Source organism: Chloroflexota bacterium, from assembly GCA_016235055.1.
Lineage (GTDB): Bacteria > Chloroflexota > Anaerolineae > JACRMK01 > JACRMK01 > JACRMK01.
Genome location: JACRMK010000030.1, coordinates 1 through 56003, shown reverse-complemented (window position 1 = coordinate 56003; position 56003 = coordinate 1). Strand labels below are relative to the sequence as shown.

44 protein-coding genes, 1 tRNA gene, 2 pseudogenes and 1 riboswitch are annotated in these 56003 nt (G+C 66.5%); of the genes and pseudogenes, 27 read left to right on the top strand and 20 right to left on the bottom strand.

Features of this window, described 5'->3' with window-relative positions:
* Window positions 1-252: 252 nt before the first annotated feature.
* The 15 genes from HZB53_07760 to HZB53_07690 all read left to right on the top strand — a co-directional run bounded on the left by HZB53_07760 (window position 253) and on the right by HZB53_07690 (window position 14641).
* Entirely contained in the window at window positions 253-1389 is a 1137-nt protein-coding gene (locus HZB53_07760) for a glycoside hydrolase family 99-like domain-containing protein (GenBank protein ID MBI5877529.1), read from the top strand.
* Between the two features lies 1 nt (window position 1390).
* Window positions 1391-2377 (top strand): response regulator, encoded by a 987-nt coding sequence (locus HZB53_07755; protein MBI5877528.1) that lies wholly within the window; start codon window positions 1391-1393, stop codon window positions 2375-2377.
* 76 nt (window positions 2378-2453) lie between these two features.
* Window positions 2454-2714: a hypothetical protein gene (locus HZB53_07750; protein ID MBI5877527.1), complete on the top strand. Its 261-nt coding sequence runs from the start codon at window positions 2454-2456 to the stop codon at window positions 2712-2714.
* Complete coding sequence (locus tag HZB53_07745; GenBank protein MBI5877526.1) at window positions 2711-3475, top strand: hypothetical protein; 765 nt, start codon at window positions 2711-2713, stop codon at window positions 3473-3475. The genes HZB53_07750 and HZB53_07745 overlap by 4 nt, the downstream gene beginning before the upstream one ends.
* The gene (locus HZB53_07740) at window positions 3472-4089 is read left to right on the top strand and encodes a hypothetical protein (protein MBI5877525.1); all 618 of its coding nucleotides are present in this window, start codon (window positions 3472-3474) and stop codon (window positions 4087-4089) included. Before HZB53_07745 ends, HZB53_07740 begins: the two co-directional genes overlap by 4 nt.
* A 58-nt stretch (window positions 4090-4147) precedes the next feature.
* A complete protein-coding gene (locus HZB53_07735) occupies window positions 4148-6133 on the top strand; it encodes a hypothetical protein (GenBank protein MBI5877524.1) in 1986 nt (661 codons plus the stop codon).
* 4 nt (window positions 6134-6137) lie between these two features.
* Window positions 6138-6860, top strand: a complete 723-nt coding sequence (locus HZB53_07730) for a hypothetical protein (GenBank protein ID MBI5877523.1) — start codon at window positions 6138-6140, stop codon at window positions 6858-6860.
* A gap of 23 nt (window positions 6861-6883) precedes the next feature.
* Complete coding sequence (locus HZB53_07725) at window positions 6884-8650, top strand: glutamate mutase L (protein MBI5877522.1); 1767 nt, start codon at window positions 6884-6886, stop codon at window positions 8648-8650.
* A gap of 20 nt (window positions 8651-8670) precedes the next feature.
* Complete coding sequence (locus tag HZB53_07720; GenBank protein MBI5877521.1) at window positions 8671-9756, top strand: hypothetical protein; 1086 nt, start codon at window positions 8671-8673, stop codon at window positions 9754-9756.
* Window positions 9757-9819: 63 nt separating this feature from the next.
* Window positions 9820-10437 (top strand): hypothetical protein, encoded by a 618-nt coding sequence (locus HZB53_07715; protein MBI5877520.1) that lies wholly within the window; start codon window positions 9820-9822, stop codon window positions 10435-10437.
* Between the two features lie 126 nt (window positions 10438-10563).
* The gene (locus HZB53_07710; protein ID MBI5877519.1) at window positions 10564-11352 is read left to right on the top strand and encodes an inositol monophosphatase; all 789 of its coding nucleotides are present in this window, start codon (window positions 10564-10566) and stop codon (window positions 11350-11352) included.
* 261 nt (window positions 11353-11613) lie between these two features.
* Window positions 11614-12399 carry an inositol monophosphatase gene (locus tag HZB53_07705; protein MBI5877518.1) on the top strand — a complete coding sequence of 262 codons (786 nt, stop codon included), beginning with the start codon at window positions 11614-11616 and terminating at the stop codon, window positions 12397-12399.
* Between the two features lie 14 nt (window positions 12400-12413).
* Window positions 12414-13097, top strand: coding sequence for a CPBP family intramembrane metalloprotease (locus HZB53_07700; GenBank protein ID MBI5877517.1), 684 nt, complete (start codon window positions 12414-12416; stop codon window positions 13095-13097).
* 10 nt (window positions 13098-13107) lie between these two features.
* Window positions 13108-13794 carry a metallophosphoesterase family protein gene (locus HZB53_07695; GenBank protein ID MBI5877516.1) on the top strand — a complete coding sequence of 229 codons (687 nt, stop codon included), beginning with the start codon at window positions 13108-13110 and terminating at the stop codon, window positions 13792-13794.
* Window positions 13795-14071: 277 nt separating this feature from the next.
* The gene (locus HZB53_07690) at window positions 14072-14641 is read left to right on the top strand and encodes an HD domain-containing protein (protein MBI5877515.1); all 570 of its coding nucleotides are present in this window, start codon (window positions 14072-14074) and stop codon (window positions 14639-14641) included.
* Here the strand turns inward: HZB53_07690 and HZB53_07685 are convergent.
* From HZB53_07685 to HZB53_07655, 7 genes are all read right to left on the bottom strand, one after another.
* Window positions 14638-14847: a DUF2277 domain-containing protein gene (locus HZB53_07685; protein MBI5877514.1), complete on the bottom strand. Its 210-nt coding sequence runs from the start codon at window positions 14845-14847 to the stop codon at window positions 14638-14640. The two genes, HZB53_07690 and HZB53_07685, sit on opposite strands and share 4 nt — an antisense overlap.
* Before the next feature lie 24 nt (window positions 14848-14871).
* On the bottom strand, window positions 14872-15537 hold the full coding sequence (locus HZB53_07680; protein MBI5877513.1) for a nitroreductase family protein: 666 nt from the start codon (window positions 15535-15537) through the stop codon (window positions 14872-14874).
* Between the two features lie 99 nt (window positions 15538-15636).
* The gene (locus HZB53_07675) at window positions 15637-17481 is read right to left on the bottom strand and encodes a hypothetical protein (GenBank protein MBI5877512.1); all 1845 of its coding nucleotides are present in this window, start codon (window positions 17479-17481) and stop codon (window positions 15637-15639) included.
* Window positions 17482-17495: 14 nt separating this feature from the next.
* A complete protein-coding gene (locus HZB53_07670; protein MBI5877511.1) occupies window positions 17496-18164 on the bottom strand; it encodes a phosphoribosylanthranilate isomerase in 669 nt (222 codons plus the stop codon).
* Between the two features lie 2 nt (window positions 18165-18166).
* A complete protein-coding gene (locus HZB53_07665) occupies window positions 18167-18397 on the bottom strand; it encodes a GlsB/YeaQ/YmgE family stress response membrane protein (protein ID MBI5877510.1) in 231 nt (76 codons plus the stop codon).
* 52 nt (window positions 18398-18449) lie between these two features.
* Window positions 18450-18896, bottom strand: coding sequence for a PaaI family thioesterase (locus HZB53_07660; protein ID MBI5877509.1), 447 nt, complete (start codon window positions 18894-18896; stop codon window positions 18450-18452).
* A gap of 111 nt (window positions 18897-19007) precedes the next feature.
* Window positions 19008-24497, bottom strand: a complete 5490-nt coding sequence (locus HZB53_07655) for a S8 family serine peptidase (protein MBI5877508.1) — start codon at window positions 24495-24497, stop codon at window positions 19008-19010.
* A gap of 181 nt (window positions 24498-24678) precedes the next feature.
* Here HZB53_07655 and HZB53_07650 point away from each other — a divergent pair, with 181 nt between their 5' ends.
* The 8 genes from HZB53_07650 (at window position 24679) to HZB53_07615 (ending at window position 34459) form a co-directional block, all read left to right on the top strand.
* Entirely contained in the window at window positions 24679-25407 is a 729-nt protein-coding gene (locus HZB53_07650; protein ID MBI5877507.1) for a dioxygenase, read from the top strand.
* Window positions 25408-26356: 949 nt separating this feature from the next.
* A complete protein-coding gene (locus tag HZB53_07645) occupies window positions 26357-28924 on the top strand; it encodes a hypothetical protein (GenBank protein MBI5877506.1) in 2568 nt (855 codons plus the stop codon).
* A gap of 89 nt (window positions 28925-29013) precedes the next feature.
* A riboswitch (cobalamin riboswitch) is annotated at window positions 29014-29182 on the top strand.
* Window positions 29183-29307: 125 nt separating this feature from the next.
* Window positions 29308-30315: an iron ABC transporter permease gene (locus tag HZB53_07640; protein MBI5877505.1), complete on the top strand. Its 1008-nt coding sequence runs from the start codon at window positions 29308-29310 to the stop codon at window positions 30313-30315.
* 102 nt (window positions 30316-30417) lie between these two features.
* Entirely contained in the window at window positions 30418-31251 is an 834-nt protein-coding gene (locus tag HZB53_07635) for an ABC transporter ATP-binding protein (GenBank protein ID MBI5877504.1), read from the top strand.
* Window positions 31248-31784 (top strand): 2'-5' RNA ligase family protein, encoded by a 537-nt coding sequence (locus HZB53_07630; GenBank protein MBI5877503.1) that lies wholly within the window; start codon window positions 31248-31250, stop codon window positions 31782-31784. The genes HZB53_07635 and HZB53_07630 overlap by 4 nt, the downstream gene beginning before the upstream one ends.
* The gene (locus HZB53_07625; GenBank protein ID MBI5877502.1) at window positions 31781-32350 is read left to right on the top strand and encodes a DNA-3-methyladenine glycosylase; all 570 of its coding nucleotides are present in this window, start codon (window positions 31781-31783) and stop codon (window positions 32348-32350) included. The genes HZB53_07630 and HZB53_07625 overlap by 4 nt, the downstream gene beginning before the upstream one ends.
* 204 nt (window positions 32351-32554) lie before the next feature.
* A complete protein-coding gene (locus HZB53_07620; GenBank protein MBI5877501.1) occupies window positions 32555-33907 on the top strand; it encodes a hypothetical protein in 1353 nt (450 codons plus the stop codon).
* A 150-nt stretch (window positions 33908-34057) separates the two neighbouring features.
* Window positions 34058-34459, top strand: a complete 402-nt coding sequence (locus tag HZB53_07615; protein ID MBI5877500.1) for a DUF3054 family protein — start codon at window positions 34058-34060, stop codon at window positions 34457-34459.
* A 93-nt stretch (window positions 34460-34552) separates the two neighbouring features.
* On the opposite strand, the gene HZB53_07610 is transcribed toward HZB53_07615, so the two are convergent.
* The 9 genes from HZB53_07610 to HZB53_07570 form a co-directional block, all read right to left on the bottom strand.
* On the bottom strand, window positions 34553-35278 hold the full coding sequence (locus HZB53_07610) for a 4'-phosphopantetheinyl transferase superfamily protein (protein MBI5877499.1): 726 nt from the start codon (window positions 35276-35278) through the stop codon (window positions 34553-34555).
* The gene (locus HZB53_07605; GenBank protein ID MBI5877498.1) at window positions 35268-36050 is read right to left on the bottom strand and encodes a class I SAM-dependent methyltransferase; all 783 of its coding nucleotides are present in this window, start codon (window positions 36048-36050) and stop codon (window positions 35268-35270) included. Before HZB53_07605 ends, HZB53_07610 begins: the two co-directional genes overlap by 11 nt.
* Window positions 36051-36108: 58 nt before the next feature.
* Entirely contained in the window at window positions 36109-37296 is a 1188-nt protein-coding gene (locus HZB53_07600; GenBank protein MBI5877497.1) for a DNA double-strand break repair nuclease NurA, read from the bottom strand.
* Between the two features lies 1 nt (window position 37297).
* Window positions 37298-38170: an ATP-binding protein gene (locus HZB53_07595; protein MBI5877496.1), complete on the bottom strand. Its 873-nt coding sequence runs from the start codon at window positions 38168-38170 to the stop codon at window positions 37298-37300.
* Complete coding sequence (locus HZB53_07590; protein ID MBI5877495.1) at window positions 38055-38858, bottom strand: hypothetical protein; 804 nt, start codon at window positions 38856-38858, stop codon at window positions 38055-38057. The genes HZB53_07595 and HZB53_07590 overlap by 116 nt, the downstream gene beginning before the upstream one ends.
* A 3-nt stretch (window positions 38859-38861) precedes the next feature.
* Window positions 38862-40733 carry a selenocysteine-specific translation elongation factor gene (selB, locus tag HZB53_07585; protein MBI5877494.1) on the bottom strand — a complete coding sequence of 624 codons (1872 nt, stop codon included), beginning with the start codon at window positions 40731-40733 and terminating at the stop codon, window positions 38862-38864.
* 14 nt (window positions 40734-40747) lie between these two features.
* A complete protein-coding gene (locus tag HZB53_07580) occupies window positions 40748-41971 on the bottom strand; it encodes a hypothetical protein (protein MBI5877493.1) in 1224 nt (407 codons plus the stop codon).
* Between the two features lie 12 nt (window positions 41972-41983).
* Window positions 41984-43417, bottom strand: a complete 1434-nt coding sequence (locus HZB53_07575; protein ID MBI5877492.1) for a L,D-transpeptidase family protein — start codon at window positions 43415-43417, stop codon at window positions 41984-41986.
* A 208-nt stretch (window positions 43418-43625) separates the two neighbouring features.
* Window positions 43626-43701: transfer RNA gene (locus HZB53_07570), tRNA-Trp, on the bottom strand.
* Between the two features lie 838 nt (window positions 43702-44539).
* Here HZB53_07570 and HZB53_07565 point away from each other — a divergent pair.
* Entirely contained in the window at window positions 44540-45229 is a 690-nt protein-coding gene (locus tag HZB53_07565; protein ID MBI5877491.1) for an HAD hydrolase-like protein, read from the top strand.
* Window positions 45230-45241: 12 nt separating this feature from the next.
* On the opposite strand, the gene HZB53_07560 is transcribed toward HZB53_07565, so the two are convergent.
* Complete coding sequence (locus tag HZB53_07560; protein ID MBI5877490.1) at window positions 45242-45976, bottom strand: HAD hydrolase-like protein; 735 nt, start codon at window positions 45974-45976, stop codon at window positions 45242-45244.
* Between the two features lie 197 nt (window positions 45977-46173).
* Between HZB53_07560 and HZB53_07555 the strand changes: the two genes are divergently transcribed.
* Entirely contained in the window at window positions 46174-47262 is a 1089-nt protein-coding gene (locus tag HZB53_07555) for a peptidoglycan bridge formation glycyltransferase FemA/FemB family protein (protein MBI5877489.1), read from the top strand.
* Between the two features lie 5 nt (window positions 47263-47267).
* Here HZB53_07555 and HZB53_07550 read toward each other — a convergent pair whose 3' ends face one another.
* A complete protein-coding gene (locus HZB53_07550) occupies window positions 47268-48269 on the bottom strand; it encodes a WYL domain-containing protein (GenBank protein ID MBI5877488.1) in 1002 nt (333 codons plus the stop codon).
* A gap of 446 nt (window positions 48270-48715) precedes the next feature.
* On the opposite strand from HZB53_07550, the gene HZB53_07545 reads away from it, so the two are divergent.
* A complete protein-coding gene (locus tag HZB53_07545) occupies window positions 48716-49942 on the top strand; it encodes an MFS transporter (protein ID MBI5877487.1) in 1227 nt (408 codons plus the stop codon).
* Window positions 49943-50010: 68 nt separating this feature from the next.
* Complete coding sequence (locus HZB53_07540) at window positions 50011-51498, top strand: peptidoglycan DD-metalloendopeptidase family protein (GenBank protein MBI5877486.1); 1488 nt, start codon at window positions 50011-50013, stop codon at window positions 51496-51498.
* A gap of 267 nt (window positions 51499-51765) precedes the next feature.
* On the opposite strand, the pseudogene HZB53_07535 reads toward HZB53_07540, so the two are convergent.
* Window positions 51766-54325, bottom strand: a pseudogene (locus HZB53_07535) (GIY-YIG nuclease family protein).
* Window positions 54318-55742: pseudogene (locus HZB53_07530) on the bottom strand (Eco57I restriction-modification methylase domain-containing protein). Before HZB53_07530 ends, HZB53_07535 begins: the two co-directional pseudogenes overlap by 8 nt.
* Between the last annotated feature and the right edge of the window lie 261 nt (window positions 55743-56003).

The following is a 56003-nucleotide window of genomic DNA, read 5'->3' as shown; positions in this document are numbered from 1 at the left end:
TCCCCCCGACCCCCTCCCAACGGAGTTGGGAGGGGGCGAGATTCTAAGGGGAGGTGCGCGGCGGCTGCGCCGCCGCGCACCTCCCCATTAGCTTTTCCCCTTCTCCCCGCGCGCGCGGGGAGAAGGGGCCAGGGGATGAGGAGGCAACCTGGCGACCGACTCCAAAATGAGAATTGCTGTTGCGCGGGCGCGCCGGGATGGTATAATCATGGATGCCGGGCGCTCACAGCCCGCCATGGAGCCTTTCTCGCAATGGTCCGTCGTGTCGTGCAGTGGATTACCCTCGGACTCATGCTGGCCTGCTGGTGCGCGCCTTCCCCGTTGTCGGCCGCGCCCGGTCGCATGGTGTTGGCGATCTATTATCCCTGGTACGATCAAAGTATCTGGAAAGATCCGGTGGTTGTCGATTACCCGCCCGATCGCTACTCATCCAGCAACCCCGCGGTGATCGCGCGCCAGGTAGACCAGGCCAGGGGCGCCGGCATCGACGGCTTCATCTCCGCCTGGTACGGCCCGCGCGTGGAAGTCAACCAGACCGAGACCAACCTGCGCGCCCTGCTCGACGTCGCCGCGCAGCGCGGCTTCACCGTTGCGGCCGGCGTCGAAACCGGCGGGCCGTTCTTCCATTCACCCGATGATGTGCGCAATGCGCTGTCCGCGCTGCTGTCCACGCATGCGACGAAGCCCGCCTATATGAAGTCGAACGGCCGGCCGGTGATCTTCTTTACGCAGACGTCCCTGCCGGGGGTTGGCAATGCGGCGCTGGCCGGCGCGTGGCAGTCGATTCGCAATCAGGTGGACCCGAACCGCCGTTCGCTGTGGATCAGCGAAGGGCTGAATATGTCGCTGCAAGGGCCGTTCGATGGCGGGTTCCTGTATTCAGTCGCGTGGGCGGCCGACCCGGGCGCGGCACAGCGCCAGTGGGCCGGGCGTGTGCGCGACGCCGGCGGCACCTGGGTCGGCACAGTCATGCCCGGCTGGGACGACACCCGACTGGTAGAGCGATCCGGCCGTTACCGGCGCGATCGCCAGGGCGGCGAATGGTACAAGGGCGCGTGGGCCGGCGCGGCCAGCGCCAACCCGGACTGGATCGTCATCACCTCCTGGAACGAGTTTGTCGAAAACACATATATTGAGCCGAGCGCGAAGTTCGGCACGCAATACCTGGACCTGACGCGCGCCCTGGCCGGCGCCTGGAAATCCGGCGCGCCGGCCTCCGTGCCCGGCCCAGCGCCGGCGGCGGTTGCGCCGCCCGCCACCGCCGCGCCGAAGCCGCCCGCGCGCCCCGCCACGCCGATGCAGTCTGCGGAGCGCTCCGTGGATTCGCTGCAGCGGCCGCTGCAGGCTGCATGCTCCGCGACGCGCGAGAGCTTCTGCCTGGTTCCCTGATATGAGCTACCAAACCGGTGCGTCACTGATCGCCTCGCTGTACCCGCAGCCACCGCACATACTGGTCGTCGACGACCTGCCGAATAACCGCAAGCTGGCCGCGGAAGTTCTGAGCCGCCAGGGCTACCGGGTGACGCTGGCCGGCGACGGCGTGGAAGCGCTGGAGCGCATTGCCGCCGAGAAGCCCGATCTGGTGCTGCTCGACATCGCGATGCCGCGCATGGACGGCCTAACGGCGCTGCGCCGCTTGCGCAGCGAGCGCGAGACCGAACTGCTGCCCGTCATTCTGGTCACGGCGCAGAGCGAAACCGAAGACAAGGTGCGTGGGCTGGATTCGGGCGCGTCGGATTTCCTGCCCAAGCCGTGGGAGATGAGCGAACTGCTGGCGCGCGTGCGGGCGCAATTGCGCGTGCGGGCGCTAACCTCGGAACTGGAACGCGCGGAAGAGGTGCTGTTCATACTCGCACGCGTCGTCGAAGCGCGTGACACGTATACCATGGAGCACACCGAGCGCGTCTCCAGGTATGCGCTCTCCATCGCCGCGGCCATCAACCTGGGCGCGACCGATCTGAAGGCCCTGCACAAGGGCGCCATGCTGCACGACATCGGCAAGATCGGCATCTCCGACGCGATCTTGCGCAAGGCCGGCCCGCTTGACGCCGAAGAATGGAATCAGATGCGCCAGCATCCGGTGATCGGGGTGGAGCTGGTCTCGTCGCTCAAGTCGCTCGGCGGCGCGATGAAGGTGATCCGCTCGCATCACGAGCGCTGGGACGGCAAGGGCTACCCCGACGGCTTACGAGACGAGAATATCCCGCACCTGGCGCGCATTGTCGCCATCGCCGATGCGTTCGACGCCATGACGAGCGACCGTCCGTACCGCAAAGGCATGACATACCAAGCGGCGCGGCACATCCTGGCCGAGGGGCGCTGGGCGGCGTGGGACCCGCTCCTGGTGGATGTCGCGCTGGATGTGCTCCCGACTTAATGGCCAGGGGCGCATGGCGATATAGGACGAAAAGTACCTTGCCATGCCCTTAAAGACATGTTATACTGTCGCTACCATGAGCGAAGGCGCCTCAATGCGACAGTCAGGGCTGACGGGGGTCGCACGGTGGATCTCCCGCCTCGGCATGGCCGCGCCTGCAATTTTTCTCCTCGAATTACACCGTCCTTTCTCTCCCATCGCCGGGCAAGCTGCGCTGTTCTTTCAACCGGTGCTGGGCGTTTTCTTCGACGACGAATCGATCACGCGCCTGTCACACGGGCTTTCTGACGCGCACAGCCTCGACGAGTTGATACGTCAACTGGAGTCCGGGCTATGAGCGTGGACATGGGCACGCTGTGGCTGATGGCGGTTCCGGCATTTGCCGCGCTGTGGGTCGTGCTCTGGGCCTGGGTCGGCCGCGGCCTCTCGCCTGAGCTGCGCAAGATATCTGCATACGAAACCATCCGCCGCACGGTCGCCGAGGCGGCCGAGGATGGGCGGCCAGTCCATCTCGCGCTAGGCACCGCCGGTATCGCCGATGCGCAGGCAATGGAAACCGTGTCGGCGCTGAATGTGCTGGACTTCATGAGCCGGCAATCGTCGGCGGCATTGAACATGCCGGTCGTCACGACCGGGCATGCCTCCACGCTGCTGGTCGCGCAGGAAATCATGAGCCGGCCGTTTGTGGAGCGCGATCATCTGGCGCAGTTCGATCCGCTGAGCGCGCGTTTCATCGGCGGCGGCGACGGCGACCCCGGGGCGGCGTACGCGGCCGGCGTCTGCGAACTGCTCGACCGGCGCGGCGTGGCGGCCAATTTTATGCTGGGCCGCTTTGGCGACGAGTACCTGCTGGCGTCCGAGTCGGCGACGCGCAGCGGCATCCCGCAGGTGGCGGGCTCGGGCAATCCGGTGGCGCTGCCGCTGATGGCGCTGGCGACGCGCGACGTGCTGCTGGGCGAAGATCTGTTCGCAGCCGGCGCCTATCTGTCGCGCGGCGCGGCCGCGATCGCGTCGCTGGCAACGCAGGACATTGCGCGCTGGCTGATCATCGCCGGCATTATCGCACTGGCCGCGGCGCGCACGCTGGGGAGGTTGTGAGCCGGCGCATCGTGCCGGTGGCCGTCATGGTCGGCGCCGGCCTCGTCACGCTGCTGGGCCAGTTCACCGACGCCCTGCTGCTGGGCGAGTTGAGCCGGACGTTCGTGCAGTGGGCGGGCATCCTGTTTGCCTTCGCGCTCATGCTCGGCCTCTGGAACCTGCTGGCCGTGCACCTGCGCCGTGTGCGCGCGCGCGAAGCGGGCTGGCCGGACAGTCTGGTGCTGATCGGGACGGCGTTCGTGGTGTTGTGCGCCGGATTGAACGGCGTGAGCGCCCCGTCCCTGCAGTGGATATTTCAGCATGTGCAGGCGCCGCTCGAATCGGCCATGCTGGCGCTGCTGGTGTTCTTCATGGGCGGCGCGGTGGTACGCGCACTGCGCGCGCGCGGGCGCGGCGTCGCATTCATGCTGCTGACGGCGGCGATCGTGCTGCTCGGCCAACTGCCGCTGATGGAGCGTTTCGGCCGCGAGTTTGCCGACGCGCGCGCCTGGATCATCAGCGTGCCAATGACGGCCGGCATGCGCGGCATTGTGCTGGGTGTGGCGCTGGGCACGCTGGCGACCGGACTGCGGCTCTTGTCGGGCGTTGAGCACGACCGGCTGTTTAACCAGTAACCACGCGCGGGCGACAGCACCGGCGCGAACCTCTATGATCTATTGTGCCAAGTGCCACATGGGAAACCGTGATGGCAGCAAATTCTGCAACGAGTGCGGCGCGGACCTGAGCAGTGCCAACCGCCGCTGTTCGTTCTGCAACTCGCTGAACCTGGCCGACCAGGCCACGTGTGCGAACTGTGGCGCGCGCCTGGCCCCCGTGGTTGACGCCGAGCCGCCAGACCTGCCCGAAGAAGATGCGCCGGTGATCGCTGCGCCTTTAGCTGCACCCGTTGCGGAGTCCGCCGCCGACGAGACGCCCGACTGGCTGCGCACCGTGCAGATCTCGCCGGATCCGCGCCCCGCGGCTGCAGAAGCGCAGACCGCGCCGACGCCCGCAGACGAACTGCCCGACTGGCTGCGTGCGCTGCAACCGGCGTCCCTCATACAGCCGGCAGAGCCGCCACTCGCCGGTGAGCCGCTTGACGTGACGGACGACCAGTTTGCCGCGATAATCGGCGACGAGACGACAACGCCCGCCTCAAACACTGGCGCGGGCGCCGATGTAATGCCCATCGCAACGGGCGAACTACCGGACTGGCTGGCGCAGTTGCGCCAGAACGCAACGCCGGCGGCGCCGCCTGCCGGCAATCTAACGCCGAACACGCCCGACGAACTGCCGGACTGGCTGGCGGCTGTCGGGTCGGGGCCGTCGACGCCAACCGACATAGCCGCAAGCGAGAGCGAAGCATCCGGGCTGCAGCCGGGCGAAACGCCCGACTGGCTCAGGAGCCTGGCGCCGGCACAGCCGGAAACGCCCGCCGACTGGTCCATGAACGATGTGGCGGTGGACGAACTGCCCGACTGGCTGAAGCCGGTCGGGGTCGCGCCGAGCCCCGCAAGCGGCGAACCCGCCGCGCCGACCACGCCGGCCGACGCCGCGCCCGCTGAAATTATGCCGGCCGAGATTCCGTCATGGGTTGAGGCGCTCAAGCCCGGCGCGATTGCAACCATGTCCGGCGAATCGATCGAAACCAGCGGGTTGCTGGCCGGCATTCGCGGCGCGCTGCCCGTCGAGAGCGTTATGGCTGCGCCCCACACTCGCGGCGGAGCCACAGCGCCGGCGGCCACGGTGGCCGTGACCGGATTTGACGAACTGTCCGCGCCGCACGCCGCGCCGATGGTATCGATCGAAACGCCGGTCCCGGCGAGGAAGGGCGGCGGGTGTCTGCGCCTGTGGCTGGTCGTGGTGATTGTGTTCGTCGCGGCGTTCCCATTCCTGCCGCTGCCGTTCGTGTCGGAGGCGCGCGGCGCGAACATTATCGGCCGCCAGCCGACGCTCGACTTCTACCAGACGATCAATCAAATCAGCGCGCTGCGGCCCGGGTCGCTGGTGCTGCTCGGCATGGATTACGGCGCGGGCGCGCGCGGCGAGCTCGATCCGCAGGCGCGCGCGACCGTGCTGCACCTGCTGCAGAACAAGCAGCGCATCGCCGCCGTCAGCTTCGTCGCCGACGGCGGCCAACTGGCACAGGATGCGCTTAACAGCGGCAGCCCGGTAGCCACGTCGTTCACCTACCCGTACGCGTACGGCGAGACGCACATCAATGCCGGCTTCCTGTCGGGCGGCGCGGCCGCGATGCGCGGCCTGGCGCAGAACGGCCTGCCCGCCGGCGGGCGCGATTTCCGCGGCCGTCCACTGGCCGGGTCGCCGCTGGCCGCCGGTCTGAAGTCGGGGCAGGCGTTTGACCTGCTGATTGTGTTCACCGATGACGGCGCGCAACTGAAGCTCTGGGTCGAGCAAGTGCTGCGCGACAGCGGCAAGCCGCTGCTCGCCGGGGTCAGCGCCGCCGCCGAGCCGGTTGCGGCGCCGTACTATGACAGCGGGCAGTTGAAAGGCCTGCTGGTCGGCTCGCGCGGCGCCGCCGAGTACGAAGGCTACCTGGGGCGGCCGGCATCGGCCGCGGCGTCGCTCGATGCGATCTCATATGTGGTCATCGTGCTGGTGGTCGTCATTGCCGGGGCGCTGGCTGCCCGCCTGTGGTCGCGGCCGGCGGCCGCGTAGGCGCATGGATGCGCTGTTCGAGTTGCTGCACAGCATCCTGCCGCCCGGCGCCGGCGATGCGGTCGGCGTGTTCGTGTCGGCCGCGCTGACCGTGATGATCTTCACGTACGTGGTCGGCGACAACCTGTTTTTCCGGATCGCGCAGCACATGCTGATCGGCGCGGTGGCGGCGTATGCCGTGGTGGCCGCGGTGCATCAGGTGCTGCTGGGGCAGTTGCTGGCGCCGCTCGCCGCGCACCCGGACACGCAGTACCCGTTGCTGGCGCCGCTGGCGCTCGGCGTCATGCTGCTGACGCGCATCGCGCCGGGCACGGCGTGGATCGGGCGCGTGCCGGTGGCGTTCCTGCTCGGCGTCGGCGCGGCGGCGGCCGTGAGCGGCGCGGTGCTGGGCACGCTGCTGCCGCAGGGGCTGGTCACCGCGCGCTCGCTGTTCGACGGCGCCGGTCCCGATGCGACGCCCGTCCAGCAGGGCGTGCAGGTGTTCAATAACGTGCTGATGCTGGCCGGCACGCTGGGCGTGCTGGTCTCGTTCCAGTTTGTACGCGGCAACCGGTCGCTGGCCGGCCGCGCGTTCAATGCAGTCGTGGCGCTGTGGGGCGCGCTGGGGCGCGGGTTCATCTGGGTCGCGCTCGGCGCACTGTTTGCGGGACTGGTCCTGTCGCGCGTGACGCTGCTGGTCGGGCGCATCCAGTTCCTGCTCGAGGCATTCCGGCTGGCGGTGCGCTGACGGCGCGCCGCAATTCCGGCACCATGTCAACCGAACCCGTATCCAATGTCGTGTCGATTCTCGCAGCCGATGTCGGCAGCACGCTGACCAAGGCGGTGCTGATCGATCTGGTCGAGGGCGAGTACCGCATCCTGGCCAGCGCGGAGTTTCCATCCACGCTGGAGCCGCCCTGGTCCGACATCTCGCTGGCGGTCCTGCAGTGCATCGGCCGCATCGAGGCGATTGCGGCGCGCCGCCTGCTGGACGAGCACAGCACGCTGATCTGCCCGCAGACCAGCGATGGCAACGGCGTGGATGCATTTGTCGCGACGACAAGCGCCGCCGAGCCGCTGCGTGTGGCGATCGCCGGCGTGATGCGCGATTACAGCGTGGAGAGCGCGCGCAAGGCGGCCGCGTCGACGTACACGCTGACTGCGGCGCTGAGCGCACTGGACGGCGAAACGACCAAAGGCCACCGCTGGGACCTGCCGGCGCGCATCGAGGCGCTGCACCGCCAGGAGCCGCACGTGATCGTGCTGGTCGGCGGCGATGACAAGGCTGCCAATGCGCCGCTGATGGATGTGGCCAACGCGGTCGTCATGGCGTGCAAGACATGGCCGGCGGCCAGCAAACCCGACCTGATCTTCGCCGGCAACGCCTCGGCGCGCAGCGTGCTCGCCGAGATGGTCGGCGACAGCGCGCGACTGTCGTCCGTCGACAATGTGCGGCCCACCGTGCAGAGCGAGAACCTGGAGCCGCTGGAAACCGAACTGGAAGCGCTGTTTGTCGAGCGGCGGCTGAACCGACTGCCGGGCATCGGCCGGCTGGTCGGCTGGTCGCCGCAACCGATCGTCGCCACGTCGAAAGCGTTTGGCGCCGGCATGCGCGCGCTGGCCCGGAATTTCGAATCGAGCGCGCTCGGAATTGACATCGGCGGCGCAACCACCACGCTGGCCATCAGCGACCACGGTCTGATCCAGCGCGTGCAGCGCAGCGATCTCGGCGTCAGCCACAATGCGGAACATGTCGCGCGCGCGGCCGGCATCGCCAACGTGCTGCGCTGGCTGCCGGTGGAAATGAGCGAGGACGAGGCGTGGGACTGGCTGGCCAACAAATCGGCGCGGCCGCAAACGCTGCCCGTCACACGGCGCGCGCTCTGGCTGGAGCAGGCCGTCGCGCGCGAGGCGGTGCGGCTGGCGCTGCAAGACCTGCGCCTGCGCTGGAAGCCGTCCGGCAAACCGGAATTGGCGGACCTGCTGCCACCGATTGATCTGTTCATCGGCTCCGGCGGCGTGCTCACGCATGTGCCGCATCCCGGCCAGGCGGTGCTGATGCTGCTCGACGCGCTGCAACCGGTCAATGTCGCCAACCTCGCCATGGATACGGGCGGCCTGCTCTCGCAGTTGAGCCTGATTGCCAGCGTGCAGCCGCAGGCGGCCGCGCAGTTGGCGGCGCGCGAGGGCATCAGCGTGCTGGGGACGGCCATCTGTCCCATGGGCGCGGCCAAACCCGGCGAGATCGTCCTGACCTACAATCTGGCGTATGCCGAGGGCGGCGCGCTCAGCGGCGAGGTCAAAGCGGGCGAAATCGATATCCTGCCGCTGGAACCGGGCCGCCGGGCGCGGCTGGAGTTGCAGCCGGCCCGCCAGATCGATCTGGGGCAGGGGCGCGGGCGCCCCGGCAAACTGACCGTGGAGGGCGGGTTGGTCGGCCTGATTATCGACGCGCGCGGGCGGCCGCTGGTCCTGCCCGCCGAGCCGGCCAAACGGGCCGAGGCGAATCAGCAGTGGCAGTATAATGTGGGCGCGTAGCCGCCCGGAACCGACCTGCGATGATTGATCCGAAGACGTTCTACCTGCCGATGGCGCACATCCTGGCGCAGACGCGCATCGTCCGCGAGCGCCTGCTGCCGCGCCCCGGCGAGGCGGAAGTGAGCGCCGACCAGCGCGTCGAGCCGGTCGACGTCGTGGCGCGGGCGTTTGTGCCGGACATGCCGCGCGTCTATAACATCGCACAGATGTTCAAAGTGCCGTCGTCGCGCGCCCACACGCTGCTCCTGAAACACGCGGGGGAAGAGTTTGCGAAGGATGAGATCATTGCGCGCCACAAGCGGACGCTCGAGCAGGCGCGCGTGATCCGCGCACCCGCGCCCGGCCGCCTGCTGGCGGAGCATGAGGGCGAGGTGCTGCTGGAGATGATGCCGGCGCCGCTCGAACTCAAAGCTGGCATCAAGGGCGTCGTCGCTAACGCGTCGCGCTTCGGCGTCGTCATCCAGGTGGCGGGCGCGCTGGTGCAGGGCCTGTGGGGCAACGGCAAGACCAACTTCGGCGTGCTGAAGGTGCTCGGCGCCGTCCGCGAGCAGCCGCTGACCGCCGAGTTGATCGACGTGTCGTGCCTAGGCACGATCGTGGTCGCCGGCGGTGCGCTGCAGCCCGCAGGCCTGAAGCAGGCCGAAGCGCAGCAGGTGCGCGGGATCATCTGCGGCAGCATGCCCGCGACGCTGTGCGCGGCTGCGCTGGCCGCGCCATTCCCGGTCGTGATCACCGAAGGGTTTGGCGCGGTGCCGATGGCCGGGCCGGCCTACGAGCTCTGCCGCGCCAGCAACTCGCGCGAAGCGTCGCTCGACGCGGTGGCGCGCACGCGCTGGGGCGCCTCGCGACCGGAGCTGGTCGTGCCGCTGCCGGCGCGCGACGCCGCAGTCGTCACGGAGACGCCGCGCGCATACGCGGCGATCGTGCGGAATGTGCGCGTGCGGGTCACGGCCGGCGACGAGATCGGCCGCACCGGTCACATCGCCAGCGATCAGGTTCGCGCGCGTGAATTCGAAAGCGGCATCCGCGTGCGCGCCGCCGAAGTTGAGTTCGATGACGGCGAGACCGGCTGGATTCCCGTGAACAACCTTGAAGCATATATCTAAGCGCCGTAAGGCGGACGGACTACGACAGACCGCCCGCCAAAATCAAACATGGAGGAGCGCACAATGAGCAATCTGATCGAACCCACGCCGGAAGAGCCCAATGGCAGCAGCAGCAGCGGGCCGAACCGCACATTCATTCTGATCGCCCTTGGCCTGGCGGGCCTGCTGGTGGTTGGCCTGCTGGGCGTGTTTGGCTATGTGGCGGCCAGCCGCTTCGGACTGATCGGCACGCGCGAAAACCCGACCCCGGTCACCAGCCCGGCCGCGGCCACGCCGGCCGGCACGCGCCCCGCGACCACGCCGGCCGGCGGCACCGTAGCGCCGGCGGCGGTTACGAGCGCGCCCGGCACCCCGCGGCCGGCCACCGTGATCGCAGTCACCCCGGTAGTGGTCGGCACACCGGCGGCGACGCGCGTCATAAGCCTGGCCACGACAGGCGCTACCGCGGCGGCTACCAGGTCGCCGTCCGGCGCGGCCACGGCGGCTGCACCCGCGCAGGCCACGCCAACCACGGTGTCCGGTGGTGTGACGGCTGAAGCGACGGCCACGCCGACGGGCGGAACCGGCGGCTCGCAGGCGCTGCCGCAAACCGGCGCCGAGCTTGATCTGCTGATCATCGCCGGGCTACTGGTCTTGCTCGTGGTTCTGGCGCGTTCGTTCCGCGCCGTCCTCCGCTCCTAAACCGGCTTTGTCATCGGCCGGGCGGCCGGGCTGGTGGCCGGTCGCCCGGCGCTGGCATTCCTCTATCAATGGAAGCCGCAACGGCTTGCCGCGCGTGGCCGCCTGCCGGCGGCCGATTGGATCCGTATGCCTCAACTTGAATCTGTCATCGCGCTAACGCGCGAAGCTGGCCGCATCCAGTGCGAGCGGCTCGGCGGTGCATGGGCTGTCGAGCACAAAGTGCAGGCAATCAACCTGGTTACCGTGGTCGACCGCGAGATCGATGCGCTGATCGTCGGCGAGCTGCGCCGGCTGTTTGGCGCGCCCGTCGTCGTGTCCGAGGAAGGCGACCATCGTGGCGCCGAGTCGGGCGATGTCTGGATCGTCGATCCGCTGGATGGCACCACCAACTATGCGCATGGCTACCCGGTCTTTGCCGTGTCGATAGCGCATCGCGTCGAGGGCGAGACGGTGCTCGGCGTCGTGTACGACCCGAACCGCGACGAACTGTTCTGCGCCGAGCGCGGCGCGGGCGCGTTCCTGAACGGGCAGCGCCTGCGCGTCTCGTCCACTCCCGACCTGCTGCATGCACTCGTCTCGACCGGGTTCCCGTATGACCGCGCGACCAATCCCGACAACAATGCCGAGCAGTTTCGCCGCGTGTCGCGTAAAGCACAGGCGGTGCGCCGTGTCGGTGCGGCCGCGCTGGATATGGCGTACGTGGCGGCCGGGCGGCAGGACGGCCACTGGGAGCGCGGGCTGGGACCCTGGGACGGCGCGGCGGCCGCCCTGCTGATCACCGAAGCGGGCGGCCGCGTCACGCCGATGGATGGCGCGGGGCGCTGGACGCCCTGGACGCTCTGGACGGTCGCCACCAACGGGCTGATTCACGACGAACTCGCACGTACTCTGCGCGGCGAAGCCACGGCACGCTAGAGCATTTTGTATTAACATCGGGCACGCCATGCGGTTCGCCGCGTAGGGGCAGGTCTTTGACACCCCAAAGGGTGCGACACGTCGCCTGCCCGTCGGACAGGCCAAAGGCCTGTCCCTACATGCGGCGCACAGCCCTGTGCGGCACCATGTCGGATTGTTTCGCCAACCGCTCCAGGCAATAAGCACACAAAGATCGCTGTTGCCAAGGTTTTCTCTGCGCTCTCTGCGTGCTCTGCGGTGGATCTTATTGGGTGAGTGTTTATGCAAACCGAACCAGTCCAGCAGTTCACCGAGTCGTTGGCGCGCGAAGCGGGCGCGCTGTTGATGCGTTATCAGCGCGAGGGCTTCGACGTCACGCACAAGGGGCGAGTCGATCTGGTCACGACCGCCGACCGCGAATCCGAGCGGCTGATTATCGGCGCGGTTTCCGCGAACTATCCGACCCATGCTATCATCAGTGAGGAAGAGGCCGGAGGCAAGCCGCTGGTTTTCGGCCCGCATCCGGCCTGGATTATCGATCCGCTGGACGGCACGACCGGCTTCGTGCACGGTTTTCCGGTCTTTGCCGTGTCGCTGGCCCTGTATGCCGATGGCGAGCCGCAGGTGGGCGTCGTCTACGACCCGACGCGCGACGAGTTATTCAGTGCGCGGCGCGGTGGCGGCGCGACGCTCAATGGCCGCCCGATCGCAGTGTCGCAAACGCGCACTCTGATCGAGTCGCTGGCAACGTCCGGCTTTCCGTATGACGTGCTGGAGACGGGCGGCAACATGGAGACATATCTGCGCGTGTCGATGCTCACACGCGGCGTGCGTATCGCCGGCGCGGCGGCGCTCGATCTGGCGTGGGTAGCGTGCGGGCGCGTCGACGCCTACTGGGAGCCGATCATCAAGCCGTGGGATGGCGCGGCGGGCGCGCTGATCGTCCGCGAGGCGGGTGGCCGCGTGACCGACTACGCCGACCGCCCGTGGTATCCGGGGCAACCGCAGGTCGTGGCCACCAATGGCCGTCTGCACGCGCTGCTGCGGTCGGAGTTGTCGGCTGATTGATTTAGGAGATTTGCATGCTGTTTTACGCCAAACAACGGGCGCCGATCGCCCTGCTGTCCATGCTGGCCCTGCTGGTCGTCTCCAACCTCTGGGCGACGCTGCGCGGGATCGATCTGTCGGAGTCTATCCTGTTCAACGTCCAGTCGCTCATCGCCCTGCTGGCGGGCGGGTTGCTGCTCGCATCGCTCGACGGCACGATCTTGATGGTCAACTGGATGATCGGCGTTCACCCGTTCCTGCGCGCGTTCGACCGCGGCTTCACGCTGCTCTTCGGGCGCATCAGCTTCATGGCGGTCATCAGCGGCGGACTGCTAGCCGCGCTGGGCGAGGAGACATTCTTCCGTGGCATCCTGCAGAACGAAATCGGCTGGATCCCGGCCGCCTTGATCTTTGCACTAGCGCACGTCGGGCGCGGACTCAACTTGTTCGCGCTGTGGGCGGTCATCGAGGGACTGGTCTTCGGCTGGCTGTACCAGCTGACCGGCAACCTGCTGGTGCCGATGATCGTGCACGGCCTGCACGATGCTGCCGGCATGTTGTTTGCGCGCTACTTCTACAAGCGGCCGATTCCCCCGGCCGAGACGCTCTTCGACTGGATGCACATGCTGAGCGGCGTGCCCGCGCGGGCCGTGGCGCCGGCCATGGCGCAGATCGCGCCCGCTGACGACATGGAGACGACCGAGATCGAGAACGCCTGAAGGCCATCGCATGCGCATCGCCATCTTCTCCGACACGCACGGCAATCTGCCGGCGCTCGAAGCGGTGCTGGCCGACATGCGCCGGCAGGGCGCCTTTGATCTGACGGTCATGGCGGGCGACCTGGCCATGCTGGGTCCGCGTCCGGCCGAGACCGTCGATCTGGTCCGCTCGCTGAATTGCCCGGTGCTAACCGGCAACACCGACCGTTATCTGGTGAAAGGCGGCTCGCACCCGTTCATCGCGTGGACCGTCGCGCAACTGGGCGCGAAGCGCATTGCCTATCTGTCGCGTCTGCCGTTTGCATATAGCGTCCAGCCCGCGCCGGGCCGGGAACTCCTGATCTTCCACGCCACCCCGCGCGACCTCGAAGACGACCTCTCGCCGAAGCGCAGCGACGACGAACTGGCCGCGCGTATCGCCGGCACGAGCGCGGACGTGCTGGCTTTCGGCCACGTGCACGTCGCCTACCGGCGCACGATCGGAACGCAGACGCTGTTCGATATCGCCAGCGCAGGCTACCCGCGCGACGGCGACCAGCGCGCCGCCTACGGCATCGCCGAATGGACCCGCGACGGCTGGACGCTGGCGCACCGCCGCGTCGCCTACGACATTGACTTGGTGGCCGGCGATCTGCGTGCCTGTGGCGTGCCCGATGGGGCGCAACAAGCCGAGATGCTGCTCAAAGCGGCATACTGAAACCTGTTTTCGATGGTTTCTCGAAGCATAGCACGCTCTAGAGCGTTTTTCAGAATGAACTGATACGCCTGTCATTCCCGCGAAAGCGGGAATCCAGAAACCTGTTGTGCGGTTTACCACGCAATGCGTATCAGCTCCTTTCGCAAACTGCTCTTGCGCGCAGGCACCGGCCAGAACATGATTGAGCTCTCGCGGCGTACAACCCCGCGAGGGCTTTGTGTTTCGTACGCCGGCGTTATAATGACGCTGCGAATTGAGTATGCCTGCGAGGACACCGATGCTGACGTCCCGTTTCTCCGATGCTCTGGCCTACGCCGCGCAACTGCACGGTGCGCAGACGCGCAAAGGCACGCACATCCCGTACATCGCGCACCTGCTGGCGGTGGCGGGCATCGTCATCGAGCAAGGCGCAAGCGAGGACGAGGCGATTGCCGCGCTGCTGCACGATGCGATCGAGGACCAGGGCGGCCGCGTGACGGCCGCCGAGATCCGCCGGCGCTACGGCGAGACGGTCGAGCAGATTGTGTGGGGCTGCACCGATGCGGAGGTCGTGCCGAAGCCGCCGTGGCGCACGCGCAAGGAGGCGTACCTGGCGCACCTGCCGGGCGCGTCGGAATCGGTGCGGCTCGTCTCGGCGGCGGACAAACTGCACAACGTGCGCTCGATCAGCGCGGATTACCGCACGCTGGGCGAGGGCCTCTGGGCGCGTTTCAACGGCGGGAAGGACGGCACGCTCTGGTATTACCGCGCGCTGGTCGCGGCGTTCCGCGCCGCGGGCGGCTCGCCGCTGGTGGACGAGCTCGACCGCGTGGTGAGCGAACTGGAAGGGCTAGCCGCTAGCGACTAGCTGCTAGTCGCCCGTTCCATCTCCTCCAGCATGCGCCGCACGGCCGCGCTGACCTCATCCACGGCGTGCTCGAAAGCGGCGGTCTTTACGCGCGAGGGCGTGCGTGTGCCGCTGACTTTGCGCACGAACTGCAGCGCGGCGGCGCGCACCTCGTTGTCACTGACCGGTTGCGCGGGCACGTACAGGCGTTTGATGCTCCGGCACATAGAACGTCTCCTCCAGGCGCGGGCCTACATGAATGTGGCGATCTCGTCGAGCGGCTTCTTCGTAATGTCGGGCACGCGGCAGTCGTGCGCCGGGTAGCCGGCGACGAGCAAGAGGAATGGCCGCTCGTTGTTGGGCCGCCCCAGGATCTCGTTCAGGAACGACATCGGGCTGGGCGTGTGCGTCAGTGTGGCCAGCCCGGCATGATGCAGCGCGGCGATCAGGAAGCCGGTGGCGATGCCGACCGACTCCTGCGCGTAGTAGTGCTTGACCTTGCGGCCGTCGGACAGGACGCCGTACGCCTGCGCGAAGATGGCGATCAGGTACGGCGCGGTTTCGAGGAACGGCTTGTGCGGATCGGTGCCGAGCGGTTCGAGCGCGGCGAGCCACTCGGCGGGCGCCTTGTGCTCGTAGAAGTCGCGCTCTTCCGCCTCGGCGGCGAGGCGGATGCGATGCTTGATCGCCGGGTCGCTCACGACGACGAAGTGCCACGGCTGCATGTTCGCGCCGTTGGGCGCGGCGCCCGCCGCGCGCACGGCATCCGCGATCACGGCCAGCGGCACGGGCCGGTCGCTGAAGTCGCGCACGGTGCGTCGCCGCCGGATGTCGGCGTAGAACGCGGCGGCGCGTTCGGCCATCTCGGCGGGCGGGTATTCCTTGTAGTCGCTGTACCGCACGAGCACTGGGGGCATGATGGTTTGCTCCAAATGGAAATCTACCACAAAGGCACAGAGACACAGAGAAATGCATTTGGTTTTCTCTGTGCCTCTGTGTCTTTGTGGTGGTTTTGTTTATGTAGCTTGCGGCGCGATCACGATCACGCGCCACAACTGGAACTGCTCGCCTTCGAAGCCGCGCAGCGTCGCCTCGAACGGCTCGACACGGACCCGCTCGCGTTCGGCGGCGAAATACGCCAGCACGTCCGGGTCGTCGTGCACGACTGCCGAGATGATGACGTCGCCGCCGGCAGAAAACTTCTCCAGCCGCGACGCCATGTTGACCGTCGAGCCGAAGTAGTCGAGCCGGTCGTTCAGCGTCACGGCGACGCATGGCCCGAAGTGAATGCCGGCCTTCAGCCCGAACGACGCGCCGGCGACGCCGAGCGCGTCGATGCGGCGCTGGGCGTCGATCATCGCGCGCAGCGCGGCGGTCGGCGTGCGGAACACGGCCATGATCGCATCGCCCATGTACTTCACGATCGCGCCCTCCTCCTCGACAACCGCGGCGCGCAACACGTCGAAGTGGTTCATGACCTGGCCGAACGCCACAGCGTCGCCAACCTCCCGGTAGTACGCCGTCGAGCCGCGCAGGTCGGTGAACACGATCACCTGGCTGCCGACGCTGATCCGCTCGCCAGGCCGCAGCGCCTCGTTGGCGAACAAGTCGCGGAACGACTGCATGGCGATCACCTCGGCGGCGGTCACCGCCTGGTCGGTCCACGCCATGCGCTCCAGGATGAACAGTTGCTCCGCGCTCATGCGGTTTTCGAGCGTCAGGGCAGGCGAGAGGCTGATCGGCAACTCGTCGTTCGACCAGCCCGCCGCGCCGGCGGCCAGCATGAGTTGCGGTGCGCCCTCCGGGCCGGCGGCGAGCGCCTGCGCGCCTGGCATGCCGAGCACACGCAGGCGATAGCGCCCGCGGTCGAGCAGCGGGTTGACGGCGCGCGTTTCGCCCGCCGCCAGCAGTTGCTGGACGACGACGTGCGGCGTGACCTGCGGGCCGGCAATGCAAAACTCGCGCACCTCGCTCTCGCGCACGGCCGGGTTCGGGAAGAAGACCAGCTCGACCGAGCGCTCGAAGTTGGCGGTGAAGTCGATATTGCAGACTTCGCAGTGCAGGTTCGGGTTGATCTCGCCGAGCGAGGTGGCGCGCTGTTTGGGGCCGCGGCAGAGCGGGCAGAGCAGCCACCAGCGCATATTCAGCAGGCCGGCGCGCGTCGCCGCCAGGCAGAGCTCCAGCACGGCGCGGCGTGGCGCGCGCCACGCATCGGCCAGCACATACGGACGCAGCTGTGCCAGCGTCAGGTCGTCGGCGGTTTCGAGCAGGTGCGCCAGCCGCCCGACCAGTTCCGCATCGAAGCCCTGCGTCTTCAGTTCGCCGGCCATGATCGCCAGCCGCTCGCGGCCGCCCGCCGGGAAATTCACCGGGCCGGGCAGATCGATCGCCGTCAGATCGGGTTTGCGCGCCAGCAAGTTGTCGTAGGCGCGGAACGTGCGGTCGAACGCGCGGCGGCTCAACCAGGCGACCTGAAACGGGATGGCCGCGTGCCCGATCAAGTTGCGCGGCGTGGCCCAGGTATCATAAATAAGCCGGGTGCCGCCGCCCGGCCGGGGCTCCAACTGCGCCTGTGTGCGCATCTCTTTCACCGGGCCCCGCACGAAGCGCCGCACAACGCCGAGGCGGTACGGGCGCACCCACTCGAACGGGTCCTCGTACCATTCGATCGGCACGCCGAGGCGCGTCATGCGCAAGTGCCGGCGCGCGTTGGCCAGGCCTTCGCCGTCGCCTTCCTGGGTGACGGCGGGCAGGGCGACATCGCGGTCGAAGCGGTTCGTGTCCGCGACCAGCGGCCAGAGCGCTTCCGGGCTCGACTGCAGATCCCACTGCCAGCGATAATGATAGACTGGCTCCCCCATCCCACCGCCTTTGTTTACGCGCCGATGCCGGCAGCCTTCATAAACGCCGCCAGCTTGTCTTCGTCGAGCGAGCCGTTCGTGCGCACGCCACTGCAGATATCCAGCCCGAATGGTCCGACCTGCGCGATCGCCTCCGCCGCGTTCTCCGCCTTCAGCCCGCCGGCCAGGAAGACCGGCGCCTCGACTGCCGCGCGGATGCGGCGGCTGATCTCCCAGTTGTGCCTGCGTCCGGTGCCGCCGAGCTCTTTGACCGCCAGCGACGGGTTGCCGGAGTCGAGCAGCAGCGCATCGACCTGCGGCGCGACGCGCACCGCCTCGTCGAGCGACTCCTCGCCGGTGACGTGGATCACCTGCACCAGATGGATGCCGGGCATCGCCTGCCGCAGGTCGGCGTGCGTGCCGCGCTCGAGCCGGTCCACGATCTGGATCGTGTTCGCGCGGCAGTGCGCCTGCTGCGCGATGATCTCGCGCGTGTCGGTGCGGCTGGTCAGCAGGAAAGTGGCGATCGGCGGCGGCACGCTGCGCGCGATCTCGGCGATCAGCGCGTCGGCGATGATGCCGGGGCCGCTCGGCATGGCCGAGACGAGACCGAGCGCCGACGCGCCGGCGCGAATCGCGGCCTGGGCCTCGGCGCGGCTGGCGATGCAGCAGATCTTGATGCGCGGCCGTACGGTCGGTTCCACGCTCACGCCCGCTTGACGATGTTCAGCGCGCCGAGCAGCAGCACCGCGCCGAGCACGGCCGTCAGCAGGTTGGCGAACGGCAGGCGCAGATCGATGTTCAGCAGATCGAGCACCCACCCGCCCACAAACGCGCCGATGACGCCGAGCACGAGGTTGCCGACCAGACCGAAGCCGCGACCTTTCATCAGCACGCCGGCCAGCCAGCCGGCGGCCAGGCCGATCAACAGGAACATGCAGAGATTCTGGGGTTGAAACACGAATGCCTCCTGAGCTGTGTTGGATGGCCTATGGCTGGCGCGCCGGCGTCTCGCCGTGGTCGCGGTGCGGGCGCACGATGACAAAGGTGCCGGTCGCCCGCGCAATGATATGCTGCGCCTGGCGCACCTCCGCTTCCAGGAACGCGAAGCGCCGCGTGCGGTGCGTGATGTGCGCGTCGCAGTCCAGCCGCCCGGCATGCGCCGGCGCGTAGTATGAGATCTTGATTTCAATCGTCGCGCAGTGCTCGCCATCGGGCAAGGCGCGGCTCAGCGCCGTGCCCATACTCGTGTCGGCCAGCGTGTAGACCGCGCCACCGTGCACGACCAGGTTCGGGTTCAGCAGGTTCTCGCCGGCGTCGATGGTTGCGTGGCAGTGGCCGTGCTCGCTCGGCAGGAAGCGCAGGCCGAGCAGATCGGCGAACGGATTGAATTTGGGCAGCGGCGGGTCGCCGGCTGGCGCAAGGCTGTCGGGCATGCCCACTATTTTAGTGACAATGGGTGTGAACGTGAAACGGGGACGCCGCGTGACGGAAACGCCACGGACCCGCGATGAAAGTCGCGGGTCCGTGGTTCGCTCCGGCGGGTGTCAGCGCATAATGAGCGGCAAGAAGATGAACCGCCCGCCTTCGAAGGCGCCCATGTCGAACGCCGCCCCGAACGGCCGGCTGTGGTTGGCGAAATCGACGAGCACCCCCTGGCTCGCGCATGCGTCGCGCGCCGGCGATCCGACGCCCAGGCGGTAGTTCTCGCCGCCGCCCGGCGCGATGAAGAGAGGATTGGCGGCTGCTCCTGCAGTACCGCTCTGGTCGATATTGCAGACCGCCGAGGTGAGTGCGCCAAATGCGCCAACCGAATTGCCCCAGATGATGGAATTGTACACGCGCGCCGATACCGCGCCGGGCGAAAAGCCTGCGCCGCCCGTGTTGTTCGCCAGCGTGCCATGCGTGACTGTAATCTCGCCCGCGGCGGCGCGCACACCGGCGCCGAATGATAACCGGCTCGTGTTGCTGTAAACGAGCATGTTTGTCAGCCAACTGCGCGCGCCGGTGCCGTCCTGATACAATGCGCCGCCGCGCACCGCCGTGTTGCGGTCGAGCTGCACGCCGGCGAGCGTCAGCGTTCCGTCGCTCACATAGACCGCGCCGCCGTTGCCGTTGCTGGCGGTGCTGCTGATCGCTGTATTGGCGAAGAGCCGGCTGCACGGCCCGTTGACCGGGTCGCAGGTCGTGGACTGCGGCGCGCCCGGCTGGCGCGGGCCGGCCGGCCGTGGCGAGAGCACGACGGGAGCGGCAACATCCGTGCCCAGGTTCACGGTCGATGTGTAGGCCGCGATGGCCCCGCCGTTGCCCGCCAGCGCCTGGTTGTTGCGGAACACACAGTTGTCCGCGGTTAGCGTGCTGCCGCTCAAGTAGATCGCGCCACCGGAGCCGCTCGTTGCTTTGTTGCCGTTGTTGCTGAAGCCGAAGTCAACGCCATCGCATTCGACGCGCGGGCTGTCGGCGGCATAGATCGCGCCGCCGTTGGCCGCGCTGTTGACCCAGATCTGCGGACGTGTATTGAAGTAGTCGTCAAGCCAGATCCGCGAGCCGTTGGCCAGGTAGAACCCGCCGCCGTTGCCGACCGCCAGATTCGAGGTTGCCTGGAACTGCCCATACACGTCGAAGAAGCCTCCGGCATCGGCGTAGCCGCCTCCGCCGTGCCCGCCGGCGGTGTTAGTGTTGAAATCTAGCGGCGTGCCGCTCGTCGCGTGCAATTGAACGGTGTTGCCGTTGCCGACGTACAACGCGCCGCCGTTGCGGCCCGCATGGTTGACACCCAGATAGGCCGCTGCGCCGGATGCGACGAAATTCATACTTCCGGCGCCGACCACGGCCACCGCACCGCCGTCCAGCGTCGCATTATTGAATCGCACGTCGAACGCGCCGGTCAGGGCCAGCGTGCCCGCGTCGAGATAGACCGCGCCGCCGTGCGTGGACGCGCTGTTGCGTTGCATGATTGCGTTGACCATGTTGATATCCGACACGTTCGTCGCCGCGATGCCGCCGCCGACGCCACCGAGCGCGCGGTTATTGACGAACCCGCCGCCGAAGACGTCCAGCACGCTGGTCCCGAACATGCGCGCGCCGCCGCCAAGATTGTTGGTCGTGTTGCTTTGCACGAGCGTGTTGCTCAAGGTCACCCGCGAGTCCTGGATATACAGCCCCGCGCCGCGCCCGTCGAATGCCGACGGCAGGAGGTGGTGCTCGACGCGGCTGTTGGTTGCCGTCAGCGCGCTGTTCTGCCGGATGTAGACCCCGCCGCCGTAGCCGGTGCCGGGGTTGGACAGCGTGTTGCTGGCCACGGTCGTGTTGCTCAGGACGGCGTGGGTGTTGTTGAACAGGTACAGTCCCGCACCGTTGAGCCCGGTCGCGCCAATCCGGTTATGCTGATTGACGCCAAGCCCGCCGACCTGCGCGTTGGTCAGTGTGATCACGCTGCCGTCGGCATAGAGGCCGCCGCCACTGGTCGACGCCACGTTGTTGACAATGCGGCCGTTGAAGTCGATGGCGCTGTTGAGCGCATAGATGCCCGCGCCAAAAATCGCCGTGTTGCCGTTCGCGGCCTGAGCGTCATAGCCGACGTTCGTGCCGCTGGCGGCGCGGAAGAGGCTGGTATCGTTCAGGTAAACGCCGCCGCCGCTGTTGGATGCCTGATTCTGCAAGATGGTCGAGTTGCCGCCCAGTGAGACAATCGTCGAGTGGTCCGCGTAGATGCCGCCGCCGTCATACGCGACGTTACAGCATGGTGCGCTCTCGCCGATGAACGACGATGTGGTCAAGGTCAGCACCGCGCTGCTGGACAGGAATAGGCCGCCGCCGCGTCCGGTCGCGCCGAGCGCGCGGTTGGCGTGCACATCGGCGTTGCTCAGGGTCACGTTGCCGCCGCTGGCGTAGATGCCGCCGCCATCGGTCGTCGAGCAGTTGCCGGTGATGTCGCTGCCGGTGTCGAGCGCGAGCAGGCGGCCATACACGATGGCGCCGCCGCCCGCACTGCCGGTGTTGGAACGCACCTGCGAGCCGTTCGTCAGCGTGACCACGCTGCCGCTCCCGATGTACATGCCGCCGCCCGACGCGCCGTGGTTTTCCGCGATATCCGTGTTGTCCAGCGTAACCAGCGAACTGCCGAGCAGGTCGAGCCCGGCGCCGAAGCTGGTGCCCCAGCCGATCACCAGATTGCGCAGCAGCGCGACGCTGCCGCCGGACAGGTCAACGACGCTGCCGCTGCTTGCCGCTTCCAGCGTGGTCTGCGTGCCGGTGACCGGGGTGGCGCAACTGGCGTTCCAGCCGCCCCAGATCGTGATGACCTTGCCGCCAGCGATGTCAATGTTCTCGCTGAAGTAGCCGCCCGCCACACGGATGGTCGCGCCGTTGGCGGCCGCGTTGATCGCATCCTGGATCGTATTGTACGCGCACGCGCCGTTGATGCCGACACGCGTCACGGCCGGCGCCAGCGGCAGCACGGCGGGCGCGCGGGGGACTCTGCGTGCCGCGATTGTCTCGCGCGCCTCGGCCACATCGTCCTGGATCAGCTCGCGCACGTCGTTCTCGGCCTGCGCGTCAAACGCCAGTACCGCTTCCGGCCCGCTGTTGCGGGCAGTATCGAACGCGCGCAATGCCGCCAGGATCCGGTCGCTTTGCGCGCGCGCGGCATCGGCGGCCACGCCGCTCTGCTCCAGCGCGCGCTGCCAGCGTTCCCCCACCGTCGGCGATGGTGGAATCACCTGCGGCCGGCGCGGCCCGGGGGTGCTGCCGTCTTCGCTGCTGATGCCGCTGCCGGCGCTATCGACGGTCGGCGTGCCCGGTGCCGGCGGCGCGACCGCGCTGCCTTCGCCGTTGTCGGACAGCGCTGTCTGGGGTGCCGCCACGACGGGCGCCGTCACGCCGCCGACCATGTCGGCGCACGCGCCGAGGCTCAAGAGCGTGCAGCCCTCGCACGCCAGCGAATAGTCCTGCGGTCCCTGCGGCACGGTGGTGCCTTTAACACGCACGAGCCAGGTGCCAGCTTCCGAAACGGTCACGCTGACTTGCTCCTGATTGTCCAGTGTGTTGATGCCGCGCGTCGCATTGTTGGCCGGGCTGGCGGCGTTCAGCACCCACGCACGCCAGATCGTCCCGCCGGGCGCTTCCAGCTCGAGATCGAGGTCATTGATCAGCGCCGGGTTGGCATTGAAGGTCGCCTCGTAGTCGTCCCAGGCGAGCGAGACTTTGAGCGGCTTCGTCGTATCGGTCACAACCAGCCGGTACACATCGACCTGTCCGGTACTGACGTTGTCCTGGGCGAAACCGCGGTGCTGGATCAGGTCCACGGCCGCCTTGATGTCCACCCGCCCGTAACCCCACTGGTAATCGGCTCCCGGGTTGCCGAGGTCCTTGGCCGTCTGCATCAGGATCGCGCGCGCGGTCGACGGCCAGAAGTTGCCACTGGTCGCGTAGGTCGTGCGGTACTGCTGGAGCATCAACGCGATACTGCCCGCGACGGCCGGCGTCGCCATGGAGGTGCCGGACATCGTGTCGTAAGGCCAGCAGTAGTCGTCGCCCGAACCGTCGCAGTTGCGTGTCGACGTGTTGACGAACATGTTGGGGATCGTGGACTTGATGTTGACGCCGGTGGCGACGACTAACGGCTTCAGCCGCCCGTCGTCGGTCGGGCCCCACGACGAGAAGGTGCTCATGTTGTCGGACTTGTCCGACGCGCCGATGTGGATCGGGTTCTTGGCGCCGGCCGGCGGCGACGTCGTGCTGTAAGTGCCGCACGATGAACCGCTGCCCCGCTCGTTACCCGCCGCCCACGTCGCGATGTACTTGTCGCCGATGCCGACCGCCGCATTGCCGCCGCGCACGATCTGGTCCATCAGCGCGCTGCTGAGACCGTAGTTGCCCATCAGCGTGCACGAGAGCGGATAGTTGGCATAGATGTTGCTGCTCAGGCTGGCTGAGCCGACGTCCGCGCCATAGGTGTTTTGCGCGGCAGCCCAGTCGGCCTGAATGTCGCCGGGATCGTTGTAGAACAACATGCCGGTGTTGTTCGCCTGATAGCCGTAGGAGATGATGCTCGCGCCGGGCGCCATACCCTTCCATTGGTTGGCCGTGCCGCCCGCCGCCACGCTCATCGAGCCATCGCCACCGGCGGTGCCCGCCACGTGCGTCGAGTGGTCGCGCACGGCGGTCGCGTCGCCGATGGTCAGGCGGCCCGAAAAATCCGGGTGCGTGGGCGTGACGGTGCCGCTGTCGTAAATCAGAATTTGTACGCCCGTGCCGGTCAGGTTATACGGCGCAGCCTGCACCGCGCTGACGCCGATGGTGGAGCGAATGCCGTCGTTGGCCTCGCCCAGCGGCATCTCGGCCGGCTCGATCCACTGCACGTCTTCTTCGGCGGCGAGCGCCGCCAATTGCGCCTCGGACATCTCGACGATGAACGCGCGTAGCGTATCCAGCTCGGCGGTGACACGCCCGTACCGGCGGACGATCCCGCGCCCGCTGTCGAACGGCACGTCCCGGTACACGATCACGTACACGGCCACGGTGCCGTCGGGCGCGCGGTTATGCGTGCCCCACTGGCGGTTCCGGACGTCGGGCGCCAGTTTGTCGGACGCGGCGATAGCGCCCGCCCACGACACGCCGGTCATGCCGAGCGGCGCATCGGGTGCGTTGGCCGGCACGCTGGCGATCCAGGCGTAATCAGGCACATAGTCCAGCAGGCGCATGCCCAGCCGCGCGTACTCGGCATGGGCGGCCTCGCGCGGGATGAAATCGAGCTGCACCAGCACATGCACGCGCTCGCGATCGGCGCGCGTGGCGGAACGCAGGGCCGCGCGCTCGGGGTCGGACGGCTGAATGGTGCGTGACTTGAGCCAAATCGTGTGTGTGACGGCGGGGCCGGCCTGCTGCGAGATGACGCGCTCCGATACGGGCCGCGGGGCGTCGTGCGTGGCGCTTGCCTGCAGGGCGCCCAGCGCCAGCGCGCCGGCAAGACCGATGAGCAGGGCGGTGATCAGTCCGCGGTGGGATCGTCGCATACGCGCAGGAACGCGGTTCATGGCAGGCTCCTGGAGAGGCATAAGAAATCGCATGTATGTGATGAGTTCATTCCGAAGTGTAACGATGAATAGAATCGCTGTCCAATGCGTATTCATTGCTTATGCTAATGGTATTGAATCAACTCAACGTCATGTACAATGAACATATACGTTCAGATGGAGAAAGGGAGGAAGATTCACTATGGGTAACAAAGTCTGGCGCGCCAGCCTGGTTGTGCTGGCCGCCGTGTTGAGCGCGTGCGGGACGGCGACTGCGCCGCAGGCCGCAGCCGTGCCGGTCGTTGCGACCGCATTGCCATCGCTTGCGCCGGTTGTGGCGACTGTCACCACGCAGCCCGCAGCGACGAGCCGTCCCGCCGTCACGCTCGCGCCGCAGCCGGCCGTGACCGTCGCGCCAACGAGCGCAGCGGCGTATGTCCCGCCGTTCGTGAACTGCGCCACGCGCGCGCCGGCGACGCTGGAGCAGACCGAGGGGCCGTACTACAAGGCGAACCCGCCGCAGCGCGCATCGCTGATCGAGCCCGGTATCCCCGGCGACCGGTTCGTCGTGACCGGCTACGTCATGACGGTCGGCTGCACGCCGATACCGAACGCGCGAGTGGACTTCTGGCAGGCCGACGGCAACGGCAGCTATGACAACAGCGGCTACAAGCTGCGCGGTTACCAGATCACCGATGCAAAGGGGCTGTACCGGCTCGAAACGGTCTACCCCGGGCTGTACCCGGGCCGCACGCGGCACATCCACGTCAAGGTGAACGCGCCCAACGGTCCGATACTGACGACGCAGATCTACTTCCCGAACGAGCCGGCCAACCAGAGCGACGGAATCTTTAACGCAGCGCTGCTGACGACGCTGGTGGACACGCCCGGCGCGAAGACGGCGGTGTTCTATTTCCTGCTGGCAAGCTAACCCACAGGATGGGCGCTATACCCGATGGCGCCCACTCGCCGTGGCGGGTTCGGATGCGGTTACTCGCGTACCGATACCCATTTGCGTTGTGTTGTGTCCTCACAAGCCAGCGCTCATAGCGCTTTTCTGATCAATTGATAGCACCAACACGTCGTACCGGCACTCCGGCAAACCACCGGAGCGAGTCGTCCGCTGGCGAGAGGCCAGCGGACAACGGCATGACGGTCTGGTTGCTATTGGCGTTGCACGCCATCCATCCAACCGGAACCCACTCTAGACGGTCAGCGCGCCGCCGGTTCCTGCACGGCTTATACTGTTTCAAATTGAAAATGTCCCCATGTCGCATGAGCACACGGCACGCCGCCGCACCAATCCCCGTTAGTTTTTCCCCTTCTCCCCCGCGCGCGGGGGAGAAGGGGCCAGGGGATGAGGGGGCGGCAGTTGCACTTGCGCAATCGCTATGAGGACATGGCCAAGTTGAAATAGTATTAGGTGTGTTTGCCAGCGCGTGCTAACCGTCCTATACTCTTCAACAATTTCAGGCACGGCATAACCTCGGGAGGGGGATATGCAAAAAGAGACTCGGCGCGTTGCTCGTTGCAGCCAGTGGAGAGTGCGCGACGGTTCTTCCTCGTCTTTCCGCGCCTCAACGCCCGACCCCCATGATCGTGCATGCCATGATCTCGCGGGTGTCTGCGGCTCCGTTACAGCGCTGGGCAAGCCGCTTTGCCCGACCTGTCTGTGCTCCGTCGCAATCGTTGCTGCCCATGTTCGGTTCGTAGAACGGTCTTCATGCTCGATCTGGCCGGATGACGGCCGCATTTCACCGCCCTGCGCCCGCTGGCCGCGCATCGGGACGGCGCCGATGCGCACCATCCGTGGATAGAACATAAGGCTCCACTATTTGGCGTGTGCCCGGATTGGCAGACGCCTACCCGGGAGGGTCCGAATGAACCGCAAACATCTACCCATCGTTGTGTTCGTCGCCCTCGCGCTGTCGCTCGGCGCCATCGGCGTGCTGGCGCAAGGGCCCCAGCCTATGGCGGTGCAGGCGATTCCGGGCTACGGCTTCGTGTATCAGGGCCGGCTGATAAACAACGGCGTTCCGGTCAACGGCAGTTGTGACGTCGCGTTCAGGCTGTTCGATGACCAGGCGGCGGGCGCGCAGGTCGGCGGCGCGCTGACGCCGACCGTGTCGGTTGGCAGCGGCCTGTTCCAGACAACCCTCGACTTCGGCGCCAACGCGTTCAATGGCGAGGCGCGCTGGCTGCAGATGAGCGTGCGCTGTCCGGCCGGCAGCGGCGCGTTTGCGGCGTTGTTGCCGCGGCAGGCGGTCGCGCCGGCGCCGTATGCGCTGGCGCTCCCGGGTCTGCGCACGACGCAAAGCATCACCGCGCCCAACGTCATCGGCGGCTACAGCGGCAACGTGATTTCGCCGACCGTATACGGCGCCACGATCGCCGGCGGCGGCCGGGGGCCGGTGTCGCCGAACCCGGCGCTGCCCAATCGCATCACCGCCGGTTACGGGGCCGTCGGGGGCGGGTTGTTCAATCAGGCCGGCGACGATGCCGGTACGGCCAACAGCGCATACGCAACGGTTGGCGGCGGCTCGGGCAACCGGGCGACGGGATGGGTCTCGACGGTTGCCGGCGGCGGATCAAACAGCGCGGATGGTGTCAATAGCGGCGTGGGCGCCGGCTACATCAATCACGCCACCGGCGCGTTGTCGTATGTCGGGGGCGGATGGGGGAACTACGCGAGCGCCATATACGCGCTTGTCGGCGGCGGCGCCAACAATGTGTCCGGCGATGAATACGCCGTGATCGCCGGCGGGCGCAACAATATCGTGCTGGACACCTTCGGGTTCATCGGCGGGGGCATCACCAATTCGATCCAGAGCCCGGGCGATTGGGCCGTGATTGGCGGCGGGGCGCTCAATGTGACGGGCCAGAACTACGCCGTCATCGGCGGCGGCTACAGCAACACGGTCAGCGCCGCCTACGGGACGATCGCGGGTGGCGACAACAACGCGGTGCACGGCCTCTTCGGGTCTATTGGCGGCGGATTGACGAACACGATCGGTCTGACCGCCTCCAATGCGGTGATCGGCGGAGGGCGCAACAACACGGCAGGCGCATCGTATGCGACGGTCGGCGGCGGCGACCTGAACCGCGCCCTCGGCAGCGAGTCCACCGTTGCCGGCGGCGTGGACAACGAAGCGAGCAACATCCAGGCGTTCATCGGCGGCGGCGAGCATAACATTTCGGCGGGCAACAACTCGGTCGTCGCCGGCGGCAACCGCAACGAGGCCATGGCGGGCGGCGCGACGATCGGCGGCGGCGACCACAACAAGGCGCTGGCAAACGACGCGACCGTGGCCGGCGGCTACACGAATATTGTCAGCGCGACGTACGGCACGATCGGCGGCGGCAATACGAACACCGTCACCGCGTATGCCGCCACGATTCCAGGCGGCGAGCGCAATATCGCCAGCGGGCAGTACAGCTTCGCCGCAGGCAGCCAGGCGCGCGCGCTGCACGACGGCGCCTTCGTCTGGGCCGATAACACCGTGCCCCCGTTCGCATCAACCGTCGGCCAGAGTTTTATCGTCCGCGCGGCCAACGGCGTCGGCCTGGGCACGAACGCGCCGGAGAACCAGCTGCATGTGGTGGAGAGCATCGCCTCGACGGCGACGCCGGCCAACCACGTCGCGCAGATCGAGAACAGCGCGAACAGCAACACGGCCGATGTGCTGGCGCTGAAGATCGCCTACACCGGCGATCCGCTCTCGAGCAATAACTACGTGACGTTCTTCAAGGGCGGGACCGATGTATCGGTCGGATCCATCGAGGGGAATGGAAGCGGCGGCGTGACGTTCGCCGGACCCGGCAACGACTACGCGGAGTGGCTGCCGCGTCTCGATGCGGGCGAGGTGATCCAGCCGGGCGAGCTCGTCGGCGTCGTCAATGGCAGGGTGACGAAGCAGACGCGGGGCGCAAGCCAGATCATGGCGGCGAGCGCGGGCGCGATCGTGTCGGGTAACGATCCGGGGCAGGATCGCCGGGGGGCGCACACGCTGATCGCCTTCATCGGGCAGGCGCCGGTCAAGGTGCGCGGCGTCGTGCAGGCGGGCGACTTTATCGTGCCATCGGGGCTGAACGACGGCGCGGGCATCGCCGTCGCGCCGGAGCAGATCACGGCGGCGCAGTATGCGCAGGTCGTGGGGCAGGCTTGGGAGATGTCAACTGACGCCGGCGTTAAGCTGGTTCGGGTGGCGGTGGGGCTAGCGCGCACCGATCCGACGGTGAGCCGGCTGGTGGCGCACACGCAGGCGCAGGCCGAAGCACTCGCGGGCATGCAGGCCAGCGTGACGGCGCTCGAAGCGCGCATGGCTGTCCTCGAGAAATCGACGGTTGCAGGCGTGCCGGACGCCGACTGGGTCGGCCGCAATATGCCGGGATTTGTTGCGCTCGTCGCGGCGCTGGCGGTGGTCTGGGCTGGCCGGCGGCGGGCCTAGCGCATCGGCGCCAGATCGACCGCGTCAGGCTCGCCGTGCCGCGATTTGTTGCGCGTCCGCCGTGCGCCTATAATCGAAGCTGTTACCAATTGCATACCCATTGCCCGGGTGCCTTGCCTGCAAAGGCAGGCTCAATAGGGGAAGTTCGGTGCCGCCATCGCGCGAATTCCGACGCTGTCCCGCAACTGTAACTAGTCACTAGTTGCTAGCAACTAGTCGCTAGGAGCCAGATCGCCTGCCCGGGTGTCCGTCATGCGCCTTCGAGAGAAAGGAGAGCGGGAGCCCGTGCAGACTCCATCCCCTTCTCATCCCGGAAGGGGATTTTTGTTTTGACTGGCAGTCATACAGACCGCGCCAGCGGCCGCGCGCGCAACGCCGGCGGGCTGGCGCTCGGCGCGCTGGTCATTGCGCTGATCGCCATCGTCGCGGTCGGGTTCGGCAGTGTCGCCATCCCGCCGTTGACCGTCCTGAAACTCCTGCTGGCGCAGTTCGCGCCGGGTGTGAGTGCGCCGGACTGGCCGGTCTCATACGAGACCATCGTCCTGCAGATCCGTTTGCCGCGCGTCGTGCTGGTCGCGCTGACCGGCGCGGCGTTGTCGATCTCCGGCGCGACGTACCAGGGGCTGTTCCGCAACCCGCTGGCCGACCCGTACCTGATCGGCGTCGCGTCCGGCGCGGGGCTCGGCGCGACGGTTGCCGTCGCGCTCGGCTGGAATGCCGGTTTGCTCGGCGCGACGGCGGTGCCGCTGGCGGCGTTCGCCGGCGCGACTGGTTCCGTCGTGCTCGTGTACGGGCTGGGCCGCGTCGGCCGCGCCACGCCCACCACCACGCTGATCCTGGCGGGCGTGGCGATCGGCACGCTCATGTCGTCGCTGTCCACCTTCATCATGCTGTCGATCAACAACCAGGCGGTGCGGGTGCTCGGCTTCCTGCTCGGCGGCTACGGCGGCGGCGACTGGGACGCGGTGACGGTCATTTTGCTGTTCACGCTGATCGGCTTTGCCGTGATGCTCGCGCTGGCCCGCCCGCTCAACCTGCTGCTGCTGGATGAGGAGCAGGCGCGCCAGCTCGGCGTCGACGTCGATCGCGTCAAACTGGCGCTGATCGTAGCCGCGACGCTGACGACGGCCACGGCCGTGTCGTTCAGCGGGCTGATTGGTTTCGTCGGGCTCGTCGTGCCGCATGCCGTGCGGCTCGTGTCGGGCGCGGATCACCGGCGGCTGCTGCCGTGGTCGTTCCTGGCGGGGGCGGGCTTCCTGATGCTGGCCGATTTGATCGCGCGCACGGCGCTCGCGCCGCAGGAACTGCCGCTCGGTATTGTCACGGCGTTCGCCGGCGCACCGTTCTTTTTGTACCTGCTGCGCCGCGCGAAGCAGGCGGCGTATTTTTAATTCGAAACAGCATCTCACCACAGAGACACAGAGGCACAGAGACTCTGGATTAGACTCTGTGTCTTTGTGCTTCTGTGGTGATCTTTGGCGCCGTTGATTGATATGGAACTTGAGATCAAGAACCTGACGGCCGGCTACGCGGCCCGGCCCGTCCTGCGCGATATCAACTTGCGCGCGGCGGGCGGCGAGGTGCTCGGGCTGATCGGCGCCAACGGCGCGGGCAAGTCCACGCTGGTGCGCGTCATCGCCGGGACGCTGTCGCCGCGCGCCGGCCGCGTGCTGCTGGACGGCGCGGACCTGGCGCGGCTCGATGCGCGCCGGCGCGCACAGCGGATCGCCGTCGTGCCGCAGGGCGCGCGCCTGCCCGACGCGTTCAGCGTGCTCGATATGGTATTGATGGGGCGCAACCCGTACCTCTCCCTGTTCGGCCGCGAGAGTGCGCACGACGTCGAGATCGCGCGCCACGCTATGGCGCAGACCGACATCGCGCACCTGGCGGATACGCCGGTCGGCGAGTTGTCCGGCGGCGAGCAGCAGCGCGTGCTGCTGGCGCGCGCGCTGGCGCAAGCGCCGCAAGTGCTGCTGCTCGACGAGGCCACGGCGCACCTCGACCTGAAGCACCAGTCCGACATCCTTCAACTGGCGCGGCGTATGGCGCGCGAGTGCGGCCTGATCGTGATCGCAGCGCTGCACGACCTCAATCTGGCCGCGCTGTACGCCGACCGGATCGCGCTGCTCTCGCGCGGCGCGCTGCTGGCGCTGGACACGCCCGAGGCGGTGCTGACCCCAGCGCTCCTGCAGGCGGCGTACGATGTGCCGGTCGTCGTCAGCCGCCATCCGATCCATCACACGCCGCTGGTGGCGCTGGCATCGGATCGGGACGGGGAAGGGCCGGCTGTGCAGCCGGATATTGAGCAGGCCAAGGTGATGCCATGAACGGTATCGTGTCACTACTGCCGCAGCCACAGTACGGCCAGATCGAGGCTTTGTGGGAGGAGATCGATAGGGCGTGCGGCTCGCGCGGCGTGTATGTCACGCCGTACCCGCACTTTTCGTACCAGATCGCCCCGCAGTACGCGCTTGACCGGCTGGACGCGACACTGCGCGCGTTCGCAGCGGACCGCGGGCCGTTTCGCGTGCGCACCGCCAACCTGGGCGTGTTCACCGGTGAGCGCCCGGTGCTGTTCCTCGCGGTCGTGCGCGACCCGGCGCTGACGGCGTTCCAGCAGGCGTTGTGGGAGGCGACGGTCGCGATCGGCGAGAATGTGTCGGAGCTGTACGCACCAGACCGCTGGGTGCCGCACATCACGCTGGCGTCCGGGGACCTGACCGCAGAGCAGCTGGCGGCGACGATGCAGACGCTGGCCGGGCGCGATTTTAGCTGGGAGTTCACGGTCGATCATGTCGCGCTGGTTCACGACGCGACCGGCCGCCAGATCGTGCATTCGCGGTACGAGTTCGGCGCATGACCGCCCGCTTGCGGCGCGCCTTCTTCGCGCGGCCCACACTGGCGGTCGCGCGCGATCTGCTCGGGCAGCGGCTGGTGCGCATCCATCGCGGCGAGCGCTTGAGCGGCATCATCTGCGAGTGCGAGGCGTACATCGGCGAGGCGGACACCGCCTGCCATGCGTGGCACGGGCGCACGCCGCGTACCGAGGTGATGTACGCGCCGCCGGGGCATGCCTACGTCTACTTGACGTACGGTATGCACTGGATGTTGAACTTCGTGACCGAGCGCGCCGACTTCCCGTCGGCCGTGCTGATTCGCGCCATCGCGCCATCGGAGGGCGTGGAGACGATGCGCCGCCTGCGCGGCCGCGAGCCGCTGTCCGACGGGCCGGCCAAGCTGTGCCAGGCGCTGGCGATCGACCGTGCGCTCAACGGCGCCGATATCACGCGCAGCGACGAATTGTTCGTCGAGCGCATACCGCGTGTGCCCGCCGCGCGCGTCAGCCGCACCACGCGCATTGGCATTCAGAACTCCGATCGCGTGGCGCGCGAGCGTCTGTGGCGCTTTGTGATTGACCCAGGATAGGACCGATCTGGCAATTGCGGACGAAGGTCATCGGGGCCGAGTGAGCGGCTCCGTTTTTTTTGCGCCTGAATTGCATCACGGGGGCATGACGAATGTCACGGCCGGGGTATTACAAACGCCCGCTGTCATCCGGCATCGAACGCGCTATGCTTAAGAGCGGATGGTCTGTCAATTGCGTTTGCATGCTTGCGAAAGGAGAACAGGATGAAACGGCCGATCAGAGCGCTCTGTGCGCTGGCGCTCGCGCTGCTGTTGCTGGGCGGGTTAACGCCCATCGCCCGCGCAGTGGACACCCGATCCGGTGAAAGCGTCGTCATTGGCGCGGGCGAAGTCATTGACGATGATCTGATGCTGTTCGCCAGCAATGTCGTCTTCAATGGCACGGTCAACGGCAATTTGATTGCCTTCGGCACGCGTGTCGAAATCAACGGTACCGTCAATGGCAATGTCATGGCGGCCGGACAAGCGGTAACGCTGAATGGGGCGGTGCGCGACTCTGTCTATGTCGCCGGCCAGTCGCTGATGATGGGCTCCAAAGCCGCGATCGGCCGCAACGCCAGTGTGGGCGGATTCGGCCTGCAAGTCGATGCGGGCAGCGCTATCGCGCGCGACCTCCAGTTTGGCGGTTACCAGGCGCTGTTGAACGGGACCATCGGGCGCGATCTGCGCTTCGCCGGCGGCGCGCTCGAACTGTGCGGCAAAGTGGGACGCGATATTGTCGCGGATGTCGGGGAGCCCGGCGCCGCCAATACGCCGCCCGTGTACATGGGGCCATACATGCCCACGATGGTGAATCCCGGCCTGCGGATTGCTCCAACCGCTGTGATCGGGGGCAAGCTGGCTTACAGCAGCCCGGTTGAACAGGCTGGTGCAATCATGAGCGCGCCAACCGGTGGCGTGTCGTTCCGGCTCCAGCCGCGCGCGGCCGATCGGCCGCAAGCCGCGCCGGATACCCGTGCCAATTACATCTGGGGCCGTGCGCGCGAACTGATGACCTTGCTGGTGCTGGCCCTGTTGGCTGCGTGGCTTGCTCCGACTGTGCTGGCCAAAGCATCCGAGCAGGCGCAGGCGCGGCCGTTGCAGGCGGCCGGCTGGGGTCTCGTGATGTTGATTGGCGGCTTCATGCTCGCCATTTTTGCCGGCATCGCGCTGATCGTCGTCGGCATCGTGGCGGCCTCGCTGACGTTTGGCGGGCTAGCCAATCCGGTGTTTGGCACCGGCTTCATGATCCTGGGACTGGCGTTCTCGCTGTTCCTGATGCTGATCGCGTTTGGCAGCAAGCTGGTCTGCGCGCATCTGATCGGGCGCGTGGTGCTGCGGCCGTTCAACCTGCCGTTGGCTGCGCACCGGTTGTGGCCGCTGCTGGTCGGAGTCGTGACGTACGTCCTGCTCGCCTCGATTCCGCTGCTGGATGTGGCCGTGTCGATCATCGTGACCCTGGTCGGACTCGGCGCGATGTGGTACGTATACAAAGATCGCCGCAACCTGCTGACGCCCACGCCGCAGGCTGCAGCGCCTCTCGCGATGCCCGGAACGCCCAAACCGGTCATGGGCTAATCCGCAAGCTACCGCGTACGGTCCGAAAACACCATGAGCGCAGACTCGATCAGTCTGCGCTCTCCTGTTATTGGGCGTGCGGCCTTGGCGGCCGCGCGGCAGGCCGTATAATCATCGTATGACGGCAAAGCTGCTTCTCAAGGAACGACCATGCATCTTTCTTCCCGCGCCCGCTGGGCGCTTGTGATCGGCGATCTGATTGCGCTGCTGCTCTTTCTGGCGGGCGGGCAGGCGCAACACAACACGGTCAACGCGGAGAACCCGCTGCTGGGATTGCTGCTGCTCGGCTCGTACTACGCGCCGGTCTGGCTCGTCACCGCGTGGCTGGTCAACGCGTACGCAACGGAGCACGCCGCCGCGCGCGTATTCATGGCGCGCTCGCTGAACGCGTGGCTGATCGCCGCGCCGCTCGCGACGCTGGCGCGCGCGCTGCTGCTGGGCAGCGCCGTGATCCCGGTGCCGTTCCTGCTCGTGACGCTTGGCGTCGGCGGCGCGATCGTGCTCGGCTGGCGCTTGCTGTACGGCGTGGTGATCTTGCGCAGAGCGCGGTAGCGGAGCGCGTGCAACGCGCCCGTACGGAGGTGAACGTAGGGGCACATTGCATGTGCCCGGGCCGCGTCCGTTTGTCCGTTGCTGTGTGCGTTGTCACGCCCCATCGTGGCAAGCGATCACCGGCATAGGCCCGGCGAAAGCCAGCGCCGCCTCATAGCCCGCGCCGGCGTCCAGCGCGACCAGCGACCATCTCGCCGCCTCGGCTGCATCACCCTGCACGGCCAGCAGGCGTGCCGGTTCGCCGGGCGCCAGCGATACGTCGAAGGAACTGGCCGGCAGCGCGAACCCCTCACCGCGCGCCTTCATATACGCCTCTTTGCGCGTCCAGCACGCGAAGAACGCCACGGTCTGCGCGGGCGCAGGCAACGCGCGCCACACACTAAGCTCGACCAGTGAGAAAAAGCGGGCCGCGACGGCCGCAAGATCCGCTACAGCGCGCACACGCTCTACGTCCACGCCGACTTCATGCTCCAGGGCGACGCCCACGAGCGCCATTTCGCCGCTGTGCGACAGGCTAAAGCTCAGTGCCTGGTCAACCAGGTACGGCTTGCCGTATGAGCCGGCGGCAAAGACCAGCGCCGCCGGATCGGCGTTAAGGTAGCGGGCGAGGATGGCGCGTAGTGCGCCATGCGCTGCGATGTACCGCTCCCGGTCGCGCACGAAGTGAAAGCGCGCGGCGCGTTCGCGCTCGGCACTGGATAGGCTGTTGGCGGCTGCGGCGTTGAGCGGCCCGTCAAGCGCAACTCGCCAGACGTGCACGCTGCCCGGGGCGAGCCGCAGATCGCGCGGCGCCGCCGGCCAGCCCGCGTCAGGCGGCATGGACTGCTGGCGGGTGCGCGATCAGCGTGAAGACGCGATGGGGGATGGCGAGGCGCTCGCCGGGGAACCGCTCGCCCAGCACCGACGCCAGTTCGGCGTCGAACGCCGCGACACCGTTCGGCGACAGCGATGCGCCGACGCCCGCGCTGGCCCGGATGCGGCCGCGCCAGCTTTCCGGCGTGTAGATCGCGTCCGTGTCGTAGGTGTACGATTCAAGCGCGCGATAGCCGCCCTCGCCGAGTTCGCGCAGCCAGCGCGGGTACATGCCCATGCCGCCGCCCATGTGCCAGGCCGGATTGTGCTTCTCGATCAACTGCTCGGTCGCCTCGACGATGTTGCCCTTCAACGGCAGCCAGTCGAAGTGCGCGATGACCAGCACGCCGCCCAGCTTCAGCGCGCGCGCCGCCTCGGCCATCGCGAGCGGGCGGTCGAACCAGTGCCAGCACTGTCCGGCGGAGACGATGTCGGCCCACGCGGCGGGCAGCGCGGTCCGTTCGGCGACCGCCACGCGATAGGTCGCGCGCACGCCGGCCTCCGCGTCGAGACGCATCGCCTGGCGCATGAGCGGCTCGGCGCGGTCGAGCGCGGTCACCTGGCAGCCGCGCCGCGCAAAGCCGCGCGCCACCGTGCCGGTACCGGTGCCGAGATCGACGACGCGCAGTCCCGCGCGCAGCGTGCCGCGCGCCGCCAGCCGCTCGAAGAACGAGTCGGGGAAGCCGGCGCGGTGCGTCGCGTAATCGGATGCAGTGCGGCCAAAGTTGATCGTAGTCATGAGTGGTGATTACATGGCAGACCTACAGGTTTTCAAAACCTGTGAGGTCTATGGGGGGTCAGATGGCGCGGACGCGCTTGCTGCGGTCTTTGGCGCCGCGCAGGCCGGTCAGGCCGTGCGCCGCCAGCGCGTCATCGATCATCAATTCGATCGCCTGCCGGTCGCCGGTCGGGATAACGGCGGTCTCGTGCGCTTCCTGCAGGATCGGCGGATACGGCGGGTAGGCGGGGCTGCGGCGGCACTGGTCCATGATGACCGCGTGCAGGAAGCTCGCGAGTTCGCTTTTGCGCATGACCCACTGCGGGGCCTCAACGCGCGCGATCTCGCCGCCCACGTTCAGGTAGAAGAACTCGATGGCGTGCGTGCCGTACTCGTTCAGCACCTGCGACGAGCTGCTGAAGATGTCGGAGCGTTCGCCGTCCTTGAGCCATCCGAACGCTTCGAAGTCGCGCACATGTTCCAGGTCGGCGTATGCGCGGCTGTCGGGGTTGCCGGGCTGGGCGTTATCTTTGTCAAACCTGCGTTTGACGGTCAAACGCAGCGAATTGACGACATCCTGCGTGCCGGGCTTGCTCAGATACGCGGCGACCGGAATTTGGGCTGCGTGGAAGCGGTCGAACAGCGCGCGATACTTGCCGATGAACTGCGCGCGCACCGCCTTCGATTGCGACTGGATTGGCCACAGGATCAGTGTGCCGTCGCTCAGCGCGACGCGCGGGTCGCGCGCCTGCGCGCTGGCGGTCTCCCACAGCGCGCGGAGTTCGGCGACGGCCATCTTCGCGCCGAGCACCGCGCCTTCGACCGGGACGGTCTGTTCGGCGTCTTCGTCATCGCTGCTGAAGTAGAGATCGCGATCGTCGTAGAACAGTTGCGCTCCGGTGGTCATGTCGGCAAACGGCTCGCGGCCGTAGCCGAGCGCCACGCGGCCGGTGTTCAGCACGTAGAAGCGCGCCGGGCTGTGCCGCTCGGGCGGGATGTTAGAGCCGTCGGCGGCGACCACGACGAAGTCGGCGGGCGCATCCGGCGCGGGGATCGCCACGCCCAGTTCTTCTACCGGTCGACCGGTCAGCCATGGCACGCGATTGCGGCCGCGCCGATGCTCGTCAATCGCCTCGCGCATCTCTCCCGGGGCTGTGCTCCGAATAAGCTCGTGCGCGAGTTCGATCCGGCGCTGCATTTCAGCGCCGGTAACCCGTTGCGTGAGTTGCTCGATCTGCGCGCTGATCTGGGTGAAATCGAGCGGCATCTCAGTCGGTCAGTCGAAAGTCGGGTGCCAGCAACTCAACCACGCGACTCAAGTGGCGGTTGAGCAGGCGCGAGCGGATGCGCGGCTCGACATCCTCGAGCGGGATGTTGGACGAGATCACGGTGGGCAGTGTCCGCTCGGTGCGGTAGTTGAGGATCAGGTACAACTGCTCGTCGGCCCACGGCGTGTCGGAGTGCGCGCCCCAGTCGTCGAGCACGAGCACCGGGAACGATTTGATCGTCTGCAGCCGCTGGTCGAAGTCGGGGTCGCGCCCGCTGCCGGTGTTGAAGCCCGCGCGCAGGAAGCCGAGCAGTTCCGGCACGTTGAGGAACAGCACCGGTTGGCGGCGGGCGATCAGGTCGTTGGCGATGGCGGCGGAGAGGTGCGTCTTGCCGACGCCGGGCCGGCCGTTGAGCACCAACCAGCCTTTCGGGTTCCGTGCAAACGCGCGCGCGCCGTCGAGCGCCGCGCGCACGTCGGCAAAGCCGTCGCGCATCCGAAAGTTGTCGAACGTCTTGTTCAGCAGGTCGCCGCGCAGCGAGGAGTTGCGCTCCAGGAACGGCCACAGCACGGCGGCGCGGCGGCGCGCGACCTTGTCGCAGGCGCACTCGGCGGGTTCGGCGGCGCCGTCGGGGCCGTTGCGATAGACGTAGCCGGTGCCCTTGCAGCGCGCGCAGACCAGGCCGCTGCCGTCGCAGCGGGCGCAGGACGGGTCCGGCTCGCGGCCGGCGCAGTCCGGGCACGCGATCGTGCCCGGCTTAGCCGCCCGGCTTGCCGCCGCCTCGCGCTTTGAGCTTGGCGTCCCAGTAGTCGTCGTAGTCTTTGTTGCGCGACCGCTTTGTTTCGCGATCTCGCTCGCTTTTCGAAAGCCCACGCGTGACCTTGCCCTTCTTTTCCGGTTTGGGGGTGCCGCGCCCCTTCAGCACGCCAACGACGTAGGCGAGGCTGCGCTTGTTCATGCTGGCGGCGATTTTGAACGCTTCCTGCCACTGCTCCGCGTCGCGATATTCCTGCACCAGGACGCGCAAATGGGCGGCCACGCTTTCGGTGACCACGCCGATCTCGCGCTCGTGCAGCTTGGAAACGGTCGCCATGACCGGATCGCTCAGATCGATTCGCGCGCGCGGCAGGCGTCCTTCGTCGTGCTTGGCTTCGGTGCGCTCGCGGCGCTCCAGCAGCGTTTCAAGGTACATTGGCGACAGCGGAATCTGCGAGCCTTGCGCCTCGTGCAGCACCTCGACCATGCGCCGCGCGCCGAACGTGCGGAAGAGCGCGATCAGGTTGAGCGTGTCGCCGTCGCCCGGCGGGTGTCCCGCCACCGGCGTGTACGCCTCGATGAAGCGCGCGAACTGCTCGCGCTCCGGCCCGTCGAGTTCGGACAGCAGCGCCTGTAACTGGCGTGCTTCGAGCGCCGGCGGCCCCTGCTCGTATTTTAGCACCAGCGCGCGCAGGGCGGCTTCCAACGCCTCGTCGAGGCCGGCAAAGTGCCCGGCCTCCACCAGTTTTTCGGCGTCGGCCAGCACGCGCCGCTCGATCTGTGCCTGCACGGTAACTCTGGGCATCGCTTATCCGCGCAGCACGCGCTCGTCACCGACGCGGCGCGTCAGCTTGATATCGTCGAGGTGTTCCATCATCCCCAGTGCGTACTTGCGGCTGGCGTTGAACATGTCGCGCACCTGCGCGACCGTGATCGCGCCGTGTGCGTGCAGGTGCGCGCGAATGCGCTCGACCATTTCGCGGTACGCGCCCGCATCAAAGACGACGCTTTCATTGACCCGCACGATGCGCTCCTGCTCGATCAAGGCGGCCAGCAGATCGGCGCCGGCCATGGCAGCGCATTCGTCGTACGACGGCGGCGCGAAGCGCTCTCGCACCAGCGCGGCCATGACCTGCTTGACTTTGGCCTCCTGCACCGACGTGTACGTCACCGCATGCGATGCCAGCCGCACGCTCGTCGGCGACTCGGCGATGACGCCCTCGCGGGCGGCGCGCGCCGCGGCCAGATCGAAGACGCGCGCCGGCAGGCGCATACGGCTGCGCAGTTCCTCGCGCGGTATGCCGCCGCGCAGCGGGACCTGCCGGTGGTACGCAGCCAGCGCGCTGCGCAGCGTTTCGAGCACGCGCCGCCAGCCCGCCAGCGTCATCAGCGTCTGCTCGTCGAGCGCGATGACCGTGCCGGCTTCCCGCAGGGTGTGCAGGGCGGCCTCGGCTTCGGCGCGCGGCAGGCTCGACTGCTTGAGCGCGTCCTCTGCGGCGACCGGCTCGCTGCGGCTCAGCGTCTCCAGCACGATCTCTTCCGGCGTGCCGTGCGCCAGCCGCGCCAGTCGCTCGACCACCTCCGGCTTGAAGCGGCGGTGCCGCTCCGCCGGGTGCGCGTCCACGATGACGCCGCCGCCCACGGTCAGGCTCGGCGATGGCTGGCGCACGATGAAGCAGTCGTGCGTGGCGAGCGCGGCCGGATCGGCCAGCACCAGTTGCGCCCAGCCTTCCTTGCCGGCCGGCAGTTCCTCGTCGCCGAGCAGCCGCACACGGGTCAGCGTCTGGAACGCGCCGCTGAAAAACTCCAACTCGGCATCGTGGGTCAGCGGCCCGCTCGCCGCCGGCAGCCAGCGCAGCCGCACATCGATCATCTGCGTGGGCGACAGCACGCCGGGACCGGCGACCACGTCGCCGCGCTTCACTTCGTCCGGGCTGACGCCGGTCAGGTTGATCGCCAGCCGGCGGCCGGGCGAGGCGAACTCCACTTTCTCTTTGTGCGACTGCAGGCCGCGAATGCGCGCCTTCAAGCCGGTCGGCTGGATCTCAACCTCCTGCCCGGCGCTGAACGATCCGTCGGCCAGCGTGCCGGTCACAACCGTGCCAAACCCGGCGATGGTGAAGACGCGATCGACCGGCAGGCGCGGCTTGCCCCAGTCGGCGCGCGCGGCCGTCTGCGCCAGCAGCTCGTCGAGCTCGCGCTTGAGCGCGTCGAGTCCCTGGCGGGTGCGCGCGGAGACCGGCACGATGTGCGCGCCGGCCAGCGACGTGCCGGACAGTTCGCGGCGGATGTCCGCGCCGATCAGGGCGAACCATTCGGGGTCGTCGATCAGATCGCTCTTGGTGAGCGCGACGACGGCGGCGTTGACGTGCAGGAGGTCGAGGATCGCAATGTGCTCGCGCGTCTGCGGCATGATGCCCTCGTCGGCTGCGATCACGAGCATAGCCGCGTCGATGCCGCCAACGCCCGCCAGCATGTTCTTGATGAAGTGCTCGTGGCCCGGCACATCCACGACGCTGACGCTTTCGCCGCTCGGCAGCGTGAACCACGCAAAGCCGAGGTCGATCGTCATCGCGCGCTCTTTTTCTTCCTTCAGCCGGTCGGGGTCGATGCCGGTGAGCGCCTTGACGAGCGTCGATTTGCCGTGGTCGACGTGGCCGGCGGTGCCGATAACGCGCATGGCGTGGGGCGCGCCTAGAGGGCGGCGTTCCGGCGGCGCTTGCGCCCGCCGGCGCCGGCTTCCAGCTCGTCGCGCGTGCGCTCGAGCTCGAGCAACTGGCGCTTGGCCTGCTCGCCCCACGCCTCGCGCAGCGCGTGCCAGCGCTCGGCGTGCTCGGCGTCTTCGGCCTCGAGCGCGTCGAGCCGCGCGCCAACCGCGTCGCTCAAGTCGCGCTGCTGCGTGCGGTAGAGGTCGAAGCTCACGAGGTGCTGTTCCCAGTTCTTCTCGTAGTCGGAGCGGTATTCGGCGAGCGCTTCCTTCATGCGCTGCTCGTTGATCTCGATCAGGTGCGCGACGCGCTCCTGGTCGGCGCGCAGCTCCTCGTCGAGCCCCTCGAAGTGCGCCAGCACCCGCCGCGCCTGCTCGTACAGCTCGGCCAGCGGCGGCAGGCCGCCCAGCGTGCCATCCACCTGCCGGCGGTACTCCGCCAGTTCGCCGGAGAACTGCACGAGCTGCTGGCGCAGGTTTTCCTCGTTGCGCCGCAGCGTTTCCAGCATGGTCGCGTGCTCCGCCTTGATGCGCGCCTCGATCTGCTTGAGATCGCCGATCTGGGCGGTCAGCCGCTCGCCCCATTCCTCGAGGAACTGCATGCGCGGCTTGACTTCCACGAGCGCGGCGGACAGTTTCTCGATATCGATTCGCAGCGGCGGGAACAGGTCATTCAGCCGGCGGTCTTCGAGGGCGAGCGTGTCCAGTCGGCGCGCGATGTCGGGCAGCGAGTCCAGCTGCACGCGGATTTCGTGGAGCGCGCGCGTGTCGCGCTCGCGCTCGATGGCGCGCGCCTGCGCCGACTGGTCGAGCGCCTCATGCAGTTGGTGGTCGAACTTGTCGACCAGCGCGTTCGCCTCGGCGCGCGTCTGCGCCAGGTTGGCCTCGATCTGGTCGAACCGGTACAGGCTGGCCTGCATGGTGTTGAGGCGTGTCTCAACCTGCTCGATCTGCCGGCCCTGCGCCGCGCGCAACTGCTGGAGGTTGGACTCGAAGCCGTCCACGCGCGCGGCCGCGTTGTGCGCGGTGGTCACGCGCGTTTCGAGCGATTCGATGCGGCGGCCCAGCCCGACGATCAGCTCTTTCTGCTCGTCGAGCCGCTTTTGCAGATCGGCCATGACGAGCTTTTCTTTGCGGCGCTCTTCGTCGATGAAGCGCAGCGTTTGCAGCGCCTGGGCCAAATCGGCGGGCGTGGTGGTCGGTGAATTCATAACGGGTAGATGCTAGTTGTGGATCGTCACCGGCGTGCCGATGTCGGCCCAGTTGAACAGCGTCTTTGAGTTGGCCGTATCAAGGATCACGCAGCCGAACGAGACGCGCCGCCCCAGAAAGCCCGCCCACAGGATGTTGCCGCTGCGCAGGATCGGCAGCGCATGAATCCCATTTTCGACCGTGCCGGCCCAGTAGATGCCCATCCAGTACGGCATCGAGAGTTTCCAGATATTTGAATACGCCATGGGAATCTTGTCGAGGATCTTGAAGTTGCCCGGGATGGTCGGGCGGCCCGGCTCGCCGGTCGAGATGACCCAGTTGTACACGACCGTCTGGCCCTGATAGACCAGCATGCGTTGAATTTTCAGGTTGACGTCGATCCGCTTCGGCCCGTTCGGCGCCAGCGTCGGCGTCGGCGGGGTCAGCAGGGCGCGCAACTGGGCGGCCTCGCCGCGCGCTTCGATCGCCTCGTTGTCCATGTCGACCGCAGACTGGAACGCTTTGAGCGCGCCGTTCAGGTCATTCCTGGCCTTCAGCGCCGCACCCTGATTGAAGTACGCGCGGTACAGCAGTTCGCGCGTATCCAGATAGCCGGCGTCCGACGCATACACCCTGGCCAGCCACTGCGCCGCGCCGGCCCAGTTGCGCAGGTTGTACTGCTCGATGCCGGCGATGTAGTTGACAAGCACCGTGCGCTCGCCGACGACCTGCGGCTCGTTCGGCTGTATCTCCAACGCCTGGTCAAAGGCCCACAGCGCCCGGGTGGTATCGCCGCTATCCAGCAGGCTGACTGCGTAGTTGAAATACGCGGACACCACTTTCTGTTTCAAGGTTGCATCGGCGGGCTGGAAGACGCGCGCCTGCGCCGCTAGTTGCGCCGCTCGCTGCCAATCTTCCTGCGCCCAAGCGGTGTCAAGCTCCTTGAGCAGCGCAGCGGCGCGGTCCGCGTAGTTTACGGTGGCGGAGGGCTGGGGCGGCGGCGAGGGCCGTGCCGTGGCGGTGGGCGCGCGAGTTGGCGCGGGTGTTTCGGTGGCGGCGGGCGCCGGGGCCGCGGCGGGCGCTGCCGACTGCCAGAGGAACAGTGCGGCGCCGGCGCTAATGGCCGCCATGCACAGGCACAAGGCGATGCTGAACTGGATGATGTATGCTGGCGGCGCCGTTCGGCGCCCGGCGTCCCGCGCGGCCTGCGCGCGATAACGGCGCAGCGCGGCGCGCGCGGCGTCGTTGCGCGGTTCCAGCGTCAGCGCCTGCGAGACGTGCCGCAGCGACTCGCGCGCGTCGTCGCTCTGCGATGCCAGCATCAGCAGCGCGTCCACGTCGTTTGGATCGGCGTCCACCGCGCGGGCGAACGCCGACCGCGCGCCGGCCTGATCGCCGCGCGCCAGCGCCTGCCGCCCGCGTTGCTGCCAATCGCTTGAAGAACCCATCGACTTTGATGTGCTCATCGGATACCCGTTGTGCTGTTCATTGTATCAAAGAGACGCTAAATCCCCAACCGGTGTCGGGCAGTGACGCATCGCTATGTAAAGCCGCGATCAAGCGAGTGATTGCGGCACACACGCGCGCCGCGTCTCACCAGCCGGTCGCCGATCGGGCAAGTGACACAATCGCAGACAATCGAAATGCCCGTGAATTGCTTCGCGGGCATTCGGTTGGCAGGGGAGAAAGGACTTGAACCTTCAACCTTCCATTTTGGAGACGGATGCTCTGCCAGTTGAGCTACTCCCCTATGCGGTTGTTGCTTGAGCGGCAGGTGTACTCCCGATTCTGTTCACTCCGCCATCTGTCTCATGCGCGCCGGTAAGACTTGCGTCTGCGCCTGCACGCCGGTCCCGACTACGCCGCGAAGTGTGACCTCGCCTGGCGTCGGTACTGCGACGGGATCAAATCCGCGCCTCGCGGCCCGGACCTGACCCACCCGCCTTGCTCCCGGCTGGACATTCGCCTAGCCGCTGCCGTTGCCGGCAACGCTGGTGGGCTCTTGCCCCACCTCTTTCAGCCCTCACCCTTGCGGGCGGGGTCCTGTTTGCTGTTGCAGTTGTCGTCGCTCCTTACGGAGCGCCCGCACTTGCTGTTTCGTGCGGCAACCGTGTATGTGGGAGTCGGGAAGTTCCTCTCAGCGGTCGAGCCGCCGAGCGGCGGAACCCTTGCCGTCAAGCAATTGCTATTGTAGTCGCGGTGCGCCGTTTTTGCAAAATTCCATCAGCCGGCATGTTGGTGACCGGGTTTACCCGCAGCCAGTAGGCCGCATGCAATCGGGTATGCCTGAAAAATGCCAGAGCGTCGTGCTGTACCGGTCATGCGTCGACCATGTCGTCATTCCGGCGCAAGCCGGAATCCATGTAATACGCCCATGGCCTGCACGCCTGCTACATGCGGATCTGGATGCCGGCTAACACCATGCCGGCATGACAGATTGGGGCGCTCCGCCAGCATATCGCTATACCCGCGTGCTCACAAGCCTTGCATAGTCCGAACGATTTTGGCATACTCTGTGCAGTAGCGACATCAAACGCATTCCGCGCCGGCACGTTAAGACGCGTCGCGCCCGGCAGCATGGAGCCACAATGACAAATATCCAGTTGGTCGTTTTCGATATCGGCGGCACGACGATGGTGGACAACGGGCAGGTGCCGCGCGCGTTCGAAGAAGTAGTGCGACGGCATGGCATCGCGATGACGCCCGATGAGATCGTGCAGTGGCGCGGCGCGTCAAAGCGCGAGGCAGTCGGATATTTTGTGCGGCGGCATTACGGCGCGGACGACGCGCAGAACGCGGCGCGCATGACGCAGATTTACGGCGACTTCAAGGACCACCTGCGCCACACGTTCGGCGGCGAAGGCGTGCAGGCGATCGCCGGCGCGGCCGAGACGTTCGCGTGGCTGCACGCGCGCGCCATTAAATGTGCGCTGACCTCCGGCTTTGACCGTGACATTGTCCAACTGATACTCGAAGCCCTGCACTGGGATACCGGCGTGCTTGACGCGACGGTGTCGGGCGACGAGGTGCGCCAGGGCCGCCCCGCGCCGTACATGATCTTTCGCGCGATGGAGCAGTGCGCCGTGCTGACCGCGCAGGCGGTGGCGAACGTCGGCGACACGGTGCTGGATATGGAATCGGGCCGCAACGCCGGCGTCGCGCTGAACGTGGCGGTGCTGAGCGGCGCGCACTCGCGCGACAAGCTCGCGAAGTCGCCCCAGACGCATATCGCCAACAGCGTGGCCGACCTGCCGCTCATTATCGCGCCAGGGGCGTAAGCGCGCAGAAGCTCACCGTCTGGGGTGCAGCCCGCGCCGGCGCATCGTCTGATCGCGCGACAGCTCCTCGATCAGCGCCGGCAGTTGCGCGATGTGCTCGACCTCGTGGTAGCCGCCGGGGTTGTTCTCGTCGGCGACGCGCTCGTGTGCCCAGGTGGTGCGGTAGGGAACGTAGACCGCTTCGCCGCCAATCGCCAGCACCGGCAGGATATCAGAGCGCAGCGAGTTGCCGATCATCAGGAAGCGCCCGATATCGATGCCGTGGCGGGCCAGCAGTGCAGAGTACGCCTCCGGCGTCTTGTCGCTGACGATCTCAACGCGTGAGAAATAATCGGCCAGTCCAGAACGCGCGATCTTGCTCTCCTGGTCAATCAACTCGCCTTTGGTGATGATCATTAGTTGGTGCGACTGCGCCAGTCGCGCCACCACGTGCTGCACGCCGTCGAGCAGTTCGACCGGCCAGCGGCGCATGTCGCGCGCGAAGTCGATGATGCGCTGGATCTCTTGCGCGGCGATCTGCCCGCCACTCAACGCGATAGCGGTCTCGACCATCGCCAGCGCAAAGCCCTTGATGCCGTAGCCAAAATCGGCAAAGCCGCGCAGTTCCATTTGGTACAGCGTGTGATCCACCGTATCGACGTCGGCCCACGGCGCCAGCATCTGCCGGAACTGCGCCTGCGTCTCGATGAACATGATCTCGGTGTGCCAGAGCGTGTCGTCGGCGTCGAAGGCGATGATATCAAACATATCAGTAACCAGTCGTCAGTATCCAGTCGTCAGTAGTCAGTAGTCAGTAGTCAAACATCAGTGAACAGTGAACGGTGAACAGTCGGTCGTTGGGATTTGGTATTTGGGATTTGGGACTTGGTGTTTGGGACTTGGTGTTTGGGATTTGATGTATGGTGTTTGGGCTTTGCGATTTGAACCATTATACTCGTGTGCGCATGACGCTCACAGATCGAATCATCACGGACGCGCGCGCATGGGACGCGTTCGCCGGCACTCACCCGCATGGCCACCTGCTGCAGATGTGGGCGTGGGGCGAACTGAAGGCGAAGTACGATTGGGTGCCGGACCGTGTCGCCGTGCTGGATGGCGACCAGTTCGTCGCCGGCGCGCAGGTGCTGTTTCGCCGCCTGCCGGGTGGCCTCGGCGCGATGGGTTACCTGCCCAAGGGGCCGATCATCGCGCCGGATGCGCCCGCGGCGCTGTGGGATGCGCTGTTTGCCGCGCTGAAGACGCTGGCGCGGACGCACTGTGCGCACTTCATCCGCATCGAGCCGGAGTGGGAAGCGGCGCAGGTTCCCGCGCGGCCGGAGCTGCACCCGCAGCCCGACACCACCATTGTGCAGGCGCCCGCGAGCGTCCTGATCGACCTGCGCCCCGCGCCCGACGCGATCCTCGCGCAGATGCACTCGAAGTGGCGCTACAACATCCGGCTGGCCGAGCGCAAGCAGATCAATGTGCGCATCGGCGGTGCGGACGACCTGCCGCTGTTCCAGCGCCTGTCCGAGATCACGGCGCAGCGCGATGGCTTCCCGATCCGCAGCGAGGCGTACTACCGCGCGGCGTACGATCTGTTCGCGGCCGACGGCGCGGTCGCACTGTTCGTCGCCGAGTTCGAAGCGAAGCCGCTGGCGGCGATCATGGTCTTCGTCGCGGGGCCGCTGGCGATCTACCTCTACGGCGCGTCCTCCGACGAGGAACGCAACCGGATGCCGAACCACCTCTTGCAGTGGCGCGCGATGCTCTGGGCGAAGGAGCGCGGCTGCGCGACGTACGACCTGTGGGGCGTGCCGGATCTGCCGGCCGATCTCGACTCGGAAGCGGCGACGCCGCCCGCTGCCGGCGTGCGCGCGACCAAGCTGCCGGTCGGCCTGCTGCGTTTTAAGGAAGGCTTCGGCGGGCGATTGGTGCGCTATGCGGGCGTGTACGACGTGGTCTACAACCCGCTGATCCACCGGCTCGTCAACACACTGATCGAACTGCGCCGCCGTCGCCGCGCGCACGCTGGCGACAGCGCCGGCGACTGAGCCGCTTACTCGTACTGCGCCAGCATCGCCCGCAGTTCCTCGCGCGCCTGCGGCCGCCACTCGGCCGGTGACAGCAGTTCCGCGCCAGGCCCGAGCCAGCGCACCAGCGCCAGCGCCTTCGCGCGGTCGTCCTCTCCGTAGGTCATATGCCATGCGCCGTCGGCCTGCGCGTCAAAGCGGGCGTGCCGGAAATACCAGTCGCTTTGCAGTTGGGCCGCTTGCGCAACCGTCAGCCGGATTTGCACCGGCGACTCCTTCGCCCATTGCGCCATTGCCGGTCGCAGCCACTGTCGTTGCAGCAGAGCGTGAACATCAAACGCGGGGCGTGGCGCGCTTGCGGCGCGCAGGCGCATCGCCCGCACCCGATCGGCCCGCCACAAGCGCCAGCCGCCGCGCGGGCGCGTGGGCGCGCCGACCAGATACCAGCGATCGCGATCCCAGAACAGTCCGACCGGCAGCGCGCTCACATCCTCGCCGTCGTCTCGATAGGGCGAGTGGTAGGCAAACGCGACCGACTGCCCGTCCAGTATCGCGCGCAGGAAGATGTCAGCGGCCTCGCGGCTGCCCGTCTCGTCGCCAGGGCCGGCCGGCTCGGGATGCATGAGGTCGCCGGGCATCGACTCGAAGCCGACGATGCGGCGCGTTTCGGCCAGCACGGCTCGCAGACGCGCCGGCACGGCGGCCAGCAGTTTGCGCTCCGCGCTGTCGATGCCGCCGGCGAACGGCGGCGATGCGAGGCTGCCGAGCAGCGTCAACCCCAGGATGAGCGTGGACGCCTCGTCGCGCGTGAACATGAGCGGCGGCAGGAAGTAGCCCTCCAGCAGCCCGAAGCCGCCGCCAGTGCCCTTCTCCGCAAAGACCGGCACGCCGAGCGCACTCAGCGCATCCATGTCGCGGTAGATGGTGCGGCGCGACACCTCGAAGCGCGCCGCGAGCACGTCGGCGGAGACGGAATCGGTGCTGCGCAGAGCGAGCAGTATGCCGAGAATACGCTCAAAGCGGTTCATGGTTCCTCGCGAAGGGTGGCGACCGGACGTCGCGGACAAGCTCGGTTTTCGATGTTACGGGTGGACACATATTGCCCAGGAATTTGCATCCGCGCTGCAATATGACATACTGCTGTCATATTTGAGCGGGTATCATGCGTGTACGAATTATACAGATTCAATATGAGTATGTCCCCAAAACGGGTGTCGCAAGAGTAGGCGGCATCGCATTGATCTTCGCCCACCCCCCGGCCCCCTCCCAGCTTCGCTGGGAGGGGGAGACAGTTAAAGGGGATTGGCGCGGCGGCAAAGCCGCCGCGCCAATCCCCAATAGTAGTTTCCCCTTCTCTCCCGCACAGCGGGGGAGAGGGGCCAGGGGATGAGGGGGCAAGTATTTCGCTCGCGCCAGTAACAAGGCAACATTGGCAAAACGAAACTGTATTATGCATGTCATGAGGGAGCATGCGATGTCGCAAACGCAGTCGAACGGCTATCGGGCGGTATTCCGCAACGGATCGTTCCGCAACTTCTGGGTCGGCATCTCGATCTCCATCCTAGGCGACGGCATCAGCCGCGTCGCGCTGACCTGGTATGTGTACCAGACGACCGGCGCGCCCGAGGCGCTCGCCCTGCTGAACCTGCTCTATACCGGCCCGGTCGTGGTCGGCGGCCTGCTGGCCGGCTGGCTGCTCGACCGCTTCGGCGCGCGCCGCGTGCTCGTGTGGGACAGCGTCCTGCGCGGTGTGGTCATGCTCGCCATCCCGCTGCTCAACGCCTTTGGCCTGCTCTCGCTCTGGCACATTTACGTGGCAGCGACGGTGCACGGGTTCCTGCTGATGGTGCCGCTCGCTGGCGGCCCCACGCTCGTGCCGCGCCTGGTCTCCAGCGAGCAACTGCCGACCGCCAACGCGCTGGAGCTGCTCTCATTCACGCTCGGCGGCATCGCCGGGCCGCCGCTGGCCGGCTGGCTGATCGGCCAGATCGGCGGGCCGAACGCCATCTGCCTCGATTCGCTCTCCTTCTTCGTGTTTGCGCTGCTGCTGGCCGGCGTGCATCCCGCGCCGCTGGCCGCGCCGAATCAGCCCGGCGGCGCGCGCTACGGCCTGGCGGACGCCTTCCGGTTGCTGCGCGGCAACGCCGTGCTGCTGACCACGACGCTGATGTTCATGGCAGTCAACCTCGGATCTGGCATCCTGGGCGTGCTGCTGCCGGTCTACGCCTCGCGCGATCTGGGCGGCGGCCCGGAACTGTACGGCCTCTTGCTCGGCGCGATGGCGGTCGGGGAGATGGCAAGCTCGGCGCTCGTCGGGGCGCGGGCGTTCCCGCTCCCGCTCGGCTTGCTGATCTGCCTGGCGCAGATGCTGACCGGCGGCGCGATCGCCCTGCTGCTGGCGGCCATCAACCCGTGGTGGACCTGGTTCTGCCTGCTGTTGATCGGCGCGTGCAGCGCGCCGCTGACGATCTGGGCGCAGACGCTGCGCATGCGCATCATCCCCGCCGAACTGCGCGGCCGCACCTTCGCGCTGCTGCGCATGCTAATGCAGGGCGGCGGGCCGCTCGGCGCGGTGATCGCTGGGGTGGCGCTGCCGGCGCTCGGCATTCCAGTACTGATGGCCGTGTCGGCGCTCACGGTCGCCGTGCCGGGTTTCCTCGGCACGCGCGTCGCGCGCATGCGGCACGCCGCTAGCGACTAGCAACTAGTTGCCATCGCCCGTACAAAAGTCGCATTGACATGGCGCGCCGGATGCGCTATGGTGGCGTCATGTTGGGACGCCTACGCGCGCTTGCCGTGACGCTGCTCTGCGCGCTTGCGCTATTGGGCGCGTCGGGCCGCAGCGCGGCGGTCGGTCCGCGCCTGCCGCCGCCGGTTGAGCCGGAGGGCGGCGAGAATGCCGAGCCGCCTCACGATGCGATCGACCCGGCGGCTGAGCAGGCGCTGCAGGACTCTATCCAGCGCAACATCCGGCAGTTGCGCGCGCGCGGGGTGCTGCCGGCGGCCGCTTCCGCGCAAGCGGTGCTGTATGGCTGGCCGGTGCGGCTCAGGCCGGGCATCACCGACTACGCCGGCTTCTATGTCTCGGCCTTCTCCGATCACAACGCTGCGGGCAGCGCCTGGCTGGACTACAACAGCGGCACGCGCACCTATGACAGCCATCGCGGCACCGACATTGCGCTCTGGCCGTACAGTTGGAACAAGTTTCAGGCCGGCGATGTGCAGATCGTGGCCGCCGCCGACGGTGTCATTCTCGACCGGCAGAGCCAAACCGTGGTCGACGATCACTGTCTCACCAGCACCGATAACACGCTCGGCAACTACATCGTGCTGCAGCATGCCGACGGGTGGATCACGATCTACGGCCACATGCGCTACAACTCGCTGACCGCCAAAGGTGTGGGGCAAACGGTCACGCTGGGCGAGGTTATCGGCGCCGTCGGCAGTTCCGGCAACTCGTCCGGACCGCATCTGCATTTCGAGGTCCGCACGGCGCTGGGCGCGTCCACGCTGTGGACCGATCCATACACCGGATCGGCGAACCCGGCCGCCTCCCACTGGCTGAGCCAGCGGCCATATTACGATTCCGCGATCAACAAGCTCGCCACCAGCACCGCCCTGCCGCAGTCCGAAAGCTGCCTGCCCACGGTGACCAACATCCAGGACAGCTTTGCCCTGCCGGCGCATGTGGCATTTCAGGTCTATTACCGCGACTATCAGGGCGCGCTGCCGACGCTGTTTACCATCGCCGACCCCAACGGCGGCATCTTCCAGTCGTGGAGCTACAGCGACAACAACACGACGTTCGCGCCGGCCGCCGGCCGCTACTGGTCGTTCGATATTCCGGCCAACGCCGTGCCCGGCACCTGGCGTTTTCAGGTGCAGTATAACGGCCAGGCGTATGAGACCGACTTCAACGTCGGCGCGTCGCTCGCGCTGACCGTGGGCAGCCCCAACGGCAGCGAGCAGTGGGACGTGCAGGTTTCGCACCCGATCACCTGGACCGACAACTTCGGCAACGACGTGAGCATTGCGCTCTACCGCAACGGCGTGTTCAGCGCCACGCTGGCCAGCGCTGCGCCAAGCAGCGGCCGCCTCGACTGGCTGCCGGGCGCCGCCGTGGCGACGGGGGCGGGCTACGCCATCCGCGTCACGAGCCTCACGACCCCGGCGGTGTTCGACCAGAGCGATGCGACCTTTGCGCTGCTGCCAACCACGCTCACGCGCCGGCTGTACCTGCCGGGCATTCTGCGCTGAGCGGCTACACCCATTGTCACTTTGAGGTCGCGCTGCCCCCTGCCATTTCGAAGCGGCGTCCCCCCACTGTCATTTCGAAGCGGCGGAGCCGCTGAGAAATCTTCCCTCCGCGCCGTCGAGATTTGTCCGTCGCTGCGCGCCGTCGAAATGACAGATGCGGCGTCCTCCCACTGTCATTTCGAAGCGGCGGAGCCGCTGAGAAATCTTTCCCCTGCCGTGCTGGCAAGATTTCTCCGGCACTGTGTGCCGTCGAAATGACAGCCCCAGCTAGCCGCTCGTCTCGTATGTCTCGGCTTCCTCGTTGACGAACGTCGCCGCGTAATCCTTACGGCTGAGTACCGTATCGTACAGGCCGACCGCTTCATCATCGCTGTGCTTGTTGATGCCAGTGTATTCCAGGCTGGCGTCTTCGTACCGTTTGAACTTATACACGGCGTCGTTCATCAGGGCGCTGTTGAATACGTTGAGGCTGACGAGCAATTCAAAATCCTTGACCGTCAATCCGGTGACGCGCTTGAAAAGCCGAGGTTCAAGCTTGGTGACCACGTCGCGCAGGGTGTGCTCGCGGTAGTCGGTCAGGTACATGAAGATGGGTATGCGGGTGGCGAATTTAATGAGCTTGTCTTGTATCATCTTGCGCTTGCTCTTGTATTCCTTCTCGGCCTCGCTGAGCTCGCGCTTTTCCTTTTCGGACAGCGCCTTGTCGTTCGCCTCTTTGCGCGCTTTCTTCACCGCTTCGGATTTGTTGATGATCGCTTCGATATCCTGATTGAGCGAGCGGAACGCCTCGATGCTCATTAGGGCGTTCATCGCGGCCTCGCTGGCCATCAAGCGCCGGAGCGTTTCGTTATCCACGTTGACCAGCAGGGCGCTCTCCCAGCGCCGCGCCAGCAGCGTCGCGGTGGTGCCGCTCATGGCGATGTCCAGCACGCCTGCCGCGTCAACCTGCTTCATCGAACTGCCGTCGTACGCCAGCACTGGCAGGAAATTGATGAACTCGGCGACTTTGGCTTCGGGACTGGTCTTTTCGTCCACATTGAGGCGGCTGGCATATTCGGCGATCTGGCGCAGGGCGCGGTCGGGCGCGAAGTCAAAGACATAGCACTCGCGTTTGATGATCTCTTCCGCGTTGGGATGCGCGCCATCGGGGTTCTTGACTGTCCAGGGCAACTGGACGCGGAACGCCGCCTGAAAGTAGGTCTCGGGACTGGACGAGTTGCGGAGCATGAAGATGCCCGTCCACGGTTTGACCGTGACGCCGGTGGTCAGCTTGCCGCAGGATAGCGTAATCGTCTTGCTCGCGAGCGGGTCGCTCATCGCGTTCTGCACCGGCCCCAGTGCATCCACTCCGATGCCGGCCTCCGCGCCCGCCGCGACGATTACCTTGTAGTCGTGATAGAACTTGTTTTGCCGTTGGTCGAGCAGGTTTTTCATTGCGTGGCAGGCGGCCACGCTTGGCAAGAACCAGAACGTGTGCGACAGCACCCTGAGCAGGGGCGCATGCGAGAACGGCAGGGGCGGCTTGCGCCCCTTGTTTGAGGTTGTCCACCGTCGTTTCCATGAACGCGCCGCGAATCAAGTCCAGCCATTTTTGTACTTCGTCTTCATATTTGAAGCGCGCCGACTTGCCCTTACCGTCGGCGGCGAAGAAGACGTTCAGATCGAACTCGTTGAATTCGCCCTGCTGGGCGATCTCGCGAATGGAATCGGGCAGTTGGTAGGTGAGCAGAACCATGCGCGGGAGCATGGCATACGGATTGTCCGCGCCTTTCCAGGCAGTTTTCGCGCGCTGCTCATCCGAATACGTCCAGTTGAAGATCTGCTCTTCGATGAACTCGCCCGAGGCGATGGCGCGGAACGGCGTGCCCGACAGATAGAGATAGGCGTCGGCGCTGATGGGCAGAAAGTCTTCGATCTCATCGGTCGTCTCTTTCAAAAACTCCGCGCCCTGACCTTTGGCGTACTTGATTTCGGCTTCATCTTCCGCATCGAACAGGTCTTTGGCTTTATCGCGCCACGCGCCGTAGTGGTATTCGTCCAGGATCACGCAGTCCCAATGCGTGGCGTGCACCCATTCGTTCTTCGTCTTGATGCCGCCCGTGGCGGGATTGCGGCCGAGATAGTCCTGAAATGAGCCAAAACAGACAAACGGCTTGCGCATGTCCGCGTCTTCATACTTTAGGCCGCCCGGCTTGATGAACTGCCAGCCCTTGAAGTCCACATGGCTCAGCAGGTCGCTCTCCCACGCGCTTTGCACGGCCGGCTTGAAGGTCAGCACCAGCACCTTCTTCCAACCCATTTTCTTGGCCAACTGGTAGGACGCGAACGTCTTGCCGAAGCGCATCTTGGCGTTCCAAAGGAAGTGCGGCGTCTTGCCTTTGTTGTCTTTGTCTTTGCGGAATTCGGTGAAGTAGTCGGCGGTCTGTTTTACCGCGTCGCGCTGCTCGGGGCGCATCGCGAAGTCCTGGTCGCGGCTCCCGTCGCTCAACTCGCCGCGCTGGAGAGTGAGCACCGCGGCGCGCACCTCCTGCGCGTGACACGCGAACCACTCGCCATCGGGGTTGACGATTCCCCGCTCGCGCAGCAGGCGATGCAACTCATGGTCGGTAAAGACCGTGCCATCGTTGCGCATGGCCGATTCTTCCAGCACGATGCGGTACGGCGGCTCGCCGGGGCGCACGGTCGGGTACTGCGCCGCCACGCGCTCTTGCACGCTCTTGGTGGTGTAGCCGACCTTGAGCAATCCCCTATACTGCGGGTTCGTGTCTTCGTAAGCGTAAACCTGCGGCGACGCTGCCGGGCGCGGCGGGAAGAAGGCGTTACTCATCGTCGCCTTTTCCCATCGGGCGAATCGCGAACTCAATATATGAGATTTCGCTTTTGGTTAGGCCATATTTCTTGTAGAGCACTTCATCAGTCCAGGTGCGATCCCATGATTGCTGAGGAACCCACGTGTACGTCGAGCGGGTAGCGTGCTGGGTAATCTTGCGCAGCGAGACAAGAAATCAGAAGAAACGTGTGTGCAAATAGCTATTGACGCTTTGGGCGGCTTTAGCAGATCCAATGTAGAAAAACAGGAATGATTGGGTGCATGCCGATGGCGAAGCGGCTATGAGTGGTTGACCTAGCACCGGGTCCAGTAGTCGTTGTCCGCCATCCGATCCCGCCTGTGGGATCATTACTTTCCAAGTGTCGATGAGGTGCGCACTCTTGTCAATGTCCTTACGATTAATCCAGCCAACGTATCGCTTGCCCTTTCGGATATAGTGAAGCGCGACATCGTTTGGCCCGCGTTTGTCATGGAAACCGTCAAAGTTTGATGTCCAGCCAAACTCCTTGTCCACAGACAGGATTTCGATTATAGACGTCTCACCCTTGCTTCGGACTTTACGCAGGATGTCGAGGGCGCGGCTATCACGAACAAAAACGTCGTAGTCGCCCAAGTTCCGATTCACCGGCCCGACCACATCATCGCCGCGTATCGTGGTGACCGCACAATCACCTTCCGTGTCGCGATCCCACAAGAAACAGCAAACGCCGCCTTTCACTTCCACACCGGGGAATATGTCACTTGCAACTGGGTAATCCACCAATTTGCGGATTCGTCGATCTTCCAACATAGAGCGGCGAAACTCGGACAGACCAAGTCCACTGGCCATCCAACGAGAAGGAATAATCATCGCCAGAAAGCGAGGATTTAGTTTCTTTGCCTGATTTACAAACTTGTTATAAATGGGAACATCGCGAGTACCGCCTGCTGCGCCCAATTGGTACGGCGGGTTACCGATAATGACATCGAATTTCATTTTGAAAATCTCCTCGGGCTTCTCGGCGTGAATGAATTGGTAGGCGTGTGATTCCAGCGCCGAGTCGCGGTCGTACTCCTGCTCGCTGGCCCCGCAATACGTGCAGCGCCCGTCCTTCCAGGCATGCTCCACCCGCTTGAACCGAATATGGCCATCGTCCGAATCGAATCCTTCACACACCGAGTACGGACCATTGGCAAGCTTCGAACAGTACACACTGCGGCGCGACAGCAAGGCGGTCAGATCGGTAATCGCAATGCCGTAGAGTTGCTTGGTGAATATATGATTGATCCGCTTCTGCCGGCTCGGAATCTCCGACTCCAGGCCGGACATCAACCGCTTGGCGATCTCACGCAGGAAGACGCCGGTCTTGCACGCCGGGTCAAGGAACGTCGCGTGCTTGTTGCGCCAGATACTGGCCGGCAGCAGATCGAGCATCTGATTGACGATGCCGGGCGGGGTGAACACCTCGTCGTTATTCAGGTTGGCCAGACAGGTGAGCACATCGGGGTTGTAGCTGTTAATCACGCTGTTTTAATGCTCTTTTCGCGCCCCGTTCATTAGACTCTATTCAAAATAAGGTATCCTACTATGCATGTTGAGTTACGAGACGCTCAAAAGGAACCCTAAAGATTTTCTGACACTGACCGGGCTAACGCGTCGCGAGTTTGATGAACTCGTGGTTGTTTTTGCGTTGTG

Excerpts from the sequence above, each read along its gene's own strand:
- HZB53_07760 (MBI5877529.1), top strand. The coding sequence starts at position 253 with ATGGTCCGTCGTGTCGTGCAGTGGATTACCCTCGGACTCATGCTGGCC.
- HZB53_07755 (MBI5877528.1), top strand. The coding sequence starts at position 1,391 with ATGAGCTACCAAACCGGTGCGTCACTGATCGCCTCGCTGTACCCGCAG.
- HZB53_07750 (MBI5877527.1), top strand. The coding sequence starts at position 2,454 with ATGAGCGAAGGCGCCTCAATGCGACAGTCAGGGCTGACGGGGGTCGCA.
- HZB53_07745 (MBI5877526.1), top strand. The coding sequence starts at position 2,711 with ATGAGCGTGGACATGGGCACGCTGTGGCTGATGGCGGTTCCGGCATTT.
- HZB53_07735 (MBI5877524.1), top strand. The coding sequence starts at position 4,148 with ATGGGAAACCGTGATGGCAGCAAATTCTGCAACGAGTGCGGCGCGGAC.
- HZB53_07730 (MBI5877523.1), top strand. The coding sequence starts at position 6,138 with ATGGATGCGCTGTTCGAGTTGCTGCACAGCATCCTGCCGCCCGGCGCC.
- HZB53_07725 (MBI5877522.1), top strand. The coding sequence starts at position 6,884 with ATGTCAACCGAACCCGTATCCAATGTCGTGTCGATTCTCGCAGCCGAT.
- HZB53_07720 (MBI5877521.1), top strand. The coding sequence starts at position 8,671 with ATGATTGATCCGAAGACGTTCTACCTGCCGATGGCGCACATCCTGGCG.
- HZB53_07715 (MBI5877520.1), top strand. The coding sequence starts at position 9,820 with ATGAGCAATCTGATCGAACCCACGCCGGAAGAGCCCAATGGCAGCAGC.
- HZB53_07710 (MBI5877519.1), top strand. The coding sequence starts at position 10,564 with ATGCCTCAACTTGAATCTGTCATCGCGCTAACGCGCGAAGCTGGCCGC.
- HZB53_07705 (MBI5877518.1), top strand. The coding sequence starts at position 11,614 with ATGCAAACCGAACCAGTCCAGCAGTTCACCGAGTCGTTGGCGCGCGAA.
- HZB53_07700 (MBI5877517.1), top strand. The coding sequence starts at position 12,414 with ATGCTGTTTTACGCCAAACAACGGGCGCCGATCGCCCTGCTGTCCATG.
- HZB53_07695 (MBI5877516.1), top strand. The coding sequence starts at position 13,108 with ATGCGCATCGCCATCTTCTCCGACACGCACGGCAATCTGCCGGCGCTC.
- HZB53_07690 (MBI5877515.1), top strand. The coding sequence starts at position 14,072 with ATGCTGACGTCCCGTTTCTCCGATGCTCTGGCCTACGCCGCGCAACTG.
- HZB53_07685 (MBI5877514.1), bottom strand. The coding sequence starts at position 14,847 with ATGTGCCGGAGCATCAAACGCCTGTACGTGCCCGCGCAACCGGTCAGT.
- HZB53_07680 (MBI5877513.1), bottom strand. The coding sequence starts at position 15,537 with ATGCCCCCAGTGCTCGTGCGGTACAGCGACTACAAGGAATACCCGCCC.
- HZB53_07675 (MBI5877512.1), bottom strand. The coding sequence starts at position 17,481 with ATGGGGGAGCCAGTCTATCATTATCGCTGGCAGTGGGATCTGCAGTCG.
- HZB53_07665 (MBI5877510.1), bottom strand. The coding sequence starts at position 18,397 with ATGTTCCTGTTGATCGGCCTGGCCGCCGGCTGGCTGGCCGGCGTGCTG.
- HZB53_07660 (MBI5877509.1), bottom strand. The coding sequence starts at position 18,896 with ATGCCCGACAGCCTTGCGCCAGCCGGCGACCCGCCGCTGCCCAAATTC.
- HZB53_07655 (MBI5877508.1), bottom strand. The coding sequence starts at position 24,497 with ATGAACCGCGTTCCTGCGCGTATGCGACGATCCCACCGCGGACTGATC.
- HZB53_07650 (MBI5877507.1), top strand. The coding sequence starts at position 24,679 with ATGGGTAACAAAGTCTGGCGCGCCAGCCTGGTTGTGCTGGCCGCCGTG.
- HZB53_07645 (MBI5877506.1), top strand. The coding sequence starts at position 26,357 with ATGAACCGCAAACATCTACCCATCGTTGTGTTCGTCGCCCTCGCGCTG.
- HZB53_07635 (MBI5877504.1), top strand. The coding sequence starts at position 30,418 with ATGGAACTTGAGATCAAGAACCTGACGGCCGGCTACGCGGCCCGGCCC.
- HZB53_07630 (MBI5877503.1), top strand. The coding sequence starts at position 31,248 with ATGAACGGTATCGTGTCACTACTGCCGCAGCCACAGTACGGCCAGATC.
- HZB53_07625 (MBI5877502.1), top strand. The coding sequence starts at position 31,781 with ATGACCGCCCGCTTGCGGCGCGCCTTCTTCGCGCGGCCCACACTGGCG.
- HZB53_07620 (MBI5877501.1), top strand. The coding sequence starts at position 32,555 with ATGAAACGGCCGATCAGAGCGCTCTGTGCGCTGGCGCTCGCGCTGCTG.
- HZB53_07615 (MBI5877500.1), top strand. The coding sequence starts at position 34,058 with ATGCATCTTTCTTCCCGCGCCCGCTGGGCGCTTGTGATCGGCGATCTG.
- HZB53_07610 (MBI5877499.1), bottom strand. The coding sequence starts at position 35,278 with ATGCCGCCTGACGCGGGCTGGCCGGCGGCGCCGCGCGATCTGCGGCTC.
- HZB53_07605 (MBI5877498.1), bottom strand. The coding sequence starts at position 36,050 with ATGACTACGATCAACTTTGGCCGCACTGCATCCGATTACGCGACGCAC.
- HZB53_07600 (MBI5877497.1), bottom strand. The coding sequence starts at position 37,296 with ATGCCGCTCGATTTCACCCAGATCAGCGCGCAGATCGAGCAACTCACG.
- HZB53_07590 (MBI5877495.1), bottom strand. The coding sequence starts at position 38,858 with ATGCCCAGAGTTACCGTGCAGGCACAGATCGAGCGGCGCGTGCTGGCC.
- selB (MBI5877494.1), bottom strand. The coding sequence starts at position 40,733 with ATGCGCGTTATCGGCACCGCCGGCCACGTCGACCACGGCAAATCGACG.
- HZB53_07580 (MBI5877493.1), bottom strand. The coding sequence starts at position 41,971 with ATGAATTCACCGACCACCACGCCCGCCGATTTGGCCCAGGCGCTGCAA.
- HZB53_07575 (MBI5877492.1), bottom strand. The coding sequence starts at position 43,417 with ATGAGCACATCAAAGTCGATGGGTTCTTCAAGCGATTGGCAGCAACGC.
- HZB53_07565 (MBI5877491.1), top strand. The coding sequence starts at position 44,540 with ATGACAAATATCCAGTTGGTCGTTTTCGATATCGGCGGCACGACGATG.
- HZB53_07560 (MBI5877490.1), bottom strand. The coding sequence starts at position 45,976 with ATGTTTGATATCATCGCCTTCGACGCCGACGACACGCTCTGGCACACC.
- HZB53_07555 (MBI5877489.1), top strand. The coding sequence starts at position 46,174 with ATGACGCTCACAGATCGAATCATCACGGACGCGCGCGCATGGGACGCG.
- HZB53_07550 (MBI5877488.1), bottom strand. The coding sequence starts at position 48,269 with ATGAACCGCTTTGAGCGTATTCTCGGCATACTGCTCGCTCTGCGCAGC.
- HZB53_07545 (MBI5877487.1), top strand. The coding sequence starts at position 48,716 with ATGTCGCAAACGCAGTCGAACGGCTATCGGGCGGTATTCCGCAACGGA.
- HZB53_07540 (MBI5877486.1), top strand. The coding sequence starts at position 50,011 with ATGTTGGGACGCCTACGCGCGCTTGCCGTGACGCTGCTCTGCGCGCTT.